This is a genomic window from Tardiphaga sp. P9-11 (assembly GCF_008329525.1).
GTDB lineage: Bacteria > Pseudomonadota > Alphaproteobacteria > Rhizobiales > Xanthobacteraceae > Tardiphaga.
This window is the reverse complement of the sequence record NZ_NPKQ01000002.1, coordinates 226183-281178: the sequence shown is the minus strand read 5'-3', so window position 1 is coordinate 281178 and position 54996 is coordinate 226183. Positions and strand designations below refer to the sequence as shown.

Genomic DNA, 54996 nt, shown 5'->3' with positions numbered 1-54996 from the left:
GGCGCTGCCAAGGGCGAATTGCTGCTGACCCCCGTGAAGGGCGGCACGGTGCATGTCACCGGCCGCATCTGGGGCAAGGTCGAGCAGACCTGCGTGGTGACGCTGGACCCGGTGGCCGCCGATTTCGAGGAAGAGATCGATGTGATTTTCGCGCCGCCGTCGCAGATTCGCGAACTGGCCGAATCGGTGGACGAGGACATCGAGAGCGACGAGGAAACCCCGGATCCGCCGGAGCCGATCGAAAACGGCTTTATCGACCTCGGTAAGCTGGCGACGGACGCCCTGTTTCTGGGGTTGGATCCGTATCCCCGCAAGCCGGATGCGGTGTTCGAGCCCGTGGTTGAGGTTCCGGACCCCGAAGAGCACCCGTTTGCGGCCCTGAAAGCGCTGAAAGCCGAACCCGAGAAGCCGAAATCCAAAAAGCCCGGCAAAGGCTGAGTGAGGGCTGAGGCCGGGGTCCGATTCCAGGTCCGCAGCAACTGGCGGGACAAAAACGCCTGGTCAAGATGTTGTATCGGATGACGGAAACGCTATTGTCCCCGGCCGAAATCGGGTTAATGCCATAACTTCGCCGTTTGCCGCCAAATGCGGCAGACTTCGTCCGCGGCCACGAGCGTCAGGCCGCAAGAGACAGGTTTCCGGAACGTCCATGCCGAAAAAGGTTCGCATCGCGCTAGACGCCATGGGTGGCGACATTGGCGCATCGGTGGTCATTCCCGGCGCTGCGATCTCGCTGACCCGGCACCCCGACAGCGAGTTTCTGCTGTTCGGCAACAGTGCGCTGATCGAGAAAGAACTCGCCAATCATCCGGCGCTGAAAGCGGTGTCGAAGGTGATCCATACCGATGTCGCCGTCAGCATGCACGAGAAGCCGAGCCAGGCGCTGCGCCGCGGCCGCAAGGTCTCGTCGATGTGGCTGGCGATCGAGGCGGTGAAGAAGGGCGAGGCCGATGTGGCTGTCTCCGCCGGCAACACCGGCGCGCTGATGGCAATGGCGCGGTTCTGCCTGCGGATGCTCGACGGCATCGAGCGGCCCGGTCTGGCTGCGATCTGGCCGACCACCCGCGGCGACTCGGTGGTACTCGATCTTGGCGCCACCATCGGCGGCGACGCCAACCATCTGAAGACCCTCGCGGTCATGGGCAGCGCCATGGCCAGCGCATTGTTCGATCTGGCGCGGCCGACGGTCGGCCTGCTCAATATCGGCGTCGAGGAAATCAAGGGCGGCGACGAGATCCGCGATGCCGCCGAATTGCTGCGCACCGCCAATCTGCCGCAGCTCGAATTCGTCGGGTTCGTCGAGGGCGACGGCATCGGCCGCGGCGATGCCGACGTGATCGTCACGGAAGGTTTCAGCGGCAATATCGCGCTGAAGGCGGCCGAAGGCACCGCGCGCCAGTTCGCCGAATATCTGCGCAATGCCATGGCCCGCACCTGGCGCTCGCGCATCGGCTACCTGTTCGCCAAGAACGCCTTCAAGGCGGTGCGCGACAAGGTCGATCCGAACAAGTCCAACGGCGCGGTGTTTCTCGGCCTGCGCGGCATCGTGGTGAAAAGCCACGGTGGCACCAATGCCGACGGTTTCGCCTATGCGGTGGATGTCGGCTACGACATGGTCCGCTACGACCTTCTCACCAAGATCAATCAAATGCTCAACCGCGACGGCCAAGCGCTCCCTGCGAGCCCGGCTGCGCAGGAGGCTGTCTCGTGACTGCGATACGTTCGGTTGTGCTCGGCTGCGGCTCTTACCTGCCGGAGCGGATCCTGACCAATGCCGAACTGGCATCCAAGGTTGACACATCGGACGAGTGGATCGTCCAGCGCACCGGTATCAAGCAGCGCCACATCGCTGCCGATGGCGAGTTCACCTCGCATCTGGCGATCAAGGCGGCGCAGGCGGCGCTCGCCAATGCCGGCGTCGACGCGCAGTCGATCGACTTGATCGTGCTGGCGACCTCGACCCCGGACAATACGTTCCCGGCGACGGCCGTTGCGGTGCAGAACGCGCTCGGCATTACGCACGGCGCGGCGTTCGACCTGCAGGCGGTGTGTTCCGGCTTCATCTTTGGGCTGACCACCGCCGATAGCCTGCTGCGCACCGGCGCCGGCAAGCGCGCGCTGGTGATCGGCGCGGAAACCTTCTCGCGCATTCTCGATTGGACCGATCGCGGCACCTGCGTGCTGTTCGGCGACGGCGCCGGTGCTGTGGTGCTGGAAGCACAGACCCAGCCAGGCGAAGCCAGCGATCGCGGCGTGCTGACCACGCATCTGCGTTCCGACGGCCGGCACAAGGAAAAGCTGTATGTCGATGGCGGTCCGTCCTCGACGCAGACGGTGGGTTACCTGCGCATGGAAGGCCGCGAGGTCTTCAAACATGCGGTGGGCATGATCACCGATGTGATCGTCGACGCGTTCAAAGCCACCGGCGCCAGCGCCGAGACCATCGACTGGTTCGTGCCGCACCAGGCCAACAAGCGCATCATCGATGCGTCGGCGCACAAACTGCATATTGCGCCGCAAAAGGTGGTGCTGACCGTGGATCTTCACGGCAACACATCGGCGGCGTCGATTCCGCTCGCGCTATCGGTGGCGGTAAACGACGGCCGTATCAAGAAGGGCGACCTCGTGTTGCTCGAAGCCATGGGCGGCGGCTTCACCTGGGGGTCTGCACTCATTCGCTGGTGATGCGCTGGTGATGGTGCAGATCGACAACATCTCAAATTGTCATGATTTTCCATGCCTTTGCATCGATGGTGACTGTTGACCGGAGCGCGTTAACCTCCTAATTTCCGACGCGAATTTGGTTCGCCGAGAGTTTGTGGGGCAGGCGATGACGGGCACGGGAAAAACAGTCACACGCGTCGATCTGTGCGAGGCGGTCTATCAAAAGGTAGGCCTCTCACGCACGGAGTCGTCCGCGTTCGTTGAACTGGTTTTGAAAGAAATTACGGATTGTCTGGAGAAGGGCGAGACAGTGAAGCTGTCGTCGTTCGGCTCCTTCATGGTGCGCAAAAAAGGCGAGCGTATTGGTCGCAATCCGAAGACAGGCACGGAAGTACCGATCTCGCCGCGGCGTGTGATGGTATTCAAGCCGTCGGCGATCCTGAAACAGCGGATCAATGGCGACAGTGCCGCAGTTGGCAACGGTAAAGATCACGACGAGTAGCTAGAGAACCACGCTTTAAATAAAGACTTGGCGAACCACAGGGATCCTGCACTTGGACAAAGCGCCGGATGCGTTTCGAACCATAAGCGAGGTCGCTGACGACCTCGATATACCGCAGCATGTTCTGCGGTTCTGGGAAACGCGGTTCACTCAAATCAAACCGATGAAGCGATCCGGCGGCCGGCGATATTATCGCCCGGACGATGTCGATCTGCTGCGCGGCATCCGCCGGTTGCTCTACGGCGAGGGTTACACCATCCGCGGTGTGCAACGAATCCTGAAAGAGAACGGCATCAAGTCGGTGCAGGGGCTGGTCGACGGCCACGCAGCGCCGAGCTTCGCGCCGACGTCCGCAGTTGCTGCGGTCGCGCCGCGCGTCCAGGCGAAGCGTCCCGTGGTCGAAGAGGATCACGAGGAGGAAGAGACCGAGGACGAGGCTGAACGCGACGACGACATCGCGGAAGAGGCCGAAGACGAGGCTGACGCCGAGGGCGAAGAAGAGGGTGACGGCGAAGAGTCCGATGACGAAGACGGCGAAGTTGATGACGACGAGGCCGAGGAAGAAGACGATGAGGAGGTCGTGGAGGCTACTACTCCCGCCGTCGCCCGGCGCGGACCCGACCTGAACACCCGTCGCGACACGTCCATGCGCGAGGAACTGTCCGCGCGCCGTGAGCCGCCAATGATCGCCCCCGCGCCCCGTGTGGAGATCGCGCGGTCACAGGCCTCGGTACGGGCGGAGCCCGTAATGAGCCGTCCAGCGCCGGCTGCGCCGCGACCGCCGCGTCCCCTCGACCGGGAACGGCTCGAAGCGGTACTCGAGGAGTTGCTTGCCGCCCGTCAGGCACTCGATACGGCCATGAAGGACGGCTAGCGTAGGTCGCTCTGGCCTGAATTGAAGCAGCCATCACACTGGTACGGAACCGGGAGCCGATCCCGCGGTTGTAACGGGCAGATACACGTTGCGAGGTGGCTATCATGTCCCGTTGGCGTGCGGCTGCTGGAGCCCCAAACATCCAGCACACAATCCAGCATGATGACGATGTTGGCTATTACGGTGGCTGGACCATAAGCGGTCTCGCCGTTCTGGCCACGATTGGCGTGGTCTGGGTTCTGGGTATTTGACCCGAACGGCTTGGGTGCCCGGAGGCTGCCGACGAACGGTGCTTAGCCTGTAAGATTCTGATTTTGTTTAAATAAATGGTCGGAGCGAGAGGATTCGAACCTCCGACCCCTAGTCTCCCAGACATATCAGTTAGTCCGTCCCCGTCCCTCAAGCGCCCTCATACGCCTCGTTGGACTGGGAAATGTCGCCGCGCATTAGGCTTGGTTTTGCCCGAGCCATCTACGCTTGTCATTGCCGTGCTTCCCCGGTGCTTCCCGAGGCACAAATGACAGCTCAGACCATTACCAAGACCCTAGTGGACGGCCTCGAAACCAGGGGCGCCGAATATACCGTCTGGGACGCCAAGCTTACCGGCTTCGGCGTCCGTGTGCGCCCAACTGGCGCCAAAACTTTCCTAATTGTCTATCGCGCCGGGACCGGGCGAACCGCACCGTTCCGCCGCTATACGATTGGCGCCGTTGGCAAGATCGCCCCGGACGCCGCGCGCGTCCAAGCCAAGGCCCTCCTCGGTTCGATCGCCAACGGTGCAGATCCAGCATCAGAAAAGCGCGCCAAGCGTCCAAAGACCGAAGATGTGTCGTTCGAAAGGCTCTGCGAGCTGTACTTGGACGAGTACGCTAAGCCGAATAAATCATCTTGGAAGAACGATGAAGGCTACCTGAAGCGACCTCGCGCTGCATTGGGCCGCACGCTAGCGAACACCGTAACCGACGATGACATCGCGGACGTGCTCGATGAGATCGCCGAAGAGGCGCCAGTAAGCGCCAATCGCACCCAGTCGGTGCTCCACAAAATGTTCGAATGGGCTCGCCAGCCCGGGCGAAAGTACGTTTCAACCAACCCGATAAGGGGCCTCGAACGCCGCGGCGGTAAGGAGACGTCCCGGAAGCGGGTCCTTTCGGACGAGGAAATCCGAACGCTTTGGTGGGGGCTCGAACACCCAGAGGTGCCGTGCGATCGGCAAGTTGCACTGGCACTAAAGCTGGTCCTAACAACGATGGTCCGCCCATACCAGGCGGCCGGAGCCCTTCGAGCAGAGCTCCATGGCCTAAGAACAGCCGCGCCAGAATATCATATGCCACCGCACCGTGTGAAAGGCCGGCGTGAAGTAGTCGTGTCGCTATCTTCGCTCGCGCTCGAAGTGATCGACCTTACGAACAGCGAGAACCAAATACCTGTCTTTCCTTCCAAGTATGGCGAGGAGCCGCAGCCGATACGGCGATCGGCACTTTCTCAAGCCCTCAACGACAAACCATCGGAGGGGCGGACCGGCGTTCGGACGTTCTTAGGAATGGAGCACTTCACGCCACATGATTTAAGGCGGACCGCTGCCACCATCGCGCGACGTGGCGGAGCGCTCCGAACCGACGTAAAGGCCATGCTCGACCATGTGGATGGAGACGTCACCGCGGTTTACGACAAGTACGACATGCTTTCAGAAAAGCGGGTCGTCGCGAATATTCTCGCCGACGAACTCCGAAAGATCATTGGTAACAAGCCGGACATCAACAACGTTGAAATAAATCGTGAGGGACAACCGCTGCACCTGCGGCCGTTCGAAAATGAGAGAAGCCCGCTAACTTCGCAGGCTACATGCGTTTGAGCCGTTACGCATTACAAGGGTAGATGGTCGTTGCGATGTGTTGCGGCCACCCTTGTTTCATAGCAGACCTATGATACTCTTAGCCGGTGCAAAGCTAAGATGATGGCGCTAAGGGCAGCGCCGAGTTTCTCTCATTCCTTGGATAACCGGCTCGCACGTCAACGGCCCCCGATCCAAGGGATTATCATGCAGCAATTTCTCGATACCAAGGAAGCCGCTAAGCACGTGCGCCTCTCGACGGCGACTCTTGAACGCCTTCGTGTAACCGGTAGCGGCCCGCATTTCATCAAGCCGATCCCGACCCGTGTTCTTTACGACGTGGCAGATCTCGACGCCTGGATGCGCGGGCGCCGACAGCTTTCCACCTCAGAAAATCAAGCGGCATAATCGTGCGCCCCTGAGAGCGCACGAATTGACGAGGCCGTGGCATCGCCGACCACGTGCGCGAGCTCCAGGACGCAAGAGCATTCGCAGGCCCGTCGGCCAATCTGAATCGAAATCCGTTTTGCGGGCAGCCAAACAAAATGGCCCCGCCGACCTGCCAGTCGAACGGAGCCAAGGATTTGAAGTTGCGTAAACATAACACGTCCGCCGAGCGGACTCAACGAAACCCCATTGTCAAAATTCCTGAAAACCTCTCATCGGTTCTTGAGGGCAATGAAGGCGCCGATGGACGCGATTTCTCGCGAAGACTAAGCCCTGGCTTACGCCTTGCTTGCTTCAGCGACCCCGACAGAAGCTTTAAGTTGTTCGTCGCGCCAGGCGAAGGCTTTGGACGCCAAGCTCGTCGTGAGATCGAGCAGGAAATCAGAAATGTCGGTCGGCCCGATCTTTTCCCGGATACGGCAGAGTTTGAATTTACGACGTCACCGTCCTGTGTATTCCAAGCTGCCTCGGGTCTTCCGGAAGATTATCGTACTTCCATCGTAGACTGGGCTATCGAGCTCTCCCAAGCCGTGCTCATTTGCGTAGACAAGGTGCCTGGTAGACCTGCCGGTGAGCCCCATCGCGTTGTTGCACCCGTCCAAGCCAGCTTTCGCTGCTCCCCTGACCAAGTGGCTATCTGGACTGACTATCTAGGACGGCGCATTCGCCCGCGTCATCGCTTTGCTGTCGTCCGCTTCGCTGAAAGCGAGGTGGTGTGATGGTTGGCTCGACAAATCTCGATGTTGCACTCGGCCTTGCGGAGAGCGGATTCAATGTCTTCCCCCTGATTGCTGGACGAAAGGAGCCCGTGCTCGAGGAAGACTGGAAAGTTTTAGCGACAAGAGACCCGGTGAAGATCCGCGCCATGTGGCCGGAGGGAAAGGCCGACCGTAATGTAGGCATCAGGACAGGCGTTCCGCTCCTGGATGGCTACTTGGTCGTCATCGACATCGACGTAAAGGACGGAAAACCAGGTCGACGCGCCATCGCGGAGCTTGAGGCCCGACACGGGCCGATGGAGCCGACCCTGACGTTTCGCACCGCTTCGGGCGGTGAACACCGTTACTTTATCGTTCCATTCCTCGTCGGGAGCAGTAATTCCAAGCTTGGCCCAGGCATCGATGTGCGCGGGGTTGGCGGGTATGTCGTCGGGCCCGGCAGCACCGTCGGCGGTAAGCCATACACTTTGTCGAACAGCCATTCGATTGGCGTCCTGAGCGAAGTTTACGCCGTGCTGTGCGGCAGACCACGCGAACGATCAGCATTGAGCCGCGACGAGCCGCTAGTCGAGTGGGACACTGACGAGAACATCCGCGCCGCAGCTCACTGGCTCGCGACGACTGCACCCCAGCACGGAACCTATACCGTCGCCTGCCGGGTGCGAGGCTGGGGTATCAGTCGCGACAAATGCCTCGAGCTGATGATGGATCATTGGCCGCCGGCCGAGGCAAAGGGCACTGAGCACGTCGAAACGCGGGTGAACAACGCCTACACTTATGCTCAGGATCCCCCAGGCATCGCATGCGCAGAGGTTGAATTTGAGCCGGTTGAAGGTGTCGAGCTCCGCGACGATGCGCGCGAGCCGGCAGACCTCTGGGAGCATGATAGTGAACCTGGGGACGATCTTTCGGGCGTCGTACCAGATTACGTCAGTCGTTTCGCCGAAGACCGCGCGCACCGCCTCGGCGTGAGCGCCGGCGCCATGACTGCTGCCACCGTAACGGCGTTAAGCTCGCTCGTCCCAGCCGGCAACAATCTGCATTTGAGGCAGAACAGCGACTCCTGGAGCGTGAAGTGCATTATCTGGACAGCAATCATTGGAGACCCCGGAACAGCCAAATCGCCGGCCGTGAACGCGGCGATGGCTTTTCCAGAAGCGTTGGAGAAGTCTTGGCGCACTGAGTTCGCAAAAGCGCTGGGTGAATTCGAAAGAACGCAACTTGCCACGAGCCGCTCAAAGAAGCGGCCCAAAGACTTACCGAAAGAGCCCGAACCATTGACGCCAGACGTCGTGCTGTTTCCTGATGACGGTTCGGCAGACGCAACGCCGACCGCGGCACCCAAGCTGAGGCGCAAGATCGTCAACGATGCCACGACCGAAGCAATCGGTTTGGTTCTTCACGACGGCCCGGCCGAGGCTCCCGTTCTCGTTCACTCCGATGAGCTAGTGGGGTTGATCGGTGGCATGGATGCCTACCGAGTGCGCGGCAGCAAGGACAAACCGTTTTTTCTCCAAGCGAAGGAGGGGAAACCGTATGCGATTGACCGGAAATCGAGTGGGACACTGATAGTGCCATCGCTCGCCATGTCGATCTTAGGGACTATCCAAGACGAGAAACTAAGCAAGATCGCCCCGACGCTGACAGATGACGGTTTCCTCCAGCGGTTCGCGTTGGTCATCATTCGGAAGACAGGGCGGGGGGCCGACATCCCCGACAACCGGTCTCTCGACGGATCCATCGCCCGGATCGCTCATGCTCTCGCCGATCTGGAGCCGACCGATTATCGACTCTCGCCCGAGGCCGCCTGTGAGCTGGATGCGATCAATGATTTCTCTGAGCGAGAGGGCCGCCGGCCTGATATTGCATCAGGTCTTCGAACATGGCTGAGCAAAACCCCGAATGAGTTCGGGCGATACTGCCTCGCTTTCCACCTCATCGAGTGGGCCTCGAGCCTCGAGCCCGCCCTGGGCACGCCGCCGGCGGGCTTAGTTTCCGTGACCACTGCAAATCGAGCGCGCCGATACGTCGAGGAGTTCCTCTACAGCCATGCGCAGTATGTGTACGGCACGGTGATGGCCATGGGACAGGATGACGGGGACGTCAAATGGGTGGCTGGCTACATCCTTTGTCGCGAACTGAAGACGATCAACGCCCGCGAGATCGGACGCGCGTACCGATCGCTCAGAGGAGCGCAGAAGCGACCGAAGCTGTTTTCGGTTATGGCCACGCTTGCGCAAAACGATTGGGTAAAACTCACTAACCCAGTTCGGGGCGAGTGGCGCGTCAATAAGGCGGTGCACAGTGGCCGTTTTGAAGAGATTAAGCGCGCCGAGACCACCCGGCGTTTGGCCGTTCGCGCTGAAATCACCCTGGAAGCCGAACGGCGTCGGTCAGCAAAGGAGATGCGGCCATGACAGGAGGTGTCACCGCTGTCACTTGCGCGCGGGGTAATAGCTATTCCTCTCTCTTCTTATGTATCCCTCTCTGGCCAGTCCTACTCCTTGTGGCGGCCTTAAGTGACACCGGTGCCGGTTGGATGCCGATTGGGGGGCTGTTATGAAGAACAAGGTCTTTTGGCGCATGATATCGGAGATGCCGCCGATCGACTGGGAGCTTTTGGCCGCGGAGCGCCGCGGCTATCGGCACACGCCAGCCACCATCAAGAAATTCACCGAAACTAAAAAGCGCAATCTAGCTGCCAAGCGCAAAGCGCGCGCGAAGGAGAAGCCTCCACGTCCCCCGGTGCGGAAGCGCTTGAAGATTAATTCAGTGGACGTCATGCTCGGATCGATGGAGCAGGGCGCCTGGTACGGCCGAACAGACATGCAGCACATGTCGGGCTTGAAGCGCGGCACTGTCGCCACGGCGATCCTGAGGGCCGAGAGCCTAGGGCTGCTTAGGCGGATCAAGAATCCAGAGTGGGAGCGTCAGGGCGGCGCTGAGTGTGAGTTTCTGTATCAGAAATTGTCGGACCTTGGCGCACCTGTTGAAAAGTGAAGCAAACTGGTACGCAACGAGACAGAGCCCGGAATCAAAGCGCCTCTTTTCAGAATTTCGAATAAGGCCAGCGCCATATCAAGCTAAGTCTCATGTGACGCCTTCGTATGTGAAGCGGTCGCCGCCCCGATACCAAAATGCGACAAGCGCGACATTCCTCCAGCGTCCGCGCGCCTCTTTCGCGGAGTGCGCGAATTCGCGTGTCGCGTTTCGCGGGTTGGCGAACACGACATTCCAGCGGCCGATGCGATAACCCTCAGTGCCCCTTGCACATATCGAGAGTGAACGGAGATCGCAATCCCCACACGTTGACGGCCCTCTGCGACAGTGATCCGTTTTGCGCCGGGGCGCTGGAATGGAGCCAGCCATGCAGGACAAACAGCTTCTCTCGCCGCGCGACGTCGCAAAGGAACTGCACGTCACAAACCGCACGCTTCAACGATGGGCGACGGTCGGTTGGCTAACGCCGTCCCATTTCACCGCCGGTGGCCATGCGCGATATGACCGGGCGTTGATCGAAGCGGCAAAGCGAGGCGAACGGCGAGAGCCGGTCCGGACCCGGCGAGGGGACCAAACCGCCTCTCGATATGCCGGCACCGAGACCGTCGGCATTGCTGTCGTCAACGAGACCCGTCGGGAAGTCGGCCTTGTCCTCTCCGCCGAGATAGAGCGCACCAAGCGCGAGGCTACGGCCGGCGCTCTTGCTCAGCGGCGCTTGGCCAACCTGTACGATGAAGCGGTGAGGGTGCTGCTCGGGATCGAGCGCGGCGCATTGTGCTCACAGCTCTGGCGCCATCAGTTGGCCAAGGTCGCCGACGCGCTGGGCGTGTCGAGCTCCCGCCTACGCGACATATGCGACCTGTACGAAATTCCAACGCCACCGCCAGGCTACTGGCTCACGAGGCCCGAACGCCGGAGCGTGCGCATCTTGGATCAGGACCCAAATCAGTGAACGACAATCTTTATCTTCGAGGAAAGAGTTGAGGTCCACCGAGTGTCGCGGAAATTCTATTGCCTTCGCTCTCTGGTTGCGAAATCATCGTGCAGGATTGGGGCACGCGTGATGGTATTCAAGTATTTTTCTGGCATCTTATTTCTGGTGTGGTTCACGACAGGTGCCTTCGGCGCGGACGTGCGGTCCGCAGCCCTGAAAGATGGACGGATTATCATCGTGATCTCTGGGGACATTGCTCCCGGAGATCTCGATGCATTTAAAGCTGCGGTGAAAACCGCGAACGATGCCGGCAAGCTCGTTACATCAATCCGTCTGAACTCCGGTGGAGGAAATCTTGTCGAGGGCGTCAAGCTTGCCGAAGCGGTGCGCTTCGCAAAGATGGCGACTAACGTCGGACAGAACGCGACATGCGCGTCGGCATGCTTCCTCATCTTTGCGGCAGGCGAAACCAAATACGCAAACTACACCGCGCAAATCGGCGTGCATGGTGCATCTGATAAAACAGGTGAGGAGACTGTCCAGTCCGGCGCTGCGACGGTGTCCATGGCGCGCATCGCTAAGGAGCTCGGTGTCCCGCCAGCAATTATAGGACGAATGGTGGTGACACCACCTTCCGACATGGTTTGGCTAAGCCCAACGGATCTTCAATCCATGGGCACAGCGATGGTCGGCAAGCCATCGCAGATTGCCTCGACGACTTCGGTGCCGCCTATAAATGGTCAAGTACAAGCCGGGCCACCGGTGCAATTACAGCCAACCGCGAAGGCAGCGCCACCGACGTGGGCCTCACTCGTTGATGCCGGTGGAAGGCTGTCCGCAGAACAGAACGGTGGAAAGCCTCAGACGGCCCGAACGTGCCAACCTGAATTCAAAGTTTGCGTGGACGGTGTGATGTATCGCGACAGCAAAGGCGTTATGACACTCCTGAAAGTGACGCGCGATTTGAACGACAAGATTATCAGACGGGAGGCATGCACCTTTAATTCAAGCAGCGATATCCGCAAGTGCTTGAATTGGGACACCAGCGAAACACGTCGCGATATGCAGGACTCTTCTGGAAACTGGATCAAGGTTGCGGACGATTAAATGATCAAGCTCATCCTCGCCTTCGCGCTTTGCGTCTGGTCGATCGGCGTCCAGGCGGAGACAGTCGACGTGAAGTATCGTGGGGCTGTCGACCTCACGCCGTTCCGCTGCACCGACACGCCGCGGAGCAGCTTCGTGGAGCGTGTCTGTTACGATAAGCCAAACCAGTACATGATCATTCGGCTCAAGAGCACCTACTATCATTACTGCGAGATGCCCGAGGCGACATTCAACGCGTTCGTTGCAGCGAGCTCAATGGGCCAGTACTTCAACGCGAATATCAAAGGCACCGGCAAGGACGGCCTGTTCGATTGCCGAACCCACAAAGTGCCGAGCTATTGAATTCTAACTGGGGTCATTGATGGACATTTACGATCACAGCTGGACGTTCGACGAGCGTCGGTCTGATCAATACAAACATTTCGTATTGATCGGGTCAAAAGGCATGACCCAGGCATATCCCACAGGCGATCTGAAGCACCCGGAGCAATTCTACTCCCGCGAGGAGGCCTTGGCCAATGCGGCACTAGCTGCCAAGGCGCCCGATATGCTGCGGCTGCTGCGATCGGCCGAGAAGTCGCTGGAGATCCTAAGCGTGGACGATGTCGGTGCGCTTCGCCTGCTCCAGGACGTGCAGCAAGGTTTGAGCGGGATAGTCAGCAAGGTAATGGTTAGCGCGTAATTGCCTTTGGTTATCCGTCATATCCCCGATAGCAGGGCGGGCGTCATCCATCAAGAGCGCGTGTCGTCCAGTGCATCATGGGTGGGCTTTATCGCCCACCAGGCGAGCCAGCAGCCCGCGAAGCCAAATGGCAGCGTTACAAGAAGGGCTTGGACCTGCTGAGTCATTTGTCAGTCCCTAGTTGCCGTCTACGCTGAGGTGACTTTACCGATTTTGCATGTCATTTACAGTTCAAGCGGAATTGGACGTCTTCGTCCGCCTCTGCCACGATAGCGCTTCCAAGCGGCCTTTACGGCCATGAGGAGGGGCGTCTGGTCAATATGAGACACCAGCGCGATGCCCTTGTCCCGCGAGATCCGTTGTGAAGGCGCCTGCATGCTGAACGACCGAGGAAAAGTCCTGACTGCTTTGGGTCAGAAGCCGATGAAGATATTCGACGTCATGAAACGCGCTAACATTAACAATCAGGAGGTTTGTCAATCGCTCCTGTTGAAGATGCGAGACGAGGGCTCGATCAAGTTTGATATTAAGAAGGGCCTGTGGTCGCTGAATTAATCAGTCTAAACGGCGTGTCGGACGGCATTGTTTTGCTGTCTTAGCGCAGCACGGCTACTGCCCTGGCGCGCCGAAGATTACTGCAGCCTTGTCGAGAATGGCGCTGAACGCTACTCGCGATTCCTCTGCCGTTCTTTGATCATGAAAAACCATTGTCATCGATGGCGATCGGCCTTCTTGCTGCAAAACGAAGCCGGGGCCGGTGAAGCCGTTGAGACCGGTGTTAATTTGCTGAACGTCGCCGAGTTTCCAAGCCATTTCTCTTCCCCCCATTTGAGGTGCTGCCTTAGCGCAGCACCCAAGAGTGCGGAGGCGGTTTAAGCCTTCGCGTTGATGCTCATGTTGGAAATCGTAGGAATATTGCTGTTCGGCAAATGCTTCGGTGTGTCTGACATCAAGGCGAACAGAGCAAGTTTTACACTCAGGAAGAATAGATCGCGCCTTGTGTCGTGGGGGTCCAGACGAAAAGTATGAGGATCGCCAGGCAGCGGAAAGTGTGTAAGGCCCTCGTGGGCGCGCAGTTTCCCGAAGGCGGCCGTCAATCCTTTGTCCTCCGAATTGAAGGACGTATCCAAAAGGTGCGCCATCTGGTTGCGGATCTCCACAATCCCATGCATCGTCTGCCGCATTGGCTTGTCAAACACATATAAGCGATAGGCGAGTTCAATTTTCGGAGCGGTGCTCCCCAACGCGCCATTCACTCTGAACAGAGACTCGTCGGTTGTCTCCCGAAGTCGCATCTCGAGGATTGTGCGAAGGGCATCGTCAAGCATAGCGCCTCCGACAATGCCAACGATCCGATCCGAAATTTGACCGTCGATAAGCTCGCGGAGCGCGCCGTTCTGCTTCTCGTTCAGGACCGCCCAGACCATCCATTCTTCCTTCGGAAATCCACCACTTAATCGCTCCAAACCGTTCGTATTGCGCTAATGCCAACATCTAAGCTCACGCGCATCTCATGCAATGATTGCAGGCGCAAGATGCTACGGGCGTAATGATGGTAGACAATGCGCCTTCTGCTCATTCCGTCAGTAGTGATTTGCTGTTCGCTTTAAGGCACGCATAGACGAAGCGTATTGTCTTCCTTTGTTTGTAACCATCCAAACCACAGATGCGCCGCTTAATGAGCCATCAGATTGTGACTCTGGCTTTATCAAGCCGAGCGCCTCAAGTTGATCCCGAAGTCTGACAAGACTGAGCGCGTCGAGAGTGTTTGATTCCATCTCTTGCTCTCCAGCTAAGAGGAGCGCCACCGACGCAATCTTATAATCCAGTGAGTCTTCCCGCGGCCCCATTAACAGAAGGTCGTACAAGTTCACAAATAGAAGCCCAATTCTCAGTGAGAGCTTCAAAGGCGGCCGCTTTTTTCCATCATGCCACTGACTGACAGTAAGTTCGAGGTTGTCGGAGGGGCCGATGAGATCTGGATCGAAGTGGATTTCTGTCGCTTGCAAAAGCCTTAGTTGTTCGTGAAGGCGAGCATTCTCGACGTTCAGACGGGCGAGTTCTTGCATGACCTTAGGGTCTGCCGCCTGGTCTCCGCGGATCCACCCAACGGCCGGTTTCAGCGTTTTCTCATTTCCAACAGCAATGACAACTCGCGCACAAAGATCGCCTACATCGTTCCAGGTTTCCACCAACCGGTTAGATTTTAACCGATCCCGAAAAGCCACGAGTTTGTTCTCTTTTTCGGCGTCGCGATCGGTGCGATCCGATGCAATCGATCCCGGATTTCCGTGAAGGAATGCCAACACGGGGATGCCCCGTGCCTGAGCATAATCATACTCCATTTCAGTGAAGCTGATGCCTCCGCCTGATAGCGATCCATAACGAGCTGCGGTGATCACTATGTAGTAATCGCTTCGATCAATCACGGTCTTAATGTATTCGAACTGCTGCTGATCCGTTGCAGGGAACAATTCCATGCCCGCGACCATATAACCAGCCTTCGCTAGCATATTGCTAACGGCCCTTCGTTCTTCAATGAGATCAACGAATGTTGAGCTCAGAAACACTTGATACAGCTTATCCATGGTGGCTCGTGTTTAAATGCTTGCGGAGAAGAACCGCGATAGGAAGGGGCGGTGTCTGCACTGCTTTAGCGAAGCACCGTCGTTTCATCATTTTCAACAGGGTTTGATCTTTCCGCATACATCGCGGCCATGCGTTCAGGCCCGGGGTAATCGCCGTCCCATAGTTGCGGGACTGGGGCGATACCCAAAACGGTTGGTTCCAATCTCGAGATTTCAGAAGACAACAAACGTATCTCGTGCTCTACCCGAAAATAAACTGCGACGCCGCCTTGGAATGCGTTTCCCTTCGCTTCCTGCCAACGGTCTATACTGAACTCAGTCGTGTTTCCGCCCGGTAATGAAGATCTTACGACAGTCGTGGCCTCCATGGACCGATCAACGAAGTATCTTACGAGCGACTGAGCGTTCTGATCGCCCCATACCTGTGACCGATCCGCAACAAGGCGCTCGACGCTCTGCTCCAACCGTGCAAACGCCGTTTCCCGGCCGGCCATCGCACCTAAGCCAGACAAAGCAAAGGATCGATCCATCACCTCTAAGTTTGCATTCACCCGCTGCACAAGGTGATTCAGTTGAACTAGAAAAGCGACGCGCGCTCTGAGTCTATCGTAATGGTCGAAATTGTTCTGGCGGACCAGCTCGCCGAGCTGCCGCTGCATTGGAACGATTGTCCGATAGGCAGCAATGCCCGCAACAATTGCCGCTAGTAATGAAACGCCTGCGCCCAAAGCGTTGCCTGCGAAGCCTATCCAAGGATCGGCATTTCCGCTTGCTGTGGCATGCCAAATCGGACCGGCGATGCCCAGCCAAATAATTGTCGATAGTATCCAAAGGACGGCGACGGCGGTCGCGATGCCTGGCCAGTTTCGATCTTGCATTATGTGCTCGTCAGATCAAACCAGTACTGGTTGGCCAAGATGTCTGCTTGCAGATTGTTAGCCGGCGGGGGCCCCTCGTATCCAGGCGAGAGTGGCGTCTAGCATTCCCTCCTCGGTCATTTCGACCATGTTGCCCGCTGCGTCGTTCGTAACAAGAAATACTGAGTCGTTCGGTGAGGGCGATTCGAAGACCACGGTGTGAGTTTTTCCGGCCCGGTCCCTCAGCTTCACCTTCGCGCCATCAAGCAGCGTTTCAATTTTCTTACCGACGCTTACCGCAAACCTTGACGCGTCATCGCCAAATGCCTGCGCGGCAATTACTTCGCGGCCAAGCTTATCGGCCGCTGACCGGATATCGCTTGCGGCCGCTTCTCGCTGCTCTTTAGCTCTCTGTTCCAAGGTCTTCATAAGCGCCTCTCCATGGATCGGTGATCAGTTCCCGACGATTCGCCACACAGATCCAAGCGCAACTAGAACGCGAGAGCAAGGGGCGATACCTCATCCATTAGGTGAGGCTGGCTTCCTTACTCGAACGGGTGAGGAGGAAGTCTAGCGCTTTGTGGGCCGTTTCGGAGTTGGCGCCAGGTCTGCGAACATCTTCTCGATCGGACAATCGAGGAACTGACAGATCGCAAAGAGCGTACTGGCGCTGATCCGGTTGGTCCCCCGCTCGTATTTCTGGATCTGCTGGAAGGACACGCCGACGGCATCACCAAGGGCGGCCTGGCTAAGACCCTTCTCCATGCGAACTTCGCGCAGCCGTCTGCCCAAGAGAGTGTCGAGGGCCTTAGTGCTGCGTGCGATACGAGGTTTGGGCATAGGCCGGTTATCGCTCATCGCTCGCCTGGCCACCAGACAGACTTGGATGGGCCGCGCCGATCGGATTCGGTCCCAGCTTCACGAGGCACTTCGCTTGTGCGGATGAGGGCGAGCGTTGTCGCGCGTACATGGCCGATTTGGGCCTAACGGAGGAACCCGGCTAGAGGGAGCCTGCTGATCACGGCGATTCGAGCACTTTATCGGGTGGTATTTTTCTTCGATCTGCAGCATTAGACACAAAAAACCCGCCGTTTGGCGGGCTTTTCGGCTCATCTCTGAGCAGCAAAATATTAACCATTCGTCATTTTCGTTCCCCTGAACAAGTGGGACGTCTAGGCAACGATATAAGCCTGGAGTGGTTCCGAAACTAGCCCCACATCACAGCCTGACAAAAAAGCGTTCGTCAAGCGTGAACGATTAGAGCACATCCTCGTACAATATGGCTTCTCCCGCAGCCACGCAAATTAAATCGACCCATGGTTGCAGAAGGGTAAAATTCCTGTGCGTTGGTGCGATGACTGCTGCGGTTTTTACGTCACGACCGTGCGAAAGCGCGTTGCGCACCTCTCGAATGCGGTTTGCAAATGTAGAAATGCCCTGTTGGCAGAATTGCTCTTCAGTGTGCTTGCTCGTTATCAGAGACTGTAGCACGAACCCGCCCTCGAAATTCGTAGGGCTACTGTAGTTCTCAAGGTTGTTCTGGATCTCGCGCCACAACAGCTTTGCATCGACCGTGTCTTTTAGAAGTAGGTCCATTCTTTGACTTTCTTCCTGTCGGTTAGCTGCTGTTGCGGTAATAAGGTTTTCGATAACTAGCGGGATGTCATCAAGTACATTCGGTTTCGCAAGCATCTTTCGAAGAGCGTTCCGAACGGATGCGGTCAGATAGTAGACCGACAGATATTCGAGAATGCGATAATAAAATAAGAATGACTGAGCTGCGTCGCCGTCTCGCGCAGCGAGCCAAAAATGTAATAGATTCACGTCAACATTCTTAGTTCGAATAGTTGCCGGGAACGCCCCTGCACTGAAACGGGTCTGAGGTGTGAGTGTTTTTTCTGGAGGGATCGCGTGAATTATGATCCGAGGCGACTTGGTGTCGTAGTAGGTCATGTAGAAATTCAGATGGTATGCGAATTCGAGCACAGCATCTTCATTCCATTCAATATCGCGGATCCAGAAGGACATCGGCTCACCGAGCAATTCCGTTTCTTCGTGATCTAGCATCGTGAATGATTGCAGATTTCGGTAACTCGTCGCTGAGGTTCGAACGAGCAAGGCTGTGCGGCCAATTGCCAGAAGTCGCTCGCTTGAGGAGCCGAACTCGCAAGTGTAGTCCCTGTTTTTGAAATTGAACGTGAACTTGCGTTTAGAGAACTCTTTTATTGTGTCTGTTGGCGAGAATGCGGTCCAGATAATTTCAAGATCTTTTGTATCGATGTGCCAAACGGCTGAAAAACGCGGTGGAAGTATCACCTGATTGAGGACGTCTGCAAAAGCCTGCGCGTCGTCAGGCACCATCAATACCAAGGAGTCATCGCCCCACGGTTGTTCGATCACGTTGAAATCTTTTTCAGGCGCGTCGCCTGTTTGGATCGTCTCGGAATACTTTGAGAGCGGATTTGCGCTAAAAAACTTTTCGAAAAGAGCTGCTGTCACGTTTTGATCCCACCAATGTAACGTGTGGGTCATCGCGCGCCCGGAGGTTGAATGCAACGAGTTTCTTCAACCATATGCCCCGAGAGGGATAGATTTTTAAGCGAGACAGGGTGCTGAGAGATTGAGACGATAAGGCCCGCGTCGCGGAGACGTAACGAACCGTGGCGGCGTTACGAGCGGTCCTCGGCAAACAGATCGAATGCAGGGGCTGGATCACATCCTACGGCGGAAACATCCATGCCGCCGGCAGCGTACTGCGTGAGCAGCGACATAGCCTGCGCCCGCGTCTCGCATCGGTCTATCTCCGGCCCCTGAAGTGTGATGTGCGGGTACTGAGCGGACTCAGCCGCGGCTCCATCATTGATAATCCGATAGGGCATTCAACATCTCCAAGAGGCGTCGTTAGGCGGTTGGCTTAAAGGCGGGCCTTTATCCAATCGGGCATGTAGTCGCTGAGCCAGCCCTCACACGACCCCTGCCGCATCCTCGTGGGCGCTCATTGGCTCAGTACAAGCCTATCAGCGCGGCGCAGATTGTGCGTTCTCCCTCGCCCCATTGTCGGCGGCGATCAGCCGTCGCAGGTTGATGTTGTACGCCGGCACATTCGCGTTCTTGATCGGCCGCTCCAGCAAGTATGCCGCCACGTCGGGGTTAAACCAGGCCATCTGCACGATCTCGTCGGCACTCTGCTTGCTCGTCGGCAGTTGCTCGAGCAGGAGTTTGAAGCGTTTGATGAGACCGCCGCCGGCGAGGTCGCCCTTGAAGTGCCGCACGGCCAGCTGCGCCCACCCTGGGACATTCCACTTGTCAGTTGTGTTCGAACCAGAGGTGCCGCGCTTCTCGGCCTCCTTGAAATAGCCGAGGAGCTTATGCGCCTGGCGCAGGCCGTTCATTTCCTCGGGTGTGAACGTCTTAGCCAATAGTGCTTCGTTGTCTTTGAATTCCTTGGAGAGCCGCGAGAGCTGCACCTCTGGTGCTTCGCCGACCATGCGCGAGCCTTGGACCTTGTCGGTGAGCACCTCGGCAACGGCGGCCTTCCAGCCGCGACGCGCCGGCACGTCGTGCTTCACCAGCGCGATGACCTCGTCGAGCCGTTTCTCGGAGCCATAGCCACCGGTGAGCAGCTTGCTGGCGACGTCCCGTGGATCCTCACGGATAAGGGTGCCCACGGCCGAGCGGTCAATGTCGGCCTCGGTGGCCTTGAGGTTGACGCGCGCTTGCTCGAGGCTCGCCCGTGCATCGGCAGACAGTTGCTGGCCTCGTTTGGCAGCAAGCGTGATGCCGTTGAACTCGCGTTGCACGTTAGGGAATGCGGCCAGTACCGACGCGTTATGGTTGGCCCAGTTCGCCGATCTGGCCGGGTTCAGCGTTCCGTCTGGGTTGAGGACCTTCATGGCAAAGTCGGACCGCAGATAGTCACGCACCGCCTCGTGCCCAACAGCGGCGTTAGGGGCACCGTCGAGCAGGCGTTGCAGTACGGCAGAAGTCTCCGGACCGGACAAGAACCGCTTGGCCGTCTCGCTCGGTGGCGTGCTCCCGCGGTTCGGTAACCCGTCGATATTGCCGCTGCGGTCGAGCTCCTTGGTGAACTTTGCAGCCTCGTCACCAGGGGAGGGCCGGTAGCGATCCGCGAAGCTGCGATAGTTGGCATTCGCATCTGCGTATCCTGGAGCATCGTCAAGTGTTCGGTTAATCGCCGCTCGAAGCTGACCCACGTTCGATGCCAGGTCGAAGTTACCGTCCTTCTGCGCCTTGTTCTGCGCAAAGCTCAGATACTTGCGGAGGTCCGCGAGGTCCGCGCCGCTCGCCGTGCCAGTGCCGCCGACGTTCTCGCCATCGACTATATGCGGTCGAAGCCGTTCCAGGCGGTTGACGAGTTCGCCAGGCAATTGCTGCTCGATCGGGGCGAGGGGATTAGCTCCCGCCCGCATGCGATCGATGGCCGCAAACACATCATCGGCCGGCAGTTGCTCGGTACGGCCTGGAGCTGTGTCGAACTGACGGTTCTTTTCAGCACGGGCGGGGACATAACCGTCGTTCACGATCGTCTTATCGAGGCGCCGCGAGGCATTTGCCTTGTAGTCCGTATTTGCAATTGCGCTGAATTCCGCTCCGTGCTCCTGCGCCCCGAGATTGAGGTTGGCCACTTCGTCGGACCGCCGCTTCACGGTCGCATCCGCCTCGTTCATTCGTTCGTTGCGATTCTGCTCTGCGCGTCGGAATACGGCGCCAAGGTCTGCCTCGGGATCGCGCATGCTATCGACGCGCGTTGCGGCGGCTTCCTTGACGTTCTGATCGCGCTGAATGAACTCGGGGGCGGACCTGGAGCGCGAGCCGGCTTCCATCGTCACGAGGCCGGGATCTCGCGACAGCAGTGCGCTGGTCGGCAGAGCAGATGCATCGACCGGGCTCTCACCAGCAAGTTTTGGATTGGTCAACTCTCCGGCGTTCTCGCGGATGTCCTGCGCGATGACCTTCGGTGAGCCCGTTGCGCCAGCCTGCAACGTGGTCGCGGCGCGATCGACCTCGGCATGACTGTAGGGCGTCTTGTTTGGGCGGAGCGGTATCTCGGAGGGTGCCGAGGTGAAGGCGCGTTTGGCAGCATTTTTCAGCATGCCACCAAGGCCCTCCACGACACCTTGGGCCGCGTTCGCGCCGATGCCGCCAGCCAGAGGCGCCACGACGTTGGCGGTGTGCTTGACCCAGTCGCCACCCATCGGATGCTCAGGGATGGCATCCGCGGCGTTAACGGCAACGCCGGCACCAGCGCCACCGATCGTGTCGCCCACGACCGTACGCGCCGGCGCATCCTTGTAGGGGCGGGCGAGGGCGTCCAGCATGCGTCCGCCGACCGTGGGTGAGCTCGTTACTGAAGCTGCGATCTGTGGCGCCCGCGCAGCCAGCATTGCGCCCATGCCGAGTCCCTGCGTGCCGAAGCGGTTGATGTCATAGCCAAGCTTCTCCCCGCGCGACATGTCCTGCTCGGAGATGCTGAACGGCTCAGCAATTTGCTCGACCATTTTCGAGGCTGGGGTCGCCATCGGAATCTGGGTGCCGGCGACCTTGTTGATGCCAGCGGTGATGATGTTCTGCAGGCCGGCCATGAGGTCGACCGGCGAAAGCACAGTGTCCAGGAGGCCTTTGCCGACGCCTTGTGCGCCAACTGCAAGGCTGTGCAGCGCGCTTGGGGCCGCCGATGGAGCAAGGCTAGGCGGCTTACCGTCGATATAAACGCGCGGACGGCCGCTCGCCGGCGGCGCGTCAGCAAATTGCGCGAACGGGTCGTGATCGACGGGGGTGTAGGTCGGTCCTTTGGGTGCCGGCGGCGCATCTGCAAATTGCGCAAATGGATCGTGATCAACGGGAATGAGTTTAGGGCCAAGCGCGGCGGGCTGCTGAATTACGAAGCCTGGCGGCAATTCGGCCGTACCAGCACCGGCAGCCTGCGGACGGCCCTCGAGCTGGGCGATCAGCGCCGGATCAGTGACGGGTTTATCGAGTTTGAAGCCGGGAGGCAGAGGAGGTGTCGCCGGCCTGTCCATCACAAAACCCGGCGGTGGTGGCGGAATGAGATCTTCAAACATGCCGGGCTTTGACGGAAGGAGGTCGTCGAACATGCCGGCGGGAGGCGCAACCACCGCAGGCATACCTTGTCCGGAGAACGGGAATTTACGATCGGCAGGGGAGACATCAGGGAGCGGCGGTGTCGGCCTGTACTCACTTAGTGCCCGCAAAATTTGGGGCTCTGTGAAGTCGTCCGGAAATGTATGGAGCTGACCTTCGTATCGGTATTGCTTCGGCATCAATGCGCCTTCACGATCATTTTGCAGACCAAGGTGGGTGGAACATTGCGCAGTGCCTGCTGCGTAACGCCGCCGTTGAGAGATGATGTGGTGCCGGTGACAGTTGCTGTGCCAATAGACGTAATCTGGCCTTGGTGGCCGGACCCAGGCAAAAGGGCATCAAACGGGTTGTCGTTGCCTCGTGCATACGTGCCGATGATGCCTGTGACGACTTGGTTGGTTGTCGACAGGACCGACGCTGAGCCTGATGCGTTCACCGTTAGTGTCGCATTCGGGAGTTGAGCTCGATCGAGAGTCAGGTTCTCAGTACCCCCCGATGCGCCAAGGGTCGCGCCATCCACGCCGCTGCCCGCGGTCGTCAGGCGATTGGCGCCGCCATCCACGCCAGCGACGAAGCGCCCCCGGGTATCCGGCTTCTTCGGGTTGCCGGATCCGTCCTGGCCATGTGGGAAGCCGGCGCTGATGTACGCGGCGCGAAGGCTCGCGAACGGGGTGTCGGAAAGCAGAACACCGCCATCCGCCCAATCCCACCCGGCGGGCAAGTCGGGTAGCGACCACGGCAGTGGTCCCAAGCCGGCGGGCAAGATGAGGTTAGCGATCTCAACCGGCAACGTTGAATACAATTTCGCCAGAGTGACGGTGTTATCCGCGATCTTCGACGTACTCACAGCGCCGGAAGCGATCTTCGAATTAGAGATCGAGCCATCGGCGATCTTGTCGGCTGCGACCGCGCCGTTTGCCAGCTTGGCCGACGTGATCGAGCCATCGTCGATGATCGCGGCGACGGTGAAGTCGGCGATCAGCTCCCAGTTGGAGGCGTCGAATACGACACCGGAAACATGGGTGGTCGTGCAGATGTAGAACTTGGAAGCGTAGAAAACCGTGCTGACATCGGCGTCGTAGGTCGTCGATGCCTGCCAGCTGGACGGCGCCGCGAAGCCGATGCTGATGGAGCTGTCGAGCTGCGCGCGGCCGACCGAGCCGCGCTTGAGCACGCCGTCGTCGTCCTGAATCAGGCGGATGTTCTGCTGGGTCTCGTCAAGGCTAAGCTTGACCGCGTTGAACTCCGCGTCGAGTGGAATTCCACTAATAGGATCTCTAGGATTCTGAGCGCTCAGGAGCGCAAAGCTAATCTGTCTATCGTATGGGGTTGCTCTGGGCATTGATCGACCACGGGGCTGGCTCAACGGTGAGCGCGGGCGCCGGTGGCGAAGCGGCAGAGGGGGTCGACCAAGCTAAGACTATACTGCGAAAACATGCATTTTGGAAGAGGGACGCTTTTTGTAGTGACGTAGGCCCGCGAATGGCGGGTAGCCGGTGGCAGGGGCAGGTCGACGCGATCCGTCGGCAGTTGCCGCAGAGTACGAGCCCGCGCATTGAAGGATTTCTCACGCGGTACATTGATCCGGTGGAGCCCGGCAGGATCGCCGCTTTGGCATCCGACTGCGCTGGCTATTCGCATTCGCTTGATGGGCAGTTCATCGATTTTGATCCGCCGATTGAGGTCGCTGAGCTGTCGGAGCCGTGGTCGACGCTAAGGCTAGGCACCACTATGACCATCGGTGCCCTTTTGGCGGTCGGACCTTGGACGTGGGGATCTACCCGCCAAGCGGGGTCCGAATGATCACCGCTTCTCCATCCGTAGTTCGCTTGACCGCGGCTTCCAGAAAAGACTTGCGCTCTTCAGCCGTTGCGTTCTGCCACTGGGACGTCGCGGCCACCGTGCCCGATACTTCAAACTCCCCGTCGATCGGGCAAACGACTTTGTGAGCATCGCCGCTTGGATCCAGAAAGTTACAGGCGTTCCCGCAAACAGGACACGTCCCAATAGGCATAGCTAACCCCGTGTTGATCGCGGCGACATTCGCCGATTCTGTTTCATCTGCCTTAATCTGGAGATTATCACGACGACCGCTGCCCTCGTGGCGGCGGTCGTGCCTACTCGAACAGTTCCATCATTACCAGGACGTATCCGACCGTCAGGCCGACAGCGACGGAACCGATAAGCAGCACCAGGAAGCGTTTCATCGCCAACCTTTGCCCGCCTGCATCCAGCTGGCCATCACCCAGTTGGGTGAGTCTGCGCAATCTTGACTCAGAATAGGCGCGGCATGGTCACCCTTTGGTGGGCGTCAGGCGTAAACGGCAAGCGCCATGAGCACGCCCGACGCCGCGGCGCTGATGCCTGCGGCCAACCCGAATCCGATCAGTAGTTTTTCGAGAATGCACATCGGCCGTTTCTCCGACGTCCGAATCCTACGCCTGCGGAATTAGGGTCATCAAGAGTCGTATCGCGCACCCGCGCGAACCTCCCTGCGAGCGATTTCACTCGTCCGGGGGCGGACTAGGTGGTGCTGCGACAGTTCGAATATCTCGCGGAGAGTAGAGCCAGAGTTTCCTGCACTTCGGGCACTTAAGGCTGAACATCGCTGGCAGGGGATCGGGCACGTCAAGGCGGATGACAAAAGAGCAGCCCACGCAATCCAGGGCCGACTGACCATTCGCGGTCATATGAGCAAACTTTCAAAAACCTTTTCCTATCACAACAAGAGGACAATCCAATGACGTCAATCGCCGCACTCGTTGCGTTGGGACCCTTGCGCATGGGCGCAACGGGACCGGCCGTGACTGCCGTTCAGCTCGCTTTGCGCAATGCTGGATACGACCTTGAAGCCGACGGCGGCTTCGGAACCATCACGCAAACGGCCCTGAAGGCGTTCGAGGCAAGCCACGGATTGCAGCCTGACGGCGTGGTCGACAAGCCGACCGCCACCGAGCTCGACAAGATCGCCCCGCCGCCGTCGGTCCTGAAGGTCGCGCCCTGGCTTTCGACCATGCGTGCCATCACCGGCACGAAGGAGGCGCCGTCCTCGAAGGACAACCCCTTCATCATCGAGATGGCCCACGAGATCGTGCGGCGCTACCCGGACCTGAAGGGTAACGTCGGCTGGTACAATCATGACTCTATCCCGTGGTGTGGTCTGGGTATCGGCTACGTCTTCGCCGTGAACGGCATCAAGCCGGCCAGCGCGCCACTCTCTCAGCGCTCGCGTGGGCGACTTGGGGCCAGCGCCTGAAGATCCCGACACCGGGCGCCGTGATGGTCTACAGCCGCGCCGGTGGCGGCGACGTCACGCTCTATGAGTCCGAGGACGCGAATTATTACTACTGCCGCGGCGGCAATCAGTCCGACAGCGTCAACGTCACCAAGATCCCAAAGTCCCGCCCCATCAAGGCGATCCGCTGGCCTGCCGCTGCCGACGACGGGCCGGAAGATCGGCGCGACCGGGCAAGGCCGTGAAGGCGGGAAGCGAAACCTAACCTGAGGGCGCTTCATCGGTGCCGTCCGGCACCATGCCGGACCCGGGTTTCTTCTCGGGGTCGGAGAGGCGCGGGTCAGTTGTTGGTTGCTCTCGCAATTTCTCTTCGTCGCCGTCCTTCGGTTGGGCTCCCGGGATGGTCGTTCCGTCCTTCGTTCTCACGCAAATTCTCCTTCGACAAGGCGCTTCGATAAATCTCGAAGCACCGAAATCGTTCCTATTCCGCCGCGCGACGGCATCGCGCAATCACAACATGACTGGAGAACTAAAAACGAAGTGGGATAACGCCGCCTCTTTCTGCGACGTGATGAACCGACAGGGCGGCCCGGTGCGCTGGTCCCGCAACGATACGGAAGAGACTAAGAACCGCGCCGATCTGATCAACGCCGCCGGCAAGCGCGCCTGCGGATGGGGGCGGCGATGAAGACAGCGCTCAAAAGCTTAGCCGATCGAACCAACGAGTGGTTCTCGTCGCTGGTGATGATTGCATGGGGCGCCACGCTGGCGCTGCCGGGCGATCTTCTCAGCCAACCCGGTTTCGTTGCATTCCGACGGTTCGGGATGACCGAGGCTTCATGGGCCGCCTTATTCGCCTTCGTCGGCGCCGCGCGGATCGTTGCGCTCTACATCAACGGGCGGTGGCCGCGGTCACCGCATATCAGAATGGTCGGCGCTCTGTTCGGCGCCGTGTCCTGGGTGCAAGCGTCAGTTCTTCTCTACGAAGCGGCCGGAATCAACAATACCCCCGTTACCACGGGGTGCGCGGTTTACGCCCTGCTTGCAGCGTTCGAGCTTTTCTCGATCAACAGGGCGGCCTTCGATGCTCGGTATCACGTTAGCTGACGCTGCTGTCTTCTGCACGATCGCCGGCGCGATCGTGGCCATGGTCCGGGGCACCTCGCAGGGGGACAGCGCAAAGAAGCAGGCCATTCACTCGGCGCCGATGGTCAACATCGCGACCGGCATCGTCGAAGCGAACCAGTTCGCCGATTACATGAAGGTGCTGGACAAGCTGGCGATAGCGCTCAAGGGCCACGCTGAGGCGCTGGACCGCCAACATCAGGTCAAGTTCACCAATGCGCTTGAGGAACTGGCTGAGAAGGTCGACGAAGCACTCGACGCCCGGCGCGAGCACCCGCATCGGCGGAAGTGAAATAGCCCGGCGCAAGGGTAAACCTCGCGGCGAGCTGGATCAAGGTTTACAAGCGTGCGGTTCTAGCACCCGGGTAGACACTCGTTCAGTTCTTTGACGCAAACGCTATTGTTGTTCCGACCGCGACCTTCACGGCAAATGTTGTATGATACTTTGCAGTTCATTTCGCAGCGCTCAGCGCGAGACATTTGCTGCACTCGGTGGATAAGACTGCTGTAGGGCCCGTTGCCGGTCGAACCGCCCTTCGATGAGCTAAAATTGTGGATGTCCAGAGCAAAGCCTGGCGTCCAGGCAGTCACAATTCCAATCACCAGCGAGAGCTTCAACAGTGTCTTATTCATAAAAGTTTCCTCAGTTAGCGCTTCCCAATTCAAGCTATTTTAGAGTCGCCCGCATCTCGTCACCCATTTGGGGTACTCTGGCTTTTTATTTGGCACAATGTGCGACCTCGGTGCAGCGCCGCTTGGCAGTCTCGCGTGATGAAAAGTCTCGCATCATGCGGACTTTGCCGGCCTTGAAAACGCTAAGGCCAGCTGAATTGCACTTGAATCCGCTGCGCAAGCCTTGGCCGATTGCCGGCTACACACGCGGCATTCTCTTGTCGTAAATCGAAGGACATCATGATCCGCATCACCGCTATCGCGGCAGCTTTGCTGTGCGCGCTCTTCGTCACGCCTGCGTCCGCCCAGAACTTTCTCGAAGGTGTCATCTCGATCAACGTCACCATGACCAAGGAGGAGACCTGCATCGCCAGCCAATACGGGGTTGGTGACGGCTACCATGGGAGGCGGACGGCTTCCGGCGAACGGTTCAACACATACGCTTTGACGGCCGCGCACCGCACCAGGCGCTTCGGCAGCCACGTCACGGTCACGAACAAGGCCAACGGGAGGTCGGTTCGGGTTCGGATCACGGATCGCGGCCCGTTCATCAAAGGGCGGTGTATCGACCTGTCTCGAGCGGCAGCAAACGCAATCGGCATGGGCGGGACGGCGAGGGTGACCGTTCAATGATGGACTTGCTCAGCGTCGTCGCGTCCGTCCTGCTAGTTGTCGCCATCTGGGGGCTGGTCCGCTGGGCTGATCGTCAGCACGAGAAGTAATTCGGGCTGATGCCCGTCACGAGGCCCGAGAGGGCGGCTGGACCTGACCCGGTCCTGTTTGTCTCTGTAAACTTGCCCGGCTGCCGAAAGGTGGTCGGGCTTTTTTGTAATCCGCTCAATTAAGGTTACATTTTCAGTATTTACGGTGAATTGCCCTCGCATTAACCGGGCAGTGCGCGTTTGTCTGCTCACTTCGATTGAACGGCATGATACGTGGCTCCAACTCGCAACGAAGCGGGGCGGGAGCGTAAAATGCCCATGAATGTAGCGCGTGCTATCGCAGCAATCACGGCGTCAGAAAAGCTAGGCGTGGACCTTTGTGATCTGCTCGCGATGCGCCAACGCATAAAGGCCTTTGAAGCAAAGTTGGGGGCGGATCGCGCTCGATGGCAGGCCGTTCGACCGAGGGGCAATCATCAGACACGATTGGAGCCGCGTCTTGGGCGGTCAGCTCATTTAACCAAACGGAGCCGTCCATAGCCTCTGCGCAGCCGCTCCTGCGCGGCGATCACGTCTTCCCGGTCCAGTATGTCCAGCATCCTCTGCAAGACAGCCTCTGGATCGCGTGGGCCGGGCTCGATGTATGCGCCAAGCAGTGCCTGGGCGTCGTGCATGGCCTTCATGATAATGTCGATGTCTCTCATTTCATGAATCCGATCATGAAAGCGATGGTCAGATAAGTCGCGCCGATCACGCCCGCCGTCACAGCAAGAGCGAGCAAAATTCTCCAAACCTCAAACGGTCCGATTTCATCTCTCACCTCTCCCTCGCGAGCTTGGAGCAGTTGCGCCACTTCGGGTCTTTGTCGACGGAGTGATAGACGGGCGTGCCTTTGGGGTAGAGCGCCTGCATCATACCAAGGCGCGCGAACTCGATCGGCCCGCCATGATCCGCTGCCTGGATCAGAACATGCATTGCATTCTGCCATGGCGCACTGTCGTGCTGAGATTCTGGAAGGTTGGTGATGTACGCACCAGCATCTCGAAGCGTGACTACCTCGCCGCCATCCGGCAGGACAATCGGGGCGGGGAAAGGTGTCGACCAGGGTATCAGACCAGCCTCAGCGCGAGCTGGCGCTCTCTGCCGGCATGTCGGACGACGAAATCTTCGATGGAGGAAGACAGGTCTTCGTATGCCAGATCGCCACGGCGCCGGATTTCGCGAGCGATGTCGTCGGATACGTCCTGCGCCCAATTGTTTGCGGTATTGAATGCGATGACCCGGTCGGGGTCATTGTATTGGCCGGACATGAGATCGGCGATGATGGTCTCGAGGTCCGTTTTGCCGACGTCGGCTTCGCGATAAACGCAACCACCTTTGCCATAGCAATCCACCACGAGATAGACGGTCTCGTCATGACCGTTCGGCACAATGGAAGGCGTCCATTTCGGAGACATCACCCAGCCTTCCTTTTTGTGCCGGTGGTCTTTGTGCGCACCGGTGCCGCCTTGGCGTCGTCCTTCGCAGCGCGTTTTCCGCTGATCGGCAGCAACATCTCTTTTTGACCGGCGGCGCGCTTGACGGGCTTCTTAGCCTTTGCAGCGGGCGCTGCCGCGCTTCCGCCTTTCAGACTCTGCTTGAGTGCGGTCATAAGGTCGACGACGTTCGTGCCGGGCCGCGCCTTGCCGTGAGGCTTGATGGTCGCGCCAGAGCGCTTTTGGTTGATGAGATCGACAAGAGCGGATTCGTATCGGTCGTCAAACTTGCTCGGATCAAATTCGGCAGTTTTCTGCTGCACGATGTGCTGTGCGAGATCGAGCATGTCCTTCGTGACCTTCACGTCCTGGATGTCGTCGAAATATTCGTCCTCGCCCCGGACCTCGTATGGATAGCGGAGAAGGGTGCCCATCAGGCCGTTCTTGAGCGGCTCCAGCGCAATGATGTGCTCGCGGCTGGTCAGCACCAGACGACCGATGGCGACCATGTCCATGCTGCGGATCGTCTCGCGGATGACGGCGTAGGCATCGTGCCCGACCTTGCCGTCGGGAACGAGGTAATAGGGCCGGATGGCGTAGCGCTGGTCGATGTCGGACTTGGGGACGAACTCGTCGATTTCGATGGTGCGGGTAGACTCGAGTGCGATGTTTTCGAGTTCGTCTTTGGACACCTCGATGTAGGTGTCCTTATCGACGGCGTAGCCCTTCATGATGTCTTCGTTGAGGACCTCTTCGCCGGTATCGGCATCGACCTTCACATACTTAATGCGATGGCCTGTGTTGCGGTTGATCTGGTTGAAGCTGATCTTCTCGGAATCCGAGGTGGCCGGAAAAAGCGCGACAGGGCAGGTGACAAGGGAAAGGCGCAAGAAGCCCTTCCAGTTGGCGCGCGGGGCCATGGCAATACTCCAACTCAATGACGCAACTGAACAGCGGACTCAAATCGTCCAAGTATGATTCGTTCCGGAACCTATTGGTTTGAATCGAGTTTTTGCCTTTAGCGGTGCGATATTAGGGAGCCGAGGAGAGCCGATGCCAAAATACTCAGAAGAACAAATCCGAGAGTACGCCCACAAACTCTGGGAAAGAGAAGGCCGACCGGAAGGGAAGGCCGATAATTTCTGGCACCAAGCCAAAAGCGAGCTCGAAAGCGACGCGCCGGGCGACGAAGACCCGAAGCCGATGCCAGAGTAAGCTGGGCCGTGCTGGGATCGATTGTTTCAGACCATAGTTGAGGCGAGGGGGACCTTGGCGATCTCACCCCCTTCCTCGTTCATCACCCGGATAAAGTTCTCTTTGCGTATGATAGTGGGCTTCTCGGTCCCGATCCTATGGCGATGAAGCTGCCGTGATCCTTGGCCTCATGGTCACTGGCGCATTCGTGGCCGAGAATATCGTTAGCAGGGATTTGTCCGGCGAGATGAAAAAAGTATCTGGGCATGCGCGGTCAATCGACAGAAGGCGCGCTTGTTCCTGATCCCGACGGGGACTGTTAAAGACGCATTTAGGAGTGCGGCTTCCTTGCCTTTGATCGTTCAAAAATTTTATCGATCGGGTAATCGAAGAACTGACAGATGGCAAAGAGTGTACTGGCACTGATCCGGTTCGCGGCGCGCTCGTACTTCTGGATTTGCTGGAAAGACACACCGACGGCTTCGCCAAGCGCCGCTTGGCTGAGTCCTTTCTCGATCCGAATTTCGCGGATGCGCTCCCCGATCAGGACGTCGATGTCTTTTGTGCTACGCGCCGTCGCCCGAGCCGGTTTCGGCATTTATCGATCCTCGGCGTTGAAGTGGGCTGCATCATCGTTCTTCCACCTGAACATGCTGCCGCACTCATGCATCTTGATGACGCCGCTCTCGATGAGGTGGTCCCGACCGGCTGTATATTCCGCGACGGTACCGGCGCCGCCTTTCAGGAATGTGCCGTTCCATTCCCCGACGGGCATGTGGCCTTGGTCCACACGGAGCGCCTTGGCGATCTCAAGCAGTCTGGCTGCGGCGGCTTCAGGTCTGGCGTAGAGGCGTTTGTCGTCAACGTATTTCGTCATGGGAGAGACGCTTCGTCTTTCTTCTTGCCGCGTGCGACGATCTGCAGTGCGCCGTCAGGCAGCGGGCGTTGGATCTGCATCGCTTCTTCGGCTGGCGCGTTCATCCAGGCATTGAGCTCTTCAGGCCTCGTCAGGATAACGGGCATGGCTTTCGGGTGGATTGCGCCGACTTCGGCGTTCGGTTCGGTCGTCAGAAATGCGAAGATGTCGTTTGTCGTCTCGCCTTCTTTGACCTTCCGAACCGACGTCCAGTTCGTCCAGATTCCCGCGAAGAATGCCAGAGGCCGGGCCTCGCCGAACGCAAACCAGATGTCGCCGCCCTCAGCTTTATTGAACTCGCTGAAGGATGTGAACGGCACCAGGCATCGGGACTCGACACCGAGCCAGCGCTTCCAATGCTTACTTTCGAGATTGCGGATATTGGTCGTTCCACTGTCCGGCTCCATGCGGAGTAGTTCCTTGAAATCGACCTGCTTGCCCTTCTCTTCAAGCTTGGCGGCGCGTTTCTTCGCAGCCTGCATCTGGGCAAATTGTGACGATGGCATCCCCCAGCGGGCGAGCGTCAGTTCGGTCGTATCCGCCTTGTTGCGCAGGATCGGGGCTGGATAGTCGGGAAAGATGCCGGGCATTGCAGGCAAGTTTCCGGTGCTGTCGACGTCGAAGGAGAACAGCCGGCGGATGGCGTCTTGGTTCTTCGTCATCGAATACAAATTGCACATGCGCGTTCCTATCGATTACGTGCCCGGTGCTCGTCCGGTGATGTGTTCAATATGAGCCATGGTCTCTTCAGGTATGCCGGGGTCGAACGTCGCGCCGCAAGGGCAGTGGAGCGGACCTCTGCCGAGCTTGTTGCGAAATCCGGCGTCCCATAGCGCGTATTTGTTGGCGGTCCACTGTTGCTGCCGGCGCGAAGCCTCGAACTCCGCTTCGGTGCGCTTCTGCAGGAACACCTTCCACGCAGCATCAAAGGCGGCGCGGGCTGTTTCGAAGTCGAGGGCTTCGCCGCTGTAACATTCGCCAGCCTGGACCGGATAAAAGCCGCAAGACCATTTCCAGATGCACGACCTCTCGGGGGTAGGGTCCCAGTCGTGCAGGCCGATGGTACCGACCTGCACGTCGCCGTACCAGATTTCCCAGGTCTCAAAACGATCATCGGTGCGCCGCCGTGTCAGTTCCGGCATCATGGCGTCTCCACGCCATGCCGTGAGCTGGGCGCCAACTGCAGCAATGTCGCCAGCGGTCTCTTGCCGCCTTTCGCACACCGCTGGCAGCGCAGGCGGGTCGCGAGGTCGTGGATGCATGTCGTGTCGACATGCGGGAGCTCTGCCAGGCTGACGTCGCGCTTGGCCCGGCATCTTGAACATTCAATCTCGAGCCACGGAAAGCCGCCGTTCAGTGCCTGATTGACGGTCGGGGACGGATCAATCGGCTCGCCGTCCGCCCACATGCGCTCGTTCCAGCTTTCGCAGGACAGCTTGTCAGCTTCCCGGATCAGGGCTTCGCCCTTTGCGCGCAATTCGTCCGACTGACGTGCAAGCATCAGCGTCACGCCGCGCGCCTTGTTCAGCTCTTTGTTCAGAGCTTTCCTGTCGCCGCCTGAGAGGGGCGTGGGGTGATATTTCGGAGCCATAAGGGCGTCCAAGCGTGACGGTCAAAAAAAGGAAAAATCATAAGCGCTAGGTTGTCTCAAATGACGGCCAGCAGCCGTCCTCCTCGAGGCGTCCTGTGCGTTCCTGGCAGCCGTTGTCGAGCAGCTTCATGCCCACGTCTTTCCAGACCGCATGGGCCCCGTAGATACGCACCGCATCCACGGTCTGAATTTCAACGATCCGATCGCAGCGACGACAGGTCACGCGCAGGACGTGTCGGTGAATTTCGGAGAGGCGCCGCTGCTGAATGGGAACGCCGGTACGGATCTGACCGCGGGGATCTCGGACGATGGAATCCCAATAAGCCTCTGGCAGGTCGTCCGCAGGCCCGGGCATCGGAATAGGCGGGTCAGGTGGGCGGCTTGGCTTGGAGGCCAGCTTTTCCATCTGTTTTGGCGTCGGCATCCGCCAGCTTGCAGGTCTGTCGCTCATGTCCTTGACTAGAACATAAAAAGAACAAAAGTCGAGTCCGTTGAGGTTGAATTTGCCTGTTCGGACGGAGTGCGCCTGATTTGAAATTGACGAAGTTCCCGACTGGCGGCAGAATTTGGCCGCTATGGGTCAAGCTCAAAGGCCAGTCTGTCCCCGATGTGGGGCTCATCTGATTTTGGCGCTGCCGTCGGGCGGCAAAGGGCCGCGCACGTTCCAATGCTTCGATTGCGACCGACCCGACCCGCTTAAAACGGATCAAGCGATAGGCTGGTTAAAGGGTGAATTGCAGCCACCGAAGTAATTCCGGTACCTGCCCTATTTCGACCTCTAGTGGCCCGGTTTGAAATCGTCAGTGGCCTCATTCAAAAAGGGCCTGGGGGATAATCATTTTGGCTTGGACCGGTATCTGTATTATTCTGATCTGGTGACACCTTTGTGCCTTGCCGAAACGCAAAACCAATAAACCCGATGAGAGCTATCAGGGCGAGAAGCGGTCCTACCCAATTTGGCATTGTGTTCTCCGATAAGGCCGCCTCAGTGAGGCGGCTTCTAGGGCACGGTGTACGGAGCGGGCGTAAACAAGCAGGCCGATTCCGACAGCCCTTTTGTAAGTCGGCAGTCCCAGAACTTCTCCACCATGATGCCCGCGATAAGAATGGCGAGCACGATCAAACAAAACCCAGCCAGTCGTTGATCTGCTTTCATGCCCGCCATTTTATCCGATGGCGGGGAGGGCGTCATCCTTGCCCATGATCGCAGGGAGACGGTGCGGATCTGCGTTCGCGTTAGGACTTCTTGCGCCGTTGGGCGTCGACCATGTCTTGAACAGTCGCGCTGATCAGCAGTCCGTGTTGGCGCAATACCCACCAAGCCACAACAGAAAGAATAGCTGCTCCCATGACAGCGGCAGCGACGATGGCGACGAGAGAGCCGTATCTAAATGCGGGAATGATGGGGCCGCCCAAGGCGCCTAGTAGGGCGGCCAGTGCGACGTAAGGCCAAGGCCTAAGCTTCATATCTAACTTTGCACGAAATCCCATACTCCGGTCCTTACTTCCATTCGAATTAACACCACGTCAAGCGGGGCAATTGTTGATCATTGGACAAGGAGCGCGGCACCCAGCCGGATCTTTGCTACGAATTTTTGAGTATGCGAAAGAACATCTCTCTGGAATTGGGATGCTGCCGTTTGACCCAATCAAGGTTATACTCCCCATCGATCTGCACACCGCTTGTCTTGTTCGGCGCGTCTCCTCCGCTTAGCGAGTTGAACGTGCAGCTTGCCTGCTCCTGAATTACAGCGCCCACGGCATCTAGAGCCCGGTATGTGATCAGTGCTTCATACCGGACAGGCTGGTTTGATCCAATAATTGCCCTGCGATGCTCAGGAGCGACGGCCCGACGCGGATCGGCAAAAAACTCTTCTTGGCTGAGTGTTTTAATAGACCCCTGCAAGCCGGTTCGCTCGTAGCTTGCTGACTCCTTCAACCGGTCAGCAATGGCAGTGTCGCAGGTATGAACGAAGCGATGCGGAAACGGCAAGGGGCCGCGAAATAAAGTGTAGCCGATAACAGCAACACCAATGATCAAGGCAGCCGCCGCAAGAGATTTGGCTTTACGGCGACTACTTGTCATCGGCAACATCCTGCCGGCGCCAGCCGCTTTTCCAGTTCTGCTCAGACGCAGCATTAAAGCGTTGCGGGGGGAGGAGCGAGATTGCCGTGAATGTAACAATCCAAAGGAACATGAATGGAGGCAGAGTGAGGCCCTGATAGGTGGCTGACTGGCTCGAAAGGGCCCAGAAGATCGCAAAGAGACCGATCGGAACAATGAAAATTCGTTGTTTGTATGCTGGCAGAGCGAGGCCCAGTAGTAGAGCGGGCAATCCAAAAATTGCTCCCATGAACACAGTGCCGACGGCCACCCAAGCCAACTCATTTCCTTTCTCAAGTTCGATCGCCAACCCCAATACAGGCCAGCCGAAGCCGACCCACATAATTGCGAGACGAGCGACGTTGACCAACGAGGCCGACGAGAGCGCTGGCATGATTCGACTCAATCCCCGGCCGTGAATGCAAAGCTTGTTGGATCTGATTACATGAACGCATAATTGACAACGACTGCAGCGACCACAGGACAGCCGTTGCGTGACCCTTTGATGCTAGTTCGGGGTCAAACCACCTCTCGCGCCGTACAGGCGCCGCCGTGCTTTCCAGTAGCCCGCGACAAGCGCGGCGAAGGTCGGAACGAAAAGCAACATGTTTACGAAGGCACCCCCAAAACCCTGCGGGTCTTTCATGAACACCTTAAGCGAGGGTGAGGGGCCGAAAACGAAAAGCTCACCGAACATGATAGCTATGACGGCGATCAAGACTGCAAGCTGCGAGAACAAGCCGAATATCGCGGCTAGGGCAACGTAAACCACCGGATGCAGTTCGGCCGGGTTCTTCGGAGCCAACCACCTCCCTACCCAATAGGCCGGTACGAAAATCAGAGCGAACCAAATCGTCCAGAAGAAAAGTATGCCTAAGCCCAATGTCAGAGTCATTCGCCCTTCCTTTTTGGAGAAAGGATAGGCGATAGGCCTCACTAACTAGTGGCACGAATCAACGGCTTTTGCCGAATGCCGTAACGTTCGATTCACCCTACATTGTGAGATGGAAATGCTGTCGACCAGCTAATGAAACGTCTTACCTAGGGAGACAGGTAGTCGGTTATCTGGGCCTCGCGTCCGGCAGAAACTTCGGAGCTTCGTTTCGTTCCCCCTCCCGCTTCAGATCATAGTTCTCGCGTATCTGCTGTCTCTGCCGAGCCGAGCGTGAGAGATGTTGGCTCCAGTAAAAGACCATTAAAAATGCGACAATTAAGGCGCCAATAATGAGGACAAGCTCGGTCCGGCTCAACGGGCGCTTGCTCAAGGCCTCGCTCCTTCATGATGCACCGCATTCACTCCGTAAAAAAGAGTCCGTCATGCAGGGATCTCAGCCAGCGCAAAAACATTGCCCTCGCCACATAGGTTGTCGCCGCCTACTTTCATGACCGACATTCTATTAGGGTGCGTGGGGATAGTTCTCACCGAAAAAAATGAAGGATCAATGCTGGGCTTCCGGCACCGAGGGCTCCAAAACAAAATCCCACGAAACCCAGGGAGAGGGCGCCCACCCATCCGTGCTGCTGCCAGCCATAAATAGCTCCAATAAACGTGGCTACCCCGATGATCGATACGGCCCAAATAATCTGAATTGTGAGCTTTAGAAATCTGAACATCGACGTTCCTATTGCATCGCGGCCAGCGTGGGCCGCGCGGTCGAGTTGCCCACTGAACTTGATCAGATCGGTGGTCGGGAGGGGCTGCGCAGATCTTGATTCAGCGTGGGTCCTGATTCAACCTAACCAGTCATGGCGAATCCTTTGTCTTCGATCGCGAGAAGCTATTCCAACCTTGCCTCCTTCAAGGCGCGCGTGCTGAACGCTATAGTCGGACTCATTCCAACTCGCTCCTTTCTTGAGGTATTTAGCGATGCGCCTTTTCTCTCTTGTTGCGTTCACTCTTTTAGTCGGCCCCGCAATGGCAGCACCTCCAGCCAGCTGCGTGGACAGGTTCGCCGGAGTTTGGAATCACGGCGGTCTAGCCGGTGGCAACAGAGGGGCCCTCACACGTGACGGACGAGCCATCTGTACAGAAAACGCGGCCTGCCAGGCGGAGGGAACATGGACGTGCGCAGGCAACACCATGCTCTACACGACGAGCATGGGGTCTTACACATACACGCTACAGCCAGATGGCTCGATCACGGCCAATGGTGGTGCAGCGAGGGCGACGCGCATCGGGGCTGCGCCGCCGGTGCCACGCAGTCGAGACTATGGCGCGGCATCGAACGTTACGGCGGATATACTGGGCATTGATCGTTCCGAGACCAGAGCGCCTGCCACATCCGCCACCAAGCCCACATTAGCCGCGGTCAAGCCAACGGCGGCAGCGAGCACGCCAAAGGTAGACCCCCAGATCGAGAAGGAGAGAAAAGAGGGCTTCAAGCACTTTGCGGCAGGCATGGCTGCCGAAAAGCGCGGTGATCTGGCTGCTGCAACAGATCATTTTGATGTCGCTGCAGGGTCGTTCGAACGAGGCGGTCTTGCTGACAAGGCAGCGACCGCGAAGGCAAACGCAAAGATTACATACGAGCGGCAGTTTCGAAGGGCGGCCAACAAGCCCAAGCAGGTAAATTATGCGAGGGATAGCCTGAAATGTAAGCTGATCAAAAAGCAAATCGACGCTGCTGAGGGGTATGCGAAGGAGCAACAGACAATGAAAGACGCTTACAAAGCGAAAGGCTGCGAAGGTTAGCGAGCCTATTGCGCAGCTGTTTGGTGAGCACGCGACAAACCGAGGCGATGGGAAATTATTTGCACTGTCCAGTCAAACGACGGTTCGCAGTCTCTTTGGTGCAGTAAGAGCTACAGTACTTCCCGCCAGACGTTTCACATCTGGGCATACACTCCGCCCAGGTGCAAAATGCTTTGGGTGCAGGCTTCGCGTTAGCAGTGCCTGAACTAGCAATAACCAGAACAATGAATGTTGCTGCAATGCGCATTTCTACACTCCTGCAAGTGCATGCCGCCAGCAATTGGCCGTCATCATCGTCGTCCATTGCCGCTGTCTTTACAATCTCGATCACGCTTTGCGGTCGGGAATCTTTCTTTAAGGTTCTCCCGATAGCCTTCAGCTCAAGCGGCACTGTAATGCGTACCGCTAGTTGGTAGACGAAGAGACAGACCCGCCGGCTTCGTCCCCGGCGGGTTTTCTTTGGAGGCGGCAGTGGCATCAGCAATTGAGCTTATTGTCAGGGCATATATCCAGGTCGGTGATCGGGCCGCGCTGGTCGGTCTGCTGGATCATCGAAAGCGAATCGCCAAAGACCTACGAAGCCGAACCAGCTTCAATTTTGCCGTGCCGTTAGATGCCGTCGAGACTGAAATCGACGTCATAGAGGCAGGCGTGGCCACATTCGATAAATTGCCGTCCTAATATCGCGGTGCGTGCTCTTCTTGACTCTCCGCGGCTTCATGCGACGTTGTGCCGATAGCAGCAGGGAGAGCGATGTGGCGACTGGTACAGTAAAGTGGTTTAACCCTAGCAAGGGCTTCGGCTTCATTCAGCCAGATGCCGGCGGCAAGGACGTGTTTGTGCACATCTCCGCTGTAGAACGGGCGGGATTGAGCACGCTCAACGAGGGTGCAAAGGTCAGCTACGAAGAACAGGAAAACCGCGGGAAGACGTCGGCAGAAAACTTGCGCGTCGGCTGATTACGGCGACTGTTGACCGAGATTTCGACCCGCCGGATTTGTCCCCCGGCGGGCATTCATTGTCATCCGCACTTCCCGCAAAGTGAGAACTGCTGCTCGTATGTTCGTGCTTTGCGCTGTATCAAAAATTAAATGCAGCTGCGGAACGTAAGGACAACAACCACAACGCCGAAGCCTCCTCTGTTCAGAAGAGTCCCGGACTGAGATCGAGGCCATAAGTCATGGCCAGCAGCGATACGAAGAGACCCGCCGCTCCGAACCAGACGAGATGGATCCACGGTGGAGTTTTTGTTGCGGACAGGAGCGCGGCTGGCTGTTTCAGTGCGACTGGCATGGTGACCTCTGATTGCTCGCCCCATCATAGGTGCGGCAGCCTGTCGCTGAGGTTCAACCTAAAGCGACGATTTTCCCCATGAAGGCGTCTGGCCAACCTGCAAGGAGCTCGCAGGTTCGATCCTTCGTCACGAGCGTCTGTCGCCTAGCGCATCGAGCGCGGGCTTGATTGCCCACCACGCAATCCAGCATCCGGCGATGGCAAATGGAGCGGCGACCAAGAGCGCAAAGGCTCGTTCCTGCATCTGTGTGCCCTTCTAGTCAGGATCGCCGATGCTCCGTGGCGGAACTCGCCATCTCGATAATTTCGCGTAACCGAGCGTGAAGCACCTCAACATCAACGACATCGAGAGAGGCTTCCGCGATGATTCTGATAGCTTCAAGGGCTTCGGACTGGTCCATGGTCGTGTTCCTTATGCGTCAGCGCGGGAGCATAGGCAGGCAGCGAGCGAAGGTCACACGGCTTGGCCAAGCCCTTCCGCCTCGAAATATGGCGTCAGTTTTTCTAGAATTTCCTGCGCGAAGCGGTCGAGTTCCCAAGTGATGGCATCGTTGTATCCAGGTGCGTGACGGTGGACCGTGTCACGGTCAACAGCAACAACTCTCTCGATGCCGTTTAACTTAATCCTGCCGACGACATGCGTGCCGTTCCAATGTGCGCGTCCGGTCACTCTCTAACTCCAAGCTGCGATGCGTGCTCATAGCTCAGCGAAACGTCCTCGCCAACGAGCATCCCACAAGGCAGATGGAGCTCATGGCCAACTGTGGCATCGGCGCCGCAGTCTTATTCCGATGGCGGGGAGGGCGTCACGGAGATTTGGTCAGGAGCGCGGAGGCATTCCAACAAGATTCCGAACCATCGCCCCGGCAAATCAATTCAAGTGCGTATTGCCAGGATCAGGGAAAGATCACTCTGTTACGCTTGGCGCGCGTTTCAGAGTGACCACAGCGGTACCCCCGCCGGTCGCCGGTGTCGGATTCTTATACGTGAGCTCATCGTTTCTGATCGCGATGAAGCGTTTCTTATTCGTGTTGTCCCACGCGGGAAAGCTGCCGCCGATAATGTGCAAGGATATCGAATTGTCAGTTTCACTGACTTTATAATCGCCAAACATAACGATCATTCCCTCCAGAGCGGCCTTGCCTTCGCCGGCAGTCGGAAAGTCGCGGTTGCCATATTTGGCCCGTCGCGCACGTATGAGATTTATTGAGAAGTGACCTGCTGCATCGAACATGAAGTATCCTTTCGGATCCGAACCAAATACCTTGGTTGTTTTTCCGGTCTTTTCATTCTCGTTTACAAATGAAATGACGCTCCAAGTACCTACCAGCTGCTGTTTTAGCGGCTCTGCTGCCCGCGCGGACAAAGTGCAGAATGTAAGAGCTGCGACTATCGGAATCATGAATACTGCTTTCATGCGTGCTCCCTCCGTTCCTCCTCTAAATCATTGTGCCAGGCGGCCGGCGGTCAACGGAGCAATTCATAGAGCAACACGGCACCGGCGGCCGGCCATTCTGATTGGCCACATCAAAACGTGGGCATGCGTTAGAAAAAAGGCGAAAAATTCCGAAATGTGCCAACACGCCTTGTAGCCGATGGCGAGGGAGAGCGTCGTATCTGCAGTAACCCTCCGTCACGATGGGGCGCGGCATCACCCAAACGGGGTATTCTCGTTTCGCTGTGGCGTGGTAGTCGCATGGCCAACTCGCGACAAAGCGATAGCTGGGATGGTAAATGAGTGTGAGTATTGAGCAGGCCATCGCGGCCGTGGAGGCTGCTGAGTTGCTTTCTGCCAGCATGAGGGATTTGGCGGCACTTCGTCAACGTGTCGCGCAAGCCGAGTCGATCAGCCCCGCCGCGCGAGCGCGAAGACGAACTCGACATCCCAATCGATATGAACACAAGCGCAATCATGTGTATCCACGGGCGGCACTGCAGAAGTAGTAGCCGAAGCGACACAAGTGGATCACTTGGTCCTGCTGTAGCCTGCGCCTGTCAGCTTCACCTGGTCGTCCACAACTTCGACGAAGCCCATCTCCAGGAGCTCGCTTAGTTGGTCTTCCGTTATTGGAGACAACTTCAGCCGCCCACCGCTAATATCGCGGAGCGTCCAGAGAAGTTCAATATCGTCTTTCCAGTTTCTCATAACGCCGGCTGCTTGCTGCGCTGTTTGCCCTGAGGCAGCATCAAGTCGTGGCGGCGATATCGCAAGGGAAAATTGCGTAAGAACGCCGGTAGCATCTGCAGAATCGTGTGTGTCACGATGCCCGCGCTGATAAGTCGTGAACGGCGCGTAACCCAATTGGGTGATGCTTCTAAATTAGCGGCAAAGAGATCAGTTCGTTAAGCTTTGACGTACAAGATTGCTCCAAGCGGCCTTCGTATTCGCACCGCGACTAAGACCCGCCGAATTCGTCCTCGGCGGGTTTTTCTTTGCCCTCATGCGATCGGCTTTCAAGCAACCAGATCACAAGCCCCACCGCAATTCCGAACATGAGCACGCTCGCGCCCAGCGACGCCAAGTCGAAAGACAGCCAGCCTTCAGGTGGGGCAACAATGATTTGCGCTAGCGGCAAGTTGGCCTCCTTTGGAAGTGGAGTCTGCCTTCATTGGGGTATGAGGATCACCGCAGTGAACAATGGCGAGTAAAATTTAAGCGGCGGTTGCGAGAAAGGAATACCTGGAAGGTATCCGGCGACGCCTTGCGCGCTAGCCGCAGCGGTCTACTAGCCCACGACATCCCCTAAAGGGTCGAGAGTGTGCGTACATAGAATGCACTTGGATTACTTGCCATTGCAGCACAGACTGTCGATCTCAAGCGCGCTTCGTCTAGAGAGCGATGCGATTTGCGTTCTTCGAATATGCCGGTTCAAGTAATCTGAGAATGCCACATTTGCTGAGCATCGATCCGATTTCGTCGAAACAACTATTCATACCCCGCTAGCGATTTTGACAGGAGATGATGATGTCTTACGACAGCTATCGAGAATCTCTGATCGAAAGCTATTATGAGCACCAGCTCGTGAGTTTGGTGAACTCATTCGACCCAGCAAAGCCGACTGTGATTCTGCTTCCTGGAGGGATGGGTTCTCAACTCGAGCGAACTGAAGCGCCGTACCCACAGAGTCCGAACGTTATCACTGACGTCATTTGGATGGACCTGGGCATTATCCTAAGCCGGGATGCGGTCAAAACCATGATAGATGGACCAGCGCCGAGCGAGAAGGAAAAGGATATCGAGTCATACGTAGTTGCAGCGCACGGACCAATTAGCTTTGGATTTGGGGGGCAAACGCCCTACGACGAGCTTAAGGATTTCGCGGCGCAGGAAGCTTGGAATTACGGCGTTTTCGGATTTGATTGGAGACGGCCGTTGGCGGAAAGCTCACGCCATCTCCGACAGTTTATCATTTCGTTTCGAGCACGCGTTGTTTATTCGTATGGAATTGATCCGATCCCTGGGCTTACACTTGTCTGTCACAGTATGGGCGGCATGGTTTGCGTCGATGCACTCCGAAACAGTCAGTTTAGAAATCTGGGATTCCACGCGATTCTAACAGTGGCGACTCCGTTCTACGGGACTTCAACGCACCAGGAGCGTTACTACAGTGGGATGCCGGGAATACTGAACCGCATTTATTCGGCGAAGCGCGTCACGGAGATTGTGGCCTCTCTTCCCGGACCGTTCAGCCTGATGTTTTTGCCCAAAAGCGTTTATACGAGAGATGGCGCGAAACTTGGATTGACCCAGTACCCTCAGGTGGATCCTGCTGATGGTTCCGACGCGGACCCGTTCGACGCGGCAATGTTCAGTCGCTGGCCGTCCGCCGTTGCCGATCACAAGGCCTATCTTGCACGAGCAAAGCGCGAACTTGAGAATGTCTCACGACCGATTGATCCGGTCATCGCGCCATACTTCTTTAACGCACGCTCATCACTCGACCTTCAGACGGCGGTGAAAATTGAGTGGGAGAACATTGATGGTTCTCGCTTCAATCCCGGATCATCGCCGAGTCCTTTGCGCGGCCGGCCCGGTCCAGGTGACGGCACCGTTCCATTCTGGTCTGCGTGGCATGCGTACTGTCGACCGAGCAATCGGTTTGAACTGGCGATCGCCAAGGATCATGGAACTCTCTTAGAAGAGCCTGAAGTTTTGGGCTTGATCAAATTCGTCGTCGAGAACCGCAAGCTTCCGAAAGTAAAATCGCGAAAGCGAGCATCTTCGAAGCGGGCCAGCGTAAAACAGGTAGCGACGGTATTGGACGAGTGGGTGCAAACGAAGAAGCAAAGGCGAGCGCCCCCGGAAAAGTTATTTCAGAGGCCGATTGTGCGAGCGATCCTTGGGAATCTGATTGCAGGCACGAAACCGAAGATGCTTCCGGCTGAAGCAAAACGTCCGGCGCTTAAAAAGCGTAAAAGGAAGTAGCTTTGAAAGCGTGGCCGTATTTGCTGGAATTTCGGCGATTACGGCACCCCCGACCTTTTCAAAATTTAGAAATTTAGTCGGAGCGCCCTGCGACGTTTGGACTGCAGCGCCGCGCCCCCCGACCAGGGGTGGGGTATGGTGTGGGTGCCGCTGATGCGGTGGCCACAGGCAACGATCGTCGGTCACCGCAGCGCCGTCCCGCTATCCCGCCTTGCGAGCGAAGTGCTCGAGGCCGGCCGAAATGTTGTCCACCATCTATGGCGACATCACATCGCCATTGTGCATGGATTCGACGCGGAGCTTACAGTCCGAAGAGTGCTTTGATGCTAGTTGGCGTGATTGTCGGAGCCGTTTCGATGTCTGGTTCGTCTGGCATTACGACACGCAAAAATCGCTGGTGAACTACCAATTCAAGAATTCTTTCGTGATATCAAACGGACGATGTCTGGTCCTGCATGTTAGACTTTTATCGACAAAGAATTTGATTGTGAGCTGGAAAAACAAGCGCATCCTCTGCGCGGGTCGAAAGCCCAAACGTTAGCCGAATGCCATTCCGGATAGTCGGCGATCACCATTTTTGTCCAGGGGCCGCACGCGCATGTCCAAGGCGCGAGCCCAAAGGTGTGCGGGGCCGCCTAACGTCGGTCATTTCGCCCCTGGACTTTGACAGTTGCTCGAAAGGCAAAACGTTATGCGCAACTCTTCAGCTGCAACCTCCGTCAATGACGCGCCCACGACGACCCGAACCGCAATCGGCGAACTGCTGGCTCGAAGGGGAGTGGATCTAATCCTCTCCATTGAAGATCAATACGCCCTCATACAATGCCAGGTCAGTTCAGCGATGGCAGCGCGCATGCTTGCGCCGCTCAAAGGCAACGCCGTAGGCCAATTCCGGGTCCTGTCAGACAACCTGGTCGAAATCGATGCTTCGGTCACGATCGCGATGGGGCGGCGAATGCTGGGGGCTCGGGCCGCTGCGCTCGGCGAGGGCCGGCGTTTGCATTAAAATTTTGAGTGTTCGGAAGGGGCCGATTCGGTGCCTTCCGACCTCAAAAAGCCGCCTGAAACCGGCGTCGTGCTTCCCCGGTGCTTCCCCGCAACAAACGCCGCAGCATTTGGCGGCGAGATCGCAGAGGAAAATCAAATGATTTCAAAGTGTTATATGGTCGGAGCGAGAGGATTCGAACCTCCGACCCCTAGTCTCCCAGACTAGTGCGCTAACCGGGCTGCGCTACGCTCCGATGGGGCATCGTGTAGCTTCGATCCGGCCGCGGCGCAAGAAGCCAAAGGCAATTCATGGCACGGGGCAGTTCACGGATATCTCCCTGGGGATTTCTTTGAGTATCGGCTGCACGAAGCATTCGTGCAGCTCTCCGCTGGTCGATGGGGCGCCGGTCGACGAGGTGAATGGCCCGGGATTGCGCTCGGGCCTCGTTCTCGTCAGGCGGCCGCGATTGGCCTTGGCGTTTCGCTGGCCTACCACCGATAGCGCAGCGTCCCGATCACCGTGCGGCCCTGGCTCAGATAGCAGTAGCCGGCGTTGCAGACGGCGACCTTGTCATCCGCGATGTTGTTGGCATTGATCGAGGCCTGATAGCCGACAAGCTGCGGCTTGACCTTGCCGAGATCGTAGCGGAGCGCCGCATCGAACAATGTGTAGCCCGCGTTGCGCATGAGGTTGTCGTTGGTGGTCCAGGTCGAGTCGATGTAGCGCACACCGAAGCCGGCGCCGAAGCCATCGAAGGCGCCTGTGCGGGCGGTGTAATTGAGCCAGCTCGACGCGGTGTGTTTGGGCGTCACGGCTGGTGTCTTGCCGACCTCGGTCGCAATCGTGCTCTGTGTGATCTCGGCATCCGAATAAGTATAGGCCGAGACGGTCTCCAGCTCTTCGGTCAATCGTGCACGTGCTTCGAGTTCGAAACCCCGGACGCGGATTTCGCCGACCGACGTGTAATAGGCGACGCCGTTGACATAGCCCGCGAGCTTTGCCGCATTCCTTTCCTTGAGGTCGTAGACCGACGCGGTGAGCAGGACATCCGGCCGTGGCTGATACTTCACGCCGCCTTCGATCTGTTCACCTTCGGACGGCGGAAGCACGATGCCGTCGATGCCCATCAGGGTGTTGGGCTGGAATGACGTCGCGTAACTGACATAGGGCGCGATGCCGTTGTCGAACAGATAGAGCAGTCCCGCGCTGTAGGAGAAAGCCTTGTCGTTGCGGGCGCTGGTGACCGCGCCGGTCAGGGCGTTGGTCTGCGTCTGATCGGCCCAGTCCTGCCGGCCGCTGACGGAGAGCCGCCAGTTGCCGACGCTCATCTGGTCCTGCACGTAGATGCCGACCTGTTCCTGCACCGAGCGCGAACCCGATGTGTAAGCCGGCGTCGCACCGGCGATGCCATAGACCGGATTGAGCGTGTTCAGCGCGTAGGCCGGATTCACCGGGCCGAAGCCCAGGCGGAAGTCCCAGACGTTGTGATCGTAATTGACGCCGAACAGCATTTTGTGAGTGAGCGCGCCGGTAGCGAAATTGGCTTCGAGATTGTTGTCGGTCTGCCAGCTGGTCTGTTCGTCACCGACCGCAACCGCGCCGCGATCGTAGATGGTGGAGGTGGGCGTTGCGAAGCTTCCGCTCAGATAGCGCGACTCCGCCTTGAGCGCGCCGAAACGCGTATGCTGGCGGAACGTGAACACATCGTCGAAGCGATGTTCGAGCTTGTAGCCGACCTGCGCCTGTTCCTGCCGGAGATAATCATATTTTGGATCGCTTCCACGCATGTTCAGGATCTGCCCATTCCTGTTCAGAACGGCAACGCTGGCATCGGTCTCGTCCTTCTGGAAAATGCCGTAAACCGTGATCGTGGTGTCGATGGTCGGGCGCCATGTCAAAGACGGTGCCAGCATGAAGCGCTCGTCAGCGATATCGAAATTGGTGTCGCCGGCGCGCCCGACGCCGACCAGGCGATAGAGCAGGGACTTGTCGGGATTGGCCGCGCCGCCAATGTCGAAGGCCGTCTGGAAGCGGCCATAGGTGCCGCCTTGAACGGAGATCTCGTTGATCTGGTTTTCCGTCGGCAGTTTCGAGCGGCGATCGATCAGGCCACCCGGCACCGACTGGCCATAGAGCACGGCGGCCGGCCCCTTGATGACCTCGATGCTGCTGAGTTGATAGGGCTCGGTGCGAAACGTCGTAAAGCCGGCCGGGAATTGCTTCAAACCATCGCGGAAATCGCCCAACGTGGTGGTCGAAAAGCCGCGCACGTAGATCTGGTCGAAGCGGGGGTCGTAGCCGAAGCCGCCGGTGGTCACGCCCGAGGAATAGCGAACGGCCTCCGGAATGCTGGTCACGCCGCGATCGTCGAGTTCCTTGCGGTCGATGACCGATACCGAACGCGGTGTCTCGATCAGAGGCGTATCGGTCTTGCTGGCCGAAGCGCTCTGGCTTGCGACATAGCCGTTGACCGTCTGATAGGAGCGTTCGGCCCGCGATGACGTTGCCGCTGGCACGGGAATTGTTGGCGTGCGCGCCGCGCGCGTGCGGCGGGCGCCGCGCGTTGCCGATCGCGTGGTGGCGCCGGCCACATCGCGCGAACGCGGCCGAGGCGAATCCACGGTGACTGCGGGGAGCGTCGACTGTGCATAAGCATCGCGCGGAAGATCGCAGAACAGTGCCGCGAAACTGACAGAGCAGAGCAGTACGGTCTGCTTCTTGGTTTTGATAGCAAGTGATTTCATCATGACGCCCCGGTTAGCGCCGGTCACGCCGGCGTGTTTGAGCGTCTAACCAAGTTGCTCCCGGCTCGCACTATGGGGTTCGATAGAATTTATCTAGGCTCGTGCCCGAGACGATAGAATTGATCCAGATTGTGTAGATGCGCTTTGCATCGAGGCTGTGCTACACGATGCCTGCGACATTACGTCTTGTGTAAAAGTGTCGTTGCCCACGTGCGGATGCCTCGCGAACTATCATGTGCGAGGAAGAAAATTGTTGCTGTTTGTTTCGTGCTTCGCAAACGGCGCGCGATAATTGGTGAAGTGGAGCTCGCCTCAGCCAGCCATGTTTCTGGTCGCAGCTGAGATGTTTCACCCCTGCTTCTGTTGCTCTGATCTTCGTCTGTCTGCATGACGCAAAAGGCCCGGAAAAGATTTCCGGGCCTTCGCTGTGTCCAGCTAGCTGCGGTTAGTAATAGCCGTAGCTGCGATAATAACGCGGGCCACCATAGTAGCCGCCGCCGTAACCGTAGCGCGGACCATAGGCATAACGCGGGCCGTAATAGCGCGGACCGTAGCCATATCCATAGCCCGGACCGTAAGCGCCATACGCACCGGCCGCCAATGCGCCGGCCGCGATGCCGAGGCCAATTGCGGCGCCGCGGCCACCGCGCGCCTCAGCGGGTTTGGCTGTCATGGATGCCGCACCGACGGCAGCGATGGTGGCAAGAACAAGAGCTGTCTTTTTCATGTTGCTTCTCCTTCGTGTCGAGGAGTTAACGTGTCGCTCTTTTGAAGGTTCGGTTCTAAGGCGGGAACATCGCGAGGAAATTCCACGTTGTTCCGGGAACCAATTGCGTTGCGGCTTCCGCAAAAGCGGTGCCAGAAAAAACAATGGCCCGGAGCGAACTCCGAGCCATCAAACGCAGACGTACATCCGGTCCGCGCTTCCTTAACTCCACAGTGAGTCGAGAAGGTTAATAAATGTCTAATGTCGATACGTGACGACATGATGACCGATTGCGGTCATCCCGTTGGGCCATCGACTTTCCTGTGATCCCTGTCAGGCAAGATGCCGCTGCCCGGCGTCTTGTTCTCGTCGGTCAGTTCCGGCTTGTCGTGCGGACCGGCCGGCGGAATTTTCTGATCAGGCTTCGGCTGTTTGTCGAAATCGCGGTTCTTTGTCTGCTGTGTCATGCCAGGAGAACGGCTCAGTTTCTTGCGTGTTCCCTGTGATGACGAATGCCCATCGCGAATCAGGCGGGAGTCTGGCACGGCTCGGACATGCGGGCCCTGCGTCGATGTGCTCCATTTTGCGCGGAACTTTCCGGGCGGTAATGGCTTGTCCCGCGATATCTTTAAAGGAAGGAATAAATTGTCATGATCAAGAAACTGGCTCTGCTGGCGGCTGCGGCCGTTCTCTATGTCGCAGCACCTGCAGGCCCCGCGTCTGCGCAGGGCATCAATGTGCAGATCGGCGGCGGTGGATATCACCACCGTGATCGTGGCTATCATCGCGGCTATGGCTATCGCCCGAGCCGTGGCTATGTGCGTCGCGACTACGGTCACCGCAACCACGGCGGTTATTACCGCGGCGGGCGAACCAAGACTGTGATCGTTCGCTAACGGACGTAAGTGGTTTGAACGAAGCAGCCTCGCGCAAGCGAGGCTGTTTTCGTTTGCGCACTCCCGCGATGGCCCTGCGCACTCGCTAGCGCGAGAGCCAGGGCTCGGAGAGGTAGCGCATCAGCTTGGCTTCGCGGCGGCCGCGCGAGACAGTATCGAGACCGAGGCCTGCAAACAGCGACATTACTGCTACCAGCATGATGCCGACCGAGAGCACGGCGGTCGGCAAGCGCGGTACGACGCCTTGCTCGATGAAGGTGATCGCGAGCGGGATCGACAGGATCACTGACGTAGACGCCAGCGTGATGGCAATCGTGGTGAAGAATCGTAGCGGCTTCTCGGTGCGATACAGCTTGAGAATGGTGCCGAGAATGCGGAAGCCGTCGCGCCAGGTATTCAGCTTGCTGACGGAGCCCGGCAAGCGTGCGAAATAGGGCGTCTTGATCTCGGCGACCGGCATCGATAGCTCGAGCGCGTGGACGCTGAGCTCGGTCTCGATTTCGAATCCATCGGACAAAACCGGCATCGATTTGATGAAGCGACGCGAGAACACGCGATAGCCAGACAGGATATCCTCGAAACCGCGGCCGAAAATATTGGCGAGGAACTTCGTCAACAACATATTGCCGGCGCGATGGCCCATGCGATACGCGGCGTCCACCTGATCCTCGCGATGGGCGACGACCATATCGAGATGGTCCCCGATCAGTTTCTCGATCATCGCAGGTGCGCTCGCAGCGTCATAGGTCGCGTCGCCATCGACCAGCAGATAGATCTCGGCCTCGATATCGGCGAACATGCGCCGGACCACATGACCTTTGCCCTGATGCCGTTCGCTGCGCACCTGCGCGCCGGCCTCGCGGGCGATGGCGACCGTGTCGTCTGACGAGTTGTTGTCGTAGACGTAGATGTCGGCCATCGGCAGGACCTGACGGAAATCGGCGACGACCTTGCCGATGGCCGCGGCCTCGTTGAAGCAGGGGATCATTACGGCGATGCGAATACTGGCGTCAGTCATCAGGCGCGATGTCCCATCGTGTCCGCGGACGCCGCACGCAATTGCGCCGTGGCCATGTATTGTTGAGCGGCGACGAACATGCCCCACATGATGCCGAGCATCATCCAGAAATGGCGCCAGTGATCGGTGTCGATGATGAAGGCTTCACCGACGGTGCCGAGATAAGCCGCGAACACCGCGAGATAAGCGCGCTGCCAAGGCACGCGGACGAAGATGTAGCGAAAGCCGAGCAGGGCCGTGATGAACACCAGCGCGGGATAGCACACGCCCGAGATCCAGCCGCCGGACATGAAGGCGTTCAGATAGGAATTGTGGGTATCTTCAGGGAAGAATTTGGTGAATTGCAGCGGGCCGATGCCGAACGGCAGGTCGAGCGCCATCTGCGCGCCGAGGATATGCCGGCCGAAGCGGCCGAAGCGGCCTTCGTCGTATTTCTGATCGAACGAGGCGCGCTGCTTGAACATGTCGGCGATGAAGTCGAATTGCAGCAGGATCACGATCACCAGCGCCACGACGGCGACAGCCGCCAGCGCCATGATGATGATGCGCGAGCGCTGTTTGTTGGACTGGCTGGTCAGCACCATCAGCATCAGCATGAAGGCCGAGGTGATCGCCAGCAGGCCCCAGGCAGCGCGGGAGAAAGCGAGCAGGACCGCGAGCGCAATGACGCCGAGCGCAATGGCGCTGCGGAGCGAGCGACCGAAACCGTCGCTGACGACGCTCTGCAAACAGAACAGCGCCGGCAGCACCAGGAAGGCGCCGAGCACGTTGGGATCCTTGAACGTGCCGGCGGCACGGCCGTAGAGTGTAAACATCTCCGCGCCGGGGATCAGATGCAAATAGCCGAGGATGCCGGCCAACGACGCGACGAGCGCGCCGACGATCAGGCCGCGGCGCAGCAGATCGATGCGCGCCAGCGTGTCCTCCGACATCACCAGCGCGACGAATATCGCCATGATGGCCATGTACCAGGAGGTCAGGATCCAGTTCACGATCGGCGCCTTGTCGAGCAGATAGGCGGCGCAGATCGTGTAGCCGAGATTGACCAGGAACAGCAGGAGCAACAGCGGTATGAACACCAGCCGCATGCGCAGCCCCGACGCGAAGAACACGACCATCGCGGTCAGGGTCGCGATCTCGAAGGGGCTGGGCTCGATGAAGACGATGGCGCCACCGAAACCCATCGCCCACAGCAGCGCGCGCTGCAGCGTCACCACGGCGGGAGGTGCCGCGGGCGAGGCGAGGTAATGATCGGCTGAAGCGTGAGTGCTCATCGTGGCATCACTCTACGCAGGCGGGGTTGACGAGAGGTGTAGGCCGGCGGCGCGTACCAACCCTCAGTAGGCGTTCTCGTTCTTGGTCAGCAGCGACACCGGCGTCTTCAGCATGATGTAGGTGTCGAACAGCACCGACCAGTTTTCGATGTAATAGAGATCGAATTCGACGCGCTTCTGCAGTTTCTCCTCGCTGTCGACTTCGCCGCGCCAGCCATTGACCTGGGCCCAGCCGGTGATGCCGGGCTTGACGCGGTGACGGGCAAAATAGCCGTCGACGGCCTCATCCAGCAACTGGCTCTGCACCTTCTGCTGTACGGCGTGGGGACGCGGGCCGACCAGCGACAGGTTGTTCTTGAACACCACGTTGAACAGCTGCGGCAATTCGTCGATAGAGGATTTGCGGATGAAGCGGCCGACGCGTGTAACCCGCTTGTCGCCCTTGGTGACGACGGTCTTGGCCAACGGGTCGGCCTGGTCGTGATAGAGCGAGCGGAACTTGAACACGTCGATGCGCTCGTTGTTGAAGCCGAAGCGCTTCTGCCGGAACAGCACCGGGCCGGGGCTGTCGAGCTTGATGGCGATGGCCACCAGCGCCATGAAGGGCAGTGCGGCGATCAGGATCAGGCCGCCGACGATATGGTCGAACAGCCACTTCATCACCAGATCCCAATCGGTGATCGGCGCCTCGAACACGTCGAGGGTCGGCACCTTGCCGAGATAAGAGTAGGAACGCGGGCGGAAGCGCAGCTTGTTGGTATGCGCGGACAGGCGGATATCCACCGGCAGCACCCACAGCTTCTTCAGCATTTCCAGAATGCGCGTTTCGGCCGAAATCGGCAGCGCAAACAACACGAGATCGACGCGGGTGCGCCGTGCGAATTCGATGATGTCATCGACCTTGCCGAGCTTCGGCGCGCCGGAGATCGTGTCCATCGAGCGCTTGTCGTTGCGGTCGTCGAACACACCGAGGATCTGGATGTCGGAATCTTCTTGCGCATTGAGGTCCCTGATCAGCGTCTCGCCATTGGAATCGGCGCCGACGATGATGGTGCGACGGTCGAGACGGCCCTGATGCGCCCATCGCTTGATCAGCGCACGCACGACGGCGCGTTCCGCGATCAGAGCAAAGAGACCGAGGAAGAAGAACGAGGACAGCCAGACACGCGACACCGCGCCGCCGACCTTGGCGAAGAACGAAACGCCGATGAACAGCAGGAACACGAAGGCCCATGCCGACGCCATGCGCGTGAGCTGCTTGATGTGGCCGCGGAAGACCTGCACCTGATAGATGTCGGCAGACTGGAAACACACCACGGCAGCAGCAGCCATCGCGAGGATCGCGGCGAGGTATTCCCACCTGAAGCCAGCTTCCGGCGCGACATAGAGCAAGTTGAGCGCGATGCCGATGATGCTGAGCATCAGGAAATCGACCACGCGGACGACGCCCGTGATGACGACGGGCGAGTAGGCGGCGCGCACTTTCTGATCGGCAACGGCGAGCGCTTCCGGCGTGAGGCGTCGACGACGTTCGAACCGGCGTTCGCCGGGCGCGTCCGTCGCGGCCGCGTCGATCATTGAGCGTGCGTTGATCGGGTCCAAGGTGAAATGTCCGTTGTTGCGCTGGCATGCGATGTCGCACGTCAAGCCTACCGCTTTTCACAAGAATTACCGGACAAATCGGAAGATTTGGTTACAGGTTAAGGAGAGTTAACGTTTCGCAAATGCGCTGCGGTAACCTTCGAGGACCCCCTCGACCATTGCGTCCTGGGAGAAGTGTTCCGCGATGCGCTCACGGAGCAATTGGGCACGTGCGCGCGCAGCGGAGATGTCATCAAGGGCAGTTTTGATCGCTGCGGCCATGGCGTCGACATTGTTCGGCTGGAACAGTGTCGATGTGTGCGATCCGAAGATTTCCGGAATGCCGCCGACATCGGCGGCGATCATCGGAATGCCGGCCGCGGCGGCCTCGATCACGACATAGGGCATCGAGTCGCCGCGTGATGGAACCACCAGCAGGCGTCCTTTCGAGAAACCGAAACGCGGTTTGACGTGGCCGATGAAGCGCACGGCGTCGCCAAGACCGAGGCGCTGGATCTGCGCCTTCAGCGCATTGGTCTCTTCGCCGTCGCCGCCCAGCGTCAAGGTGACGGGCTGACCGTTGGCACGAAGACGCGCGACGGCATCGACCAGCAAATCCGCACCCTTGATGCGACGGAACTCACCGACATAGCAGATATCGGTGGCGTCATCGGCGGGCTCGATGGGATCGAATTCGCCTGATGTCACGCCGTTGAACACGCATTTCACGAGGCCTGACGGCGTGCCGATCATGCGCTGGTAGGTGTCTCTGGCGAAGGCGCTCTCGAACAGGAACAGTTCGGTACGGTTCATCAGCACGCGTTCGAGACGGCTGTAGAAGGCGCCTTTCGCTGTATTTTGCGGGTAATGCAGCGAACCGCCATGCGGCGTGTAGATGCGGATGACGTTGTTCGACTTTGCCTTCAGGCGCACGAAGGCGCCGGCCTTGGCGCCATGGCCGTGCAGCACGTCGGGCTTCAGCCGGCTGACGAGGCGCATGAACTGCATCCAGACCAGAACGTCGCCCGGATGTGGCTCGCGATGGATCGGTAGACGATGGGTGCCCAGTTTCAGGCGCGGGGCGATCTCGGCCAGTGCATCGCGGGCGCGGTCGCCACCGGTCAGGCTGTCGGCGACGATGCCCACATGATGGCCGCGATCGGCCTGGCCGTTGGCTACATCGATGATGTGGCGAAAGATGCCACCGACTGGCGCGCGGACGGCGTGCAGGATGCGAAGCGGCTTGTCCGAAGGTGCGCTCATAATCAGAATCGGCATTCGCTGACGAGGAGGGCGTCGCCGGGAGCTGGGACGCACATCGGAAAATCCCTGAAGCAATTGAATCCAATAAGAGGCTTCGTCGTTAAGAAATCGTGTGGACGCTGGATTCCGCTGCAACGTCCGGTATCAATCTCCGAATTAACCGCACGGCAACCTTAATCATATTTAATCGGTTCCGTTCAGTAAGCGCAGTGGCGTTTTGTAGGGGTAGGCGATGCGTTTGGCATTCTGGCGTGCAAGCAAGGGCGATGCGTCAGTCGAACGGGCCATCAAGGTCCCTCCGGCGCCCAAGCCGGCTCCGGCTCCCAAAAAGCCCGAGAAGAATTCTGAGACAAATTCAGAGCGCGTGATTGCTGCGCCGACGCCTGATCTTGGCGATCTCGATCTGCGCGCGCTGTGGCAGGCGCTGCTCCGGCGCAAGACGTGGATCATCGTCCCGACGCTGCTGGCACTTGTCGGCTCGCTCGTGATCGTCAACATGATCACGCCGCGCTACAAATCCGAAGCGCGCATTCTCATCGATGGCCGTGAAAACATCTTCCTGCGGCCGAATGGCGAGCGTAACGAGGAGCGCACGTCGCTCGACGCAGAGGCCGTGACCAGCCAGGTACAGCTCGTGCTGTCGCGCGATCTGGCGCGCGAGATCATCAAGGCAAACAAGCTTGCCGAACGCCCCGAATTCGATCCGGTGCTGCAGGGTGCGCAGCCCTGGAAGTCGCTGCTGGGATTGATCGGCATCGGCCGTGATCCATTCTCCATGACACCGGAAGAGCGTGTGCTCGACGCCTATTA

65 protein-coding genes and 1 tRNA gene (2 of these 66 cut by a window edge) are annotated in these 54996 nt (G+C 58.4%); 29 read left to right on the top strand and 37 right to left on the bottom strand.

Annotation, left to right across the window (positions count from 1 at the left end; translation table 11 throughout):
• The 15 genes from CIW50_RS07690 to CIW50_RS07625 all read left to right on the top strand — a co-directional run.
• Positions 1-438: the 3' portion of a YceD family protein gene (locus CIW50_RS07690; RefSeq protein WP_149530689.1), read on the top strand. Its footprint begins 153 nt before the window's first position; only the last 438 of its 591 coding nucleotides appear in the window; its start codon lies off the left edge, out of view; its stop codon occupies positions 436-438.
• A 211-nt stretch (positions 439-649) separates the two neighbouring features.
• Positions 650-1711, top strand: coding sequence for a phosphate acyltransferase PlsX (gene plsX, locus CIW50_RS07685; RefSeq protein WP_149530688.1), 1062 nt, complete (start codon positions 650-652; stop codon positions 1709-1711).
• Positions 1708-2685 carry a beta-ketoacyl-ACP synthase III gene (locus CIW50_RS07680; protein WP_089264601.1) on the top strand — a complete coding sequence of 326 codons (978 nt, stop codon included), beginning with the start codon at positions 1708-1710 and terminating at the stop codon, positions 2683-2685. Before plsX ends, CIW50_RS07680 begins: the two co-directional genes overlap by 4 nt.
• A gap of 145 nt (positions 2686-2830) precedes the next feature.
• Entirely contained in the window at positions 2831-3166 is a 336-nt protein-coding gene (locus CIW50_RS07675; protein ID WP_149530687.1) for an integration host factor subunit alpha, read from the top strand.
• Between the two features lie 52 nt (positions 3167-3218).
• Entirely contained in the window at positions 3219-4040 is an 822-nt protein-coding gene (locus CIW50_RS07670) for a MerR family transcriptional regulator (protein ID WP_149530686.1), read from the top strand.
• 104 nt (positions 4041-4144) lie between these two features.
• Positions 4145-4291 (top strand): hypothetical protein, encoded by a 147-nt coding sequence (locus tag CIW50_RS28980; RefSeq protein ID WP_172980262.1) that lies wholly within the window; start codon positions 4145-4147, stop codon positions 4289-4291.
• Positions 4292-4557: 266 nt separating this feature from the next.
• Positions 4558-5895 (top strand): tyrosine-type recombinase/integrase, encoded by a 1338-nt coding sequence (locus CIW50_RS07665; RefSeq protein WP_172980261.1) that lies wholly within the window; start codon positions 4558-4560, stop codon positions 5893-5895.
• A gap of 186 nt (positions 5896-6081) precedes the next feature.
• Positions 6082-6282, top strand: a complete 201-nt coding sequence (locus CIW50_RS07660; RefSeq protein ID WP_092144488.1) for a helix-turn-helix domain-containing protein — start codon at positions 6082-6084, stop codon at positions 6280-6282.
• Between the two features lie 137 nt (positions 6283-6419).
• Positions 6420-7040 (top strand): hypothetical protein, encoded by a 621-nt coding sequence (locus CIW50_RS07655; protein ID WP_149530684.1) that lies wholly within the window; start codon positions 6420-6422, stop codon positions 7038-7040.
• Positions 7040-9457, top strand: a complete 2418-nt coding sequence (locus CIW50_RS07650) for a DUF3987 domain-containing protein (RefSeq protein ID WP_149530683.1) — start codon at positions 7040-7042, stop codon at positions 9455-9457. Before CIW50_RS07655 ends, CIW50_RS07650 begins: the two co-directional genes overlap by 1 nt.
• Positions 9458-9635: 178 nt before the next feature.
• On the top strand, positions 9636-10040 hold the full coding sequence (locus tag CIW50_RS07645) for a hypothetical protein (protein ID WP_149530682.1): 405 nt from the start codon (positions 9636-9638) through the stop codon (positions 10038-10040).
• Between the two features lie 367 nt (positions 10041-10407).
• Positions 10408-10992: a MerR family transcriptional regulator gene (locus CIW50_RS07640; protein WP_197738354.1), complete on the top strand. Its 585-nt coding sequence runs from the start codon at positions 10408-10410 to the stop codon at positions 10990-10992.
• Between the two features lie 108 nt (positions 10993-11100).
• The gene (locus CIW50_RS07635) at positions 11101-12081 is read left to right on the top strand and encodes a COG3904 family protein (RefSeq protein WP_149530680.1); all 981 of its coding nucleotides are present in this window, start codon (positions 11101-11103) and stop codon (positions 12079-12081) included.
• Positions 12082-12423, top strand: a complete 342-nt coding sequence (locus tag CIW50_RS07630; protein ID WP_149530679.1) for a KTSC domain-containing protein — start codon at positions 12082-12084, stop codon at positions 12421-12423.
• 19 nt (positions 12424-12442) lie between these two features.
• Positions 12443-12763: a hypothetical protein gene (locus CIW50_RS07625; RefSeq protein WP_149530678.1), complete on the top strand. Its 321-nt coding sequence runs from the start codon at positions 12443-12445 to the stop codon at positions 12761-12763.
• A 609-nt stretch (positions 12764-13372) separates the two neighbouring features.
• Here the strand turns inward: CIW50_RS07625 and CIW50_RS07615 are convergent.
• The 11 genes from CIW50_RS07615 to CIW50_RS28975 all read right to left on the bottom strand — a co-directional run bounded on the left by CIW50_RS07615 (position 13373) and on the right by CIW50_RS28975 (position 24598).
• The gene (locus CIW50_RS07615; RefSeq protein ID WP_149530676.1) at positions 13373-13576 is read right to left on the bottom strand and encodes a hypothetical protein; all 204 of its coding nucleotides are present in this window, start codon (positions 13574-13576) and stop codon (positions 13373-13375) included.
• Positions 13577-13635: 59 nt separating this feature from the next.
• Positions 13636-14190, bottom strand: a complete 555-nt coding sequence (locus CIW50_RS07610; RefSeq protein ID WP_149530675.1) for a hypothetical protein — start codon at positions 14188-14190, stop codon at positions 13636-13638.
• A gap of 156 nt (positions 14191-14346) precedes the next feature.
• Positions 14347-15351, bottom strand: a complete 1005-nt coding sequence (locus tag CIW50_RS07605; protein ID WP_149530674.1) for a DUF4062 domain-containing protein — start codon at positions 15349-15351, stop codon at positions 14347-14349.
• A 65-nt stretch (positions 15352-15416) separates the two neighbouring features.
• The gene (locus CIW50_RS07600) at positions 15417-16229 is read right to left on the bottom strand and encodes a hypothetical protein (RefSeq protein WP_149530673.1); all 813 of its coding nucleotides are present in this window, start codon (positions 16227-16229) and stop codon (positions 15417-15419) included.
• 57 nt (positions 16230-16286) lie between these two features.
• Positions 16287-16637, bottom strand: a complete 351-nt coding sequence (locus CIW50_RS07595) for a hypothetical protein (RefSeq protein WP_149530672.1) — start codon at positions 16635-16637, stop codon at positions 16287-16289.
• 141 nt (positions 16638-16778) lie between these two features.
• On the bottom strand, positions 16779-16973 hold the full coding sequence (locus CIW50_RS07590) for a helix-turn-helix domain-containing protein (protein WP_246664191.1): 195 nt from the start codon (positions 16971-16973) through the stop codon (positions 16779-16781).
• A gap of 492 nt (positions 16974-17465) precedes the next feature.
• Positions 17466-18707: a hypothetical protein gene (locus CIW50_RS07585; protein ID WP_149530670.1), complete on the bottom strand. Its 1242-nt coding sequence runs from the start codon at positions 18705-18707 to the stop codon at positions 17466-17468.
• Positions 18708-18877: 170 nt separating this feature from the next.
• Entirely contained in the window at positions 18878-19087 is a 210-nt protein-coding gene (locus tag CIW50_RS07580; RefSeq protein ID WP_149530669.1) for a hypothetical protein, read from the bottom strand.
• Between the two features lie 138 nt (positions 19088-19225).
• Positions 19226-21811: a hypothetical protein gene (locus CIW50_RS07575; RefSeq protein WP_149530668.1), complete on the bottom strand. Its 2586-nt coding sequence runs from the start codon at positions 21809-21811 to the stop codon at positions 19226-19228.
• A 698-nt stretch (positions 21812-22509) separates the two neighbouring features.
• Positions 22510-23673 (bottom strand): tail fiber protein, encoded by a 1164-nt coding sequence (locus CIW50_RS07570; RefSeq protein WP_149530667.1) that lies wholly within the window; start codon positions 23671-23673, stop codon positions 22510-22512.
• A gap of 775 nt (positions 23674-24448) precedes the next feature.
• Positions 24449-24598: a hypothetical protein gene (locus CIW50_RS28975; RefSeq protein ID WP_172980260.1), complete on the bottom strand. Its 150-nt coding sequence runs from the start codon at positions 24596-24598 to the stop codon at positions 24449-24451.
• A gap of 473 nt (positions 24599-25071) precedes the next feature.
• Here CIW50_RS28975 and CIW50_RS07565 point away from each other — a divergent pair, with 473 nt between their 5' ends.
• From CIW50_RS07565 to CIW50_RS07540, 6 genes are all read left to right on the top strand, one after another.
• Positions 25072-25587, top strand: coding sequence for an NlpC/P60 family protein (locus CIW50_RS07565; protein ID WP_149530666.1), 516 nt, complete (start codon positions 25072-25074; stop codon positions 25585-25587).
• 23 nt (positions 25588-25610) lie between these two features.
• Positions 25611-25811 carry a C40 family peptidase gene (locus CIW50_RS07560; protein ID WP_149530665.1) on the top strand — a complete coding sequence of 67 codons (201 nt, stop codon included), beginning with the start codon at positions 25611-25613 and terminating at the stop codon, positions 25809-25811.
• A gap of 155 nt (positions 25812-25966) precedes the next feature.
• A complete protein-coding gene (locus tag CIW50_RS07555; RefSeq protein WP_149530664.1) occupies positions 25967-26254 on the top strand; it encodes a hypothetical protein in 288 nt (95 codons plus the stop codon).
• The gene (locus CIW50_RS07550) at positions 26251-26673 is read left to right on the top strand and encodes a hypothetical protein (protein WP_149530663.1); all 423 of its coding nucleotides are present in this window, start codon (positions 26251-26253) and stop codon (positions 26671-26673) included. The genes CIW50_RS07555 and CIW50_RS07550 overlap by 4 nt, the downstream gene beginning before the upstream one ends.
• Complete coding sequence (locus CIW50_RS07545; protein ID WP_149530662.1) at positions 26651-26983, top strand: hypothetical protein; 333 nt, start codon at positions 26651-26653, stop codon at positions 26981-26983. The genes CIW50_RS07550 and CIW50_RS07545 overlap by 23 nt, the downstream gene beginning before the upstream one ends.
• A gap of 725 nt (positions 26984-27708) precedes the next feature.
• Positions 27709-27996 carry a septal ring lytic transglycosylase RlpA family protein gene (locus tag CIW50_RS07540; RefSeq protein ID WP_197738363.1) on the top strand — a complete coding sequence of 96 codons (288 nt, stop codon included), beginning with the start codon at positions 27709-27711 and terminating at the stop codon, positions 27994-27996.
• Positions 27997-28537: 541 nt separating this feature from the next.
• Here CIW50_RS07540 and CIW50_RS07535 read toward each other — a convergent pair.
• From CIW50_RS07535 to ku, 4 genes are all read right to left on the bottom strand, one after another.
• Entirely contained in the window at positions 28538-28729 is a 192-nt protein-coding gene (locus CIW50_RS07535; RefSeq protein WP_149530660.1) for a hypothetical protein, read from the bottom strand.
• 112 nt (positions 28730-28841) lie between these two features.
• On the bottom strand, positions 28842-29000 hold the full coding sequence (locus CIW50_RS28970; protein WP_172980259.1) for a hypothetical protein: 159 nt from the start codon (positions 28998-29000) through the stop codon (positions 28842-28844).
• A gap of 134 nt (positions 29001-29134) precedes the next feature.
• Entirely contained in the window at positions 29135-29482 is a 348-nt protein-coding gene (locus tag CIW50_RS07530; protein ID WP_149530659.1) for a hypothetical protein, read from the bottom strand.
• Complete coding sequence (ku, locus tag CIW50_RS07525) at positions 29482-30420, bottom strand: non-homologous end joining protein Ku (protein ID WP_149530658.1); 939 nt, start codon at positions 30418-30420, stop codon at positions 29482-29484. The genes CIW50_RS07530 and ku overlap by 1 nt, the downstream gene beginning before the upstream one ends.
• A 133-nt stretch (positions 30421-30553) precedes the next feature.
• Between ku and CIW50_RS07520 the strand changes: the two genes are divergently transcribed.
• Positions 30554-30715, top strand: coding sequence for a DUF2934 domain-containing protein (locus CIW50_RS07520; RefSeq protein WP_149530657.1), 162 nt, complete (start codon positions 30554-30556; stop codon positions 30713-30715).
• 310 nt (positions 30716-31025) lie between these two features.
• On the opposite strand, the gene CIW50_RS07515 is transcribed toward CIW50_RS07520, so the two are convergent.
• The 10 genes from CIW50_RS07515 to CIW50_RS07470 form a co-directional block, all read right to left on the bottom strand.
• Positions 31026-31292 (bottom strand): helix-turn-helix domain-containing protein, encoded by a 267-nt coding sequence (locus tag CIW50_RS07515; RefSeq protein WP_149530656.1) that lies wholly within the window; start codon positions 31290-31292, stop codon positions 31026-31028.
• A complete protein-coding gene (locus tag CIW50_RS07510; protein WP_149530655.1) occupies positions 31293-31571 on the bottom strand; it encodes a hypothetical protein in 279 nt (92 codons plus the stop codon).
• Positions 31568-32290 carry an SOS response-associated peptidase gene (locus tag CIW50_RS07505; protein ID WP_149530654.1) on the bottom strand — a complete coding sequence of 241 codons (723 nt, stop codon included), beginning with the start codon at positions 32288-32290 and terminating at the stop codon, positions 31568-31570. Before CIW50_RS07505 ends, CIW50_RS07510 begins: the two co-directional genes overlap by 4 nt.
• Positions 32291-32305: 15 nt before the next feature.
• On the bottom strand, positions 32306-32755 hold the full coding sequence (locus CIW50_RS07500; protein ID WP_149530653.1) for a hypothetical protein: 450 nt from the start codon (positions 32753-32755) through the stop codon (positions 32306-32308).
• Positions 32752-33201, bottom strand: coding sequence for a hypothetical protein (locus CIW50_RS07495; RefSeq protein WP_149530652.1), 450 nt, complete (start codon positions 33199-33201; stop codon positions 32752-32754). The genes CIW50_RS07500 and CIW50_RS07495 overlap by 4 nt, the downstream gene beginning before the upstream one ends.
• A 46-nt stretch (positions 33202-33247) precedes the next feature.
• Positions 33248-33652, bottom strand: coding sequence for a hypothetical protein (locus CIW50_RS07490; RefSeq protein WP_149530651.1), 405 nt, complete (start codon positions 33650-33652; stop codon positions 33248-33250).
• Positions 33653-34437: 785 nt separating this feature from the next.
• A complete protein-coding gene (locus CIW50_RS07485; RefSeq protein ID WP_149530650.1) occupies positions 34438-34692 on the bottom strand; it encodes a hypothetical protein in 255 nt (84 codons plus the stop codon).
• Positions 34693-34786: 94 nt separating this feature from the next.
• Complete coding sequence (locus tag CIW50_RS07480) at positions 34787-35287, bottom strand: hypothetical protein (protein ID WP_149530649.1); 501 nt, start codon at positions 35285-35287, stop codon at positions 34787-34789.
• On the bottom strand, positions 35277-35699 hold the full coding sequence (locus CIW50_RS07475) for a hypothetical protein (protein ID WP_149530648.1): 423 nt from the start codon (positions 35697-35699) through the stop codon (positions 35277-35279). Before CIW50_RS07475 ends, CIW50_RS07480 begins: the two co-directional genes overlap by 11 nt.
• Positions 35700-35813: 114 nt before the next feature.
• Complete coding sequence (locus tag CIW50_RS07470) at positions 35814-36200, bottom strand: hypothetical protein (protein ID WP_149530647.1); 387 nt, start codon at positions 36198-36200, stop codon at positions 35814-35816.
• A gap of 1185 nt (positions 36201-37385) precedes the next feature.
• Here CIW50_RS07470 and CIW50_RS07460 point away from each other — a divergent pair.
• The 3 genes from CIW50_RS07460 to CIW50_RS07450 all read left to right on the top strand — a co-directional run bounded on the left by CIW50_RS07460 (position 37386) and on the right by CIW50_RS07450 (position 38956).
• Positions 37386-37997 (top strand): hypothetical protein, encoded by a 612-nt coding sequence (locus CIW50_RS07460; RefSeq protein WP_149530645.1) that lies wholly within the window; start codon positions 37386-37388, stop codon positions 37995-37997.
• Positions 37998-38468: 471 nt separating this feature from the next.
• The gene (locus CIW50_RS07455; RefSeq protein WP_149530644.1) at positions 38469-38678 is read left to right on the top strand and encodes a hypothetical protein; all 210 of its coding nucleotides are present in this window, start codon (positions 38469-38471) and stop codon (positions 38676-38678) included.
• A 74-nt stretch (positions 38679-38752) separates the two neighbouring features.
• The gene (locus CIW50_RS07450; protein ID WP_149530643.1) at positions 38753-38956 is read left to right on the top strand and encodes a cold-shock protein; all 204 of its coding nucleotides are present in this window, start codon (positions 38753-38755) and stop codon (positions 38954-38956) included.
• A 594-nt stretch (positions 38957-39550) separates the two neighbouring features.
• On the opposite strand, the gene CIW50_RS28965 is transcribed toward CIW50_RS07450, so the two are convergent.
• The 4 genes from CIW50_RS28965 to CIW50_RS07430 form a co-directional block, all read right to left on the bottom strand.
• Entirely contained in the window at positions 39551-39691 is a 141-nt protein-coding gene (locus CIW50_RS28965; RefSeq protein WP_172980258.1) for a hypothetical protein, read from the bottom strand.
• A 53-nt stretch (positions 39692-39744) separates the two neighbouring features.
• Positions 39745-39960 (bottom strand): hypothetical protein, encoded by a 216-nt coding sequence (locus CIW50_RS07445; protein WP_149530642.1) that lies wholly within the window; start codon positions 39958-39960, stop codon positions 39745-39747.
• Positions 39961-40197: 237 nt separating this feature from the next.
• The gene (locus CIW50_RS07440) at positions 40198-40707 is read right to left on the bottom strand and encodes a lipocalin-like domain-containing protein (protein ID WP_149530641.1); all 510 of its coding nucleotides are present in this window, start codon (positions 40705-40707) and stop codon (positions 40198-40200) included.
• A gap of 979 nt (positions 40708-41686) precedes the next feature.
• Positions 41687-41866 (bottom strand): hypothetical protein, encoded by a 180-nt coding sequence (locus CIW50_RS07430; RefSeq protein WP_149530640.1) that lies wholly within the window; start codon positions 41864-41866, stop codon positions 41687-41689.
• A gap of 389 nt (positions 41867-42255) precedes the next feature.
• On the opposite strand from CIW50_RS07430, the gene CIW50_RS07425 reads away from it, so the two are divergent.
• Entirely contained in the window at positions 42256-43716 is a 1461-nt protein-coding gene (locus tag CIW50_RS07425; RefSeq protein ID WP_149530639.1) for a lipase family protein, read from the top strand.
• Positions 43717-44407: 691 nt separating this feature from the next.
• On the top strand, positions 44408-44722 hold the full coding sequence (locus tag CIW50_RS07420; protein WP_149530638.1) for a hypothetical protein: 315 nt from the start codon (positions 44408-44410) through the stop codon (positions 44720-44722).
• Positions 44723-44879: 157 nt separating this feature from the next.
• On the opposite strand, the gene CIW50_RS07415 is transcribed toward CIW50_RS07420, so the two are convergent.
• The 4 genes from CIW50_RS07415 to CIW50_RS28960 all read right to left on the bottom strand — a co-directional run bounded on the left by CIW50_RS07415 (position 44880) and on the right by CIW50_RS28960 (position 48621).
• Positions 44880-44957 (bottom strand) — tRNA-Pro (locus tag CIW50_RS07415).
• A 235-nt stretch (positions 44958-45192) separates the two neighbouring features.
• Positions 45193-47448, bottom strand: coding sequence for a TonB-dependent siderophore receptor (locus CIW50_RS07410; RefSeq protein ID WP_172980257.1), 2256 nt, complete (start codon positions 47446-47448; stop codon positions 45193-45195).
• A gap of 445 nt (positions 47449-47893) precedes the next feature.
• The gene (locus CIW50_RS07405; RefSeq protein WP_149530636.1) at positions 47894-48175 is read right to left on the bottom strand and encodes a hypothetical protein; all 282 of its coding nucleotides are present in this window, start codon (positions 48173-48175) and stop codon (positions 47894-47896) included.
• A 275-nt stretch (positions 48176-48450) separates the two neighbouring features.
• Positions 48451-48621 carry a hypothetical protein gene (locus CIW50_RS28960; protein ID WP_172980256.1) on the bottom strand — a complete coding sequence of 57 codons (171 nt, stop codon included), beginning with the start codon at positions 48619-48621 and terminating at the stop codon, positions 48451-48453.
• Positions 48622-48804: 183 nt separating this feature from the next.
• Here CIW50_RS28960 and CIW50_RS07400 point away from each other — a divergent pair, with 183 nt between their 5' ends.
• Positions 48805-49050 carry a hypothetical protein gene (locus CIW50_RS07400; RefSeq protein ID WP_149530635.1) on the top strand — a complete coding sequence of 82 codons (246 nt, stop codon included), beginning with the start codon at positions 48805-48807 and terminating at the stop codon, positions 49048-49050.
• A gap of 85 nt (positions 49051-49135) precedes the next feature.
• On the opposite strand, the gene CIW50_RS07395 is transcribed toward CIW50_RS07400, so the two are convergent.
• The 4 genes from CIW50_RS07395 to CIW50_RS07380 form a co-directional block, all read right to left on the bottom strand.
• Positions 49136-50068 (bottom strand): glycosyltransferase family 2 protein, encoded by a 933-nt coding sequence (locus CIW50_RS07395; RefSeq protein WP_149530634.1) that lies wholly within the window; start codon positions 50066-50068, stop codon positions 49136-49138.
• Positions 50068-51342 carry an O-antigen ligase family protein gene (locus CIW50_RS07390; protein WP_149530633.1) on the bottom strand — a complete coding sequence of 425 codons (1275 nt, stop codon included), beginning with the start codon at positions 51340-51342 and terminating at the stop codon, positions 50068-50070. Before CIW50_RS07390 ends, CIW50_RS07395 begins: the two co-directional genes overlap by 1 nt.
• A 63-nt stretch (positions 51343-51405) precedes the next feature.
• Positions 51406-52944: an undecaprenyl-phosphate glucose phosphotransferase gene (locus CIW50_RS07385; protein ID WP_172980255.1), complete on the bottom strand. Its 1539-nt coding sequence runs from the start codon at positions 52942-52944 to the stop codon at positions 51406-51408.
• A gap of 108 nt (positions 52945-53052) precedes the next feature.
• Positions 53053-54186, bottom strand: a complete 1134-nt coding sequence (locus CIW50_RS07380; protein WP_149530632.1) for a glycosyltransferase family 4 protein — start codon at positions 54184-54186, stop codon at positions 53053-53055.
• Between the two features lie 232 nt (positions 54187-54418).
• On the opposite strand from CIW50_RS07380, the gene CIW50_RS07375 reads away from it, so the two are divergent.
• Positions 54419-54996 carry the 5' portion of a GumC family protein gene (locus CIW50_RS07375; protein WP_149530631.1) on the top strand. The gene runs 1735 nt beyond the window's last position, so 578 of the gene's 2313 nt are visible here — the first part of the coding sequence; it begins with the start codon at positions 54419-54421; its stop codon lies beyond the right edge, outside the window.

Coding starts and splice junctions, on each gene's coding strand:
- plsX (WP_149530688.1), top strand. CDS start 650: ATGCCGAAAAAGGTTCGCATCGCGCTAGACGCCATGGGTGGCGACATT.
- CIW50_RS07675 (WP_149530687.1), top strand. CDS start 2,831: ATGACGGGCACGGGAAAAACAGTCACACGCGTCGATCTGTGCGAGGCG.
- CIW50_RS28980 (WP_172980262.1), top strand. CDS start 4,145: ATGTCCCGTTGGCGTGCGGCTGCTGGAGCCCCAAACATCCAGCACACA.
- CIW50_RS07665 (WP_172980261.1), top strand. CDS start 4,558: ATGACAGCTCAGACCATTACCAAGACCCTAGTGGACGGCCTCGAAACC.
- CIW50_RS07660 (WP_092144488.1), top strand. CDS start 6,082: ATGCAGCAATTTCTCGATACCAAGGAAGCCGCTAAGCACGTGCGCCTC.
- CIW50_RS07655 (WP_149530684.1), top strand. CDS start 6,420: ATGGCCCCGCCGACCTGCCAGTCGAACGGAGCCAAGGATTTGAAGTTG.
- CIW50_RS07650 (WP_149530683.1), top strand. CDS start 7,040: ATGGTTGGCTCGACAAATCTCGATGTTGCACTCGGCCTTGCGGAGAGC.
- CIW50_RS07645 (WP_149530682.1), top strand. CDS start 9,636: ATGCCGCCGATCGACTGGGAGCTTTTGGCCGCGGAGCGCCGCGGCTAT.
- CIW50_RS07640 (WP_197738354.1), top strand. CDS start 10,408: ATGCAGGACAAACAGCTTCTCTCGCCGCGCGACGTCGCAAAGGAACTG.
- CIW50_RS07630 (WP_149530679.1), top strand. CDS start 12,082: ATGATCAAGCTCATCCTCGCCTTCGCGCTTTGCGTCTGGTCGATCGGC.
- CIW50_RS07625 (WP_149530678.1), top strand. CDS start 12,443: ATGGACATTTACGATCACAGCTGGACGTTCGACGAGCGTCGGTCTGAT.
- CIW50_RS07615 (WP_149530676.1), bottom strand. CDS start 13,576: ATGGCTTGGAAACTCGGCGACGTTCAGCAAATTAACACCGGTCTCAAC.
- CIW50_RS07610 (WP_149530675.1), bottom strand. CDS start 14,190: ATGGTCTGGGCGGTCCTGAACGAGAAGCAGAACGGCGCGCTCCGCGAG.
- CIW50_RS07605 (WP_149530674.1), bottom strand. CDS start 15,351: ATGGATAAGCTGTATCAAGTGTTTCTGAGCTCAACATTCGTTGATCTC.
- CIW50_RS07600 (WP_149530673.1), bottom strand. CDS start 16,229: ATGCAAGATCGAAACTGGCCAGGCATCGCGACCGCCGTCGCCGTCCTT.
- CIW50_RS07595 (WP_149530672.1), bottom strand. CDS start 16,637: ATGAAGACCTTGGAACAGAGAGCTAAAGAGCAGCGAGAAGCGGCCGCA.
- CIW50_RS07590 (WP_246664191.1), bottom strand. CDS start 16,973: ATGGAGAAGGGTCTTAGCCAGGCCGCCCTTGGTGATGCCGTCGGCGTG.
- CIW50_RS07580 (WP_149530669.1), bottom strand. CDS start 19,087: ATGCCCTATCGGATTATCAATGATGGAGCCGCGGCTGAGTCCGCTCAG.
- CIW50_RS07575 (WP_149530668.1), bottom strand. CDS start 21,811: ATGGCCGGCCTGCAGAACATCATCACCGCTGGCATCAACAAGGTCGCC.
- CIW50_RS07570 (WP_149530667.1), bottom strand. CDS start 23,673: ATGCCCAGAGCAACCCCATACGATAGACAGATTAGCTTTGCGCTCCTG.
- CIW50_RS07565 (WP_149530666.1), top strand. CDS start 25,072: ATGACGTCAATCGCCGCACTCGTTGCGTTGGGACCCTTGCGCATGGGC.
- CIW50_RS07560 (WP_149530665.1), top strand. CDS start 25,611: ATGGTCTACAGCCGCGCCGGTGGCGGCGACGTCACGCTCTATGAGTCC.
- CIW50_RS07555 (WP_149530664.1), top strand. CDS start 25,967: ATGGTCGTTCCGTCCTTCGTTCTCACGCAAATTCTCCTTCGACAAGGC.
- CIW50_RS07550 (WP_149530663.1), top strand. CDS start 26,251: ATGAAGACAGCGCTCAAAAGCTTAGCCGATCGAACCAACGAGTGGTTC.
- CIW50_RS07545 (WP_149530662.1), top strand. CDS start 26,651: ATGCTCGGTATCACGTTAGCTGACGCTGCTGTCTTCTGCACGATCGCC.
- CIW50_RS07540 (WP_197738363.1), top strand. CDS start 27,709: ATGACCAAGGAGGAGACCTGCATCGCCAGCCAATACGGGGTTGGTGAC.
- CIW50_RS07535 (WP_149530660.1), bottom strand. CDS start 28,729: ATGAGAGACATCGACATTATCATGAAGGCCATGCACGACGCCCAGGCA.
- CIW50_RS28970 (WP_172980259.1), bottom strand. CDS start 29,000: ATGCATGTTCTGATCCAGGCAGCGGATCATGGCGGGCCGATCGAGTTC.
- CIW50_RS07530 (WP_149530659.1), bottom strand. CDS start 29,482: ATGTCTCCGAAATGGACGCCTTCCATTGTGCCGAACGGTCATGACGAG.
- ku (WP_149530658.1), bottom strand. CDS start 30,420: ATGGCCCCGCGCGCCAACTGGAAGGGCTTCTTGCGCCTTTCCCTTGTC.
- CIW50_RS07520 (WP_149530657.1), top strand. CDS start 30,554: ATGCCAAAATACTCAGAAGAACAAATCCGAGAGTACGCCCACAAACTC.
- CIW50_RS07515 (WP_149530656.1), bottom strand. CDS start 31,292: ATGCCGAAACCGGCTCGGGCGACGGCGCGTAGCACAAAAGACATCGAC.
- CIW50_RS07510 (WP_149530655.1), bottom strand. CDS start 31,571: ATGACGAAATACGTTGACGACAAACGCCTCTACGCCAGACCTGAAGCC.
- CIW50_RS07505 (WP_149530654.1), bottom strand. CDS start 32,290: ATGTGCAATTTGTATTCGATGACGAAGAACCAAGACGCCATCCGCCGG.
- CIW50_RS07500 (WP_149530653.1), bottom strand. CDS start 32,755: ATGATGCCGGAACTGACACGGCGGCGCACCGATGATCGTTTTGAGACC.
- CIW50_RS07495 (WP_149530652.1), bottom strand. CDS start 33,201: ATGGCTCCGAAATATCACCCCACGCCCCTCTCAGGCGGCGACAGGAAA.
- CIW50_RS07490 (WP_149530651.1), bottom strand. CDS start 33,652: ATGAGCGACAGACCTGCAAGCTGGCGGATGCCGACGCCAAAACAGATG.
- CIW50_RS07485 (WP_149530650.1), bottom strand. CDS start 34,692: ATGGGATTTCGTGCAAAGTTAGATATGAAGCTTAGGCCTTGGCCTTAC.
- CIW50_RS07480 (WP_149530649.1), bottom strand. CDS start 35,287: ATGACAAGTAGTCGCCGTAAAGCCAAATCTCTTGCGGCGGCTGCCTTG.
- CIW50_RS07475 (WP_149530648.1), bottom strand. CDS start 35,699: ATGCCAGCGCTCTCGTCGGCCTCGTTGGTCAACGTCGCTCGTCTCGCA.
- CIW50_RS07470 (WP_149530647.1), bottom strand. CDS start 36,200: ATGACTCTGACATTGGGCTTAGGCATACTTTTCTTCTGGACGATTTGG.
- CIW50_RS07460 (WP_149530645.1), top strand. CDS start 37,386: ATGCTCTACACGACGAGCATGGGGTCTTACACATACACGCTACAGCCA.
- CIW50_RS28965 (WP_172980258.1), bottom strand. CDS start 39,691: ATGGACCAGTCCGAAGCCCTTGAAGCTATCAGAATCATCGCGGAAGCC.
- CIW50_RS07440 (WP_149530641.1), bottom strand. CDS start 40,707: ATGAAAGCAGTATTCATGATTCCGATAGTCGCAGCTCTTACATTCTGC.
- CIW50_RS07425 (WP_149530639.1), top strand. CDS start 42,256: ATGTCTTACGACAGCTATCGAGAATCTCTGATCGAAAGCTATTATGAG.
- CIW50_RS07420 (WP_149530638.1), top strand. CDS start 44,408: ATGCGCAACTCTTCAGCTGCAACCTCCGTCAATGACGCGCCCACGACG.
- CIW50_RS07410 (WP_172980257.1), bottom strand. CDS start 47,448: ATGAAATCACTTGCTATCAAAACCAAGAAGCAGACCGTACTGCTCTGC.
- CIW50_RS07405 (WP_149530636.1), bottom strand. CDS start 48,175: ATGAAAAAGACAGCTCTTGTTCTTGCCACCATCGCTGCCGTCGGTGCG.
- CIW50_RS28960 (WP_172980256.1), bottom strand. CDS start 48,621: ATGACACAGCAGACAAAGAACCGCGATTTCGACAAACAGCCGAAGCCT.
- CIW50_RS07400 (WP_149530635.1), top strand. CDS start 48,805: ATGATCAAGAAACTGGCTCTGCTGGCGGCTGCGGCCGTTCTCTATGTC.
- CIW50_RS07395 (WP_149530634.1), bottom strand. CDS start 50,068: ATGACTGACGCCAGTATTCGCATCGCCGTAATGATCCCCTGCTTCAAC.
- CIW50_RS07390 (WP_149530633.1), bottom strand. CDS start 51,342: ATGAGCACTCACGCTTCAGCCGATCATTACCTCGCCTCGCCCGCGGCA.
- CIW50_RS07380 (WP_149530632.1), bottom strand. CDS start 54,186: ATGAGCGCACCTTCGGACAAGCCGCTTCGCATCCTGCACGCCGTCCGC.